Annotated in this window: 46 protein-coding genes and 2 pseudogenes (2 of these 48 cut by a window edge); 8 read left to right on the top strand and 40 right to left on the bottom strand. The window is 52.9% G+C overall.

Features of this window, described 5'->3' with window-relative positions:
• The 9 genes from prpB to ACFVTB_RS00945 all read right to left on the bottom strand — a co-directional run.
• On the bottom strand, nucleotides 1–220 hold the 5' portion of the coding sequence (gene prpB, locus ACFVTB_RS00985) for a methylisocitrate lyase (protein ID WP_387743814.1). Its footprint begins 671 nt before the window's first position; only the first 220 of its 891 coding nucleotides appear in the window; its start codon is at nucleotides 218–220; its stop codon lies beyond the left edge, outside the window.
• Nucleotides 189–356, bottom strand: coding sequence for a hypothetical protein (locus ACFVTB_RS00980; protein WP_387743811.1), 168 nt, complete (start codon nucleotides 354–356; stop codon nucleotides 189–191). Before ACFVTB_RS00980 ends, prpB begins: the two co-directional genes overlap by 32 nt.
• Before the next feature lie 160 nt (nucleotides 357–516).
• On the bottom strand, nucleotides 517–1,641 hold the full coding sequence (locus tag ACFVTB_RS00975) for an acyl-CoA dehydrogenase family protein (protein ID WP_387744889.1): 1,125 nt from the start codon (nucleotides 1,639–1,641) through the stop codon (nucleotides 517–519).
• A 9-nt stretch (nucleotides 1,642–1,650) separates the two neighbouring features.
• The gene (locus tag ACFVTB_RS00970) at nucleotides 1,651–2,532 is read right to left on the bottom strand and encodes a 3-hydroxybutyryl-CoA dehydrogenase (RefSeq protein WP_387743809.1); all 882 of its coding nucleotides are present in this window, start codon (nucleotides 2,530–2,532) and stop codon (nucleotides 1,651–1,653) included.
• Nucleotides 2,533–3,751: 1,219 nt separating this feature from the next.
• Nucleotides 3,752–4,927, bottom strand: a complete 1,176-nt coding sequence (locus ACFVTB_RS00965) for an acetyl-CoA C-acetyltransferase (RefSeq protein WP_387743806.1) — start codon at nucleotides 4,925–4,927, stop codon at nucleotides 3,752–3,754.
• Between the two features lie 11 nt (nucleotides 4,928–4,938).
• Nucleotides 4,939–6,069, bottom strand: a complete 1,131-nt coding sequence (locus tag ACFVTB_RS00960) for an acyl-CoA dehydrogenase family protein (RefSeq protein WP_387743803.1) — start codon at nucleotides 6,067–6,069, stop codon at nucleotides 4,939–4,941.
• A gap of 161 nt (nucleotides 6,070–6,230) precedes the next feature.
• The gene (locus ACFVTB_RS00955; RefSeq protein WP_387743800.1) at nucleotides 6,231–6,635 is read right to left on the bottom strand and encodes a TerB family tellurite resistance protein; all 405 of its coding nucleotides are present in this window, start codon (nucleotides 6,633–6,635) and stop codon (nucleotides 6,231–6,233) included.
• Between the two features lie 100 nt (nucleotides 6,636–6,735).
• On the bottom strand, nucleotides 6,736–7,683 hold the full coding sequence (locus tag ACFVTB_RS00950; protein ID WP_387743797.1) for a hypothetical protein: 948 nt from the start codon (nucleotides 7,681–7,683) through the stop codon (nucleotides 6,736–6,738).
• Between the two features lie 28 nt (nucleotides 7,684–7,711).
• Entirely contained in the window at nucleotides 7,712–8,221 is a 510-nt protein-coding gene (locus ACFVTB_RS00945) for a hypothetical protein (RefSeq protein WP_387743794.1), read from the bottom strand.
• 224 nt (nucleotides 8,222–8,445) lie between these two features.
• Between ACFVTB_RS00945 and ACFVTB_RS00940 the strand changes: the two genes are divergently transcribed.
• Nucleotides 8,446–11,721, top strand: a complete 3,276-nt coding sequence (locus ACFVTB_RS00940) for a DEAD/DEAH box helicase (protein WP_387743791.1) — start codon at nucleotides 8,446–8,448, stop codon at nucleotides 11,719–11,721.
• A 44-nt stretch (nucleotides 11,722–11,765) separates the two neighbouring features.
• Here the strand turns inward: ACFVTB_RS00940 and ACFVTB_RS00935 are convergent, their stop codons facing one another.
• On the bottom strand, nucleotides 11,766–12,440 hold the full coding sequence (locus ACFVTB_RS00935; protein ID WP_387743788.1) for an SDR family NAD(P)-dependent oxidoreductase: 675 nt from the start codon (nucleotides 12,438–12,440) through the stop codon (nucleotides 11,766–11,768).
• Between the two features lie 223 nt (nucleotides 12,441–12,663).
• Between ACFVTB_RS00935 and ACFVTB_RS00930 the strand changes: the two genes are divergently transcribed.
• Nucleotides 12,664–13,833 (top strand): oxalate decarboxylase family bicupin, encoded by a 1,170-nt coding sequence (locus ACFVTB_RS00930; RefSeq protein WP_387744886.1) that lies wholly within the window; start codon nucleotides 12,664–12,666, stop codon nucleotides 13,831–13,833.
• A 166-nt stretch (nucleotides 13,834–13,999) separates the two neighbouring features.
• On the opposite strand, the gene ACFVTB_RS00925 is transcribed toward ACFVTB_RS00930, so the two are convergent.
• From ACFVTB_RS00925 to ACFVTB_RS00905, 5 genes are all read right to left on the bottom strand, one after another.
• Nucleotides 14,000–14,665, bottom strand: coding sequence for a DUF1266 domain-containing protein (locus ACFVTB_RS00925; RefSeq protein ID WP_387743785.1), 666 nt, complete (start codon nucleotides 14,663–14,665; stop codon nucleotides 14,000–14,002).
• Between the two features lie 22 nt (nucleotides 14,666–14,687).
• On the bottom strand, nucleotides 14,688–16,679 hold the full coding sequence (locus tag ACFVTB_RS00920) for a tetratricopeptide repeat protein (protein ID WP_387744883.1): 1,992 nt from the start codon (nucleotides 16,677–16,679) through the stop codon (nucleotides 14,688–14,690).
• Between the two features lie 2 nt (nucleotides 16,680–16,681).
• The gene (locus tag ACFVTB_RS00915) at nucleotides 16,682–18,379 is read right to left on the bottom strand and encodes a molecular chaperone HscC (RefSeq protein ID WP_387743782.1); all 1,698 of its coding nucleotides are present in this window, start codon (nucleotides 18,377–18,379) and stop codon (nucleotides 16,682–16,684) included.
• Between the two features lie 294 nt (nucleotides 18,380–18,673).
• Complete coding sequence (locus tag ACFVTB_RS00910) at nucleotides 18,674–19,447, bottom strand: Cof-type HAD-IIB family hydrolase (RefSeq protein ID WP_387743778.1); 774 nt, start codon at nucleotides 19,445–19,447, stop codon at nucleotides 18,674–18,676.
• A 48-nt stretch (nucleotides 19,448–19,495) separates the two neighbouring features.
• Nucleotides 19,496–20,260 carry an RNA polymerase sigma factor gene (locus ACFVTB_RS00905; protein WP_387743775.1) on the bottom strand — a complete coding sequence of 255 codons (765 nt, stop codon included), beginning with the start codon at nucleotides 20,258–20,260 and terminating at the stop codon, nucleotides 19,496–19,498.
• A 154-nt stretch (nucleotides 20,261–20,414) separates the two neighbouring features.
• Here ACFVTB_RS00905 and ACFVTB_RS00900 point away from each other — a divergent pair.
• Nucleotides 20,415–20,997, top strand: a pseudogene (locus tag ACFVTB_RS00900) (ATP-dependent Clp protease proteolytic subunit).
• 115 nt (nucleotides 20,998–21,112) lie between these two features.
• Here the strand turns inward: ACFVTB_RS00900 and ACFVTB_RS00895 are convergent.
• On the bottom strand, nucleotides 21,113–21,415 hold the full coding sequence (locus ACFVTB_RS00895; protein ID WP_387743772.1) for a DivIVA domain-containing protein: 303 nt from the start codon (nucleotides 21,413–21,415) through the stop codon (nucleotides 21,113–21,115).
• 73 nt (nucleotides 21,416–21,488) lie between these two features.
• On the bottom strand, nucleotides 21,489–22,463 hold the full coding sequence (locus ACFVTB_RS00890; RefSeq protein WP_387743769.1) for an EamA family transporter: 975 nt from the start codon (nucleotides 22,461–22,463) through the stop codon (nucleotides 21,489–21,491).
• Between the two features lie 610 nt (nucleotides 22,464–23,073).
• On the opposite strand from ACFVTB_RS00890, the pseudogene ACFVTB_RS00885 reads away from it, so the two are divergent.
• A pseudogene (locus ACFVTB_RS00885) lies at nucleotides 23,074–23,976 on the top strand (bifunctional 3-deoxy-7-phosphoheptulonate synthase/chorismate mutase); the annotation flags it as partial.
• Here the strand turns inward: ACFVTB_RS00885 and ACFVTB_RS00880 are convergent.
• Complete coding sequence (locus ACFVTB_RS00880; RefSeq protein WP_387743766.1) at nucleotides 23,948–25,117, bottom strand: glucosaminidase domain-containing protein; 1,170 nt, start codon at nucleotides 25,115–25,117, stop codon at nucleotides 23,948–23,950. The pseudogene ACFVTB_RS00885 and the gene ACFVTB_RS00880 sit on opposite strands and share 29 nt — an antisense overlap.
• Nucleotides 25,118–25,435: 318 nt before the next feature.
• A complete protein-coding gene (locus ACFVTB_RS00875) occupies nucleotides 25,436–26,368 on the bottom strand; it encodes a M15 family metallopeptidase (protein ID WP_387743763.1) in 933 nt (310 codons plus the stop codon).
• Between the two features lie 154 nt (nucleotides 26,369–26,522).
• On the opposite strand from ACFVTB_RS00875, the gene ACFVTB_RS00870 reads away from it, so the two are divergent.
• Nucleotides 26,523–27,596 carry a ParB/RepB/Spo0J family partition protein gene (locus ACFVTB_RS00870; protein WP_387743760.1) on the top strand — a complete coding sequence of 358 codons (1,074 nt, stop codon included), beginning with the start codon at nucleotides 26,523–26,525 and terminating at the stop codon, nucleotides 27,594–27,596.
• A gap of 49 nt (nucleotides 27,597–27,645) precedes the next feature.
• Here ACFVTB_RS00870 and ACFVTB_RS00865 read toward each other — a convergent pair whose 3' ends face one another.
• Nucleotides 27,646–28,887, bottom strand: a complete 1,242-nt coding sequence (locus ACFVTB_RS00865; protein ID WP_387743758.1) for an MFS transporter — start codon at nucleotides 28,885–28,887, stop codon at nucleotides 27,646–27,648.
• 194 nt (nucleotides 28,888–29,081) lie between these two features.
• Entirely contained in the window at nucleotides 29,082–29,978 is an 897-nt protein-coding gene (locus tag ACFVTB_RS00860; protein ID WP_387743755.1) for a glycerophosphodiester phosphodiesterase, read from the bottom strand.
• A gap of 164 nt (nucleotides 29,979–30,142) precedes the next feature.
• Between ACFVTB_RS00860 and ACFVTB_RS00855 the strand changes: the two genes are divergently transcribed.
• Nucleotides 30,143–30,496 (top strand): hypothetical protein, encoded by a 354-nt coding sequence (locus ACFVTB_RS00855; protein ID WP_387743752.1) that lies wholly within the window; start codon nucleotides 30,143–30,145, stop codon nucleotides 30,494–30,496.
• Here the strand turns inward: ACFVTB_RS00855 and ACFVTB_RS00850 are convergent.
• The 6 genes from ACFVTB_RS00850 to ACFVTB_RS00825 all read right to left on the bottom strand — a co-directional run bounded on the left by ACFVTB_RS00850 (nucleotide 30,423) and on the right by ACFVTB_RS00825 (nucleotide 36,904).
• Nucleotides 30,423–31,094, bottom strand: coding sequence for a DUF4166 domain-containing protein (locus ACFVTB_RS00850; RefSeq protein WP_387743750.1), 672 nt, complete (start codon nucleotides 31,092–31,094; stop codon nucleotides 30,423–30,425). The genes ACFVTB_RS00855 and ACFVTB_RS00850 overlap by 74 nt on opposite strands.
• Entirely contained in the window at nucleotides 31,078–32,244 is a 1,167-nt protein-coding gene (locus ACFVTB_RS00845) for a DoxX-like family protein (RefSeq protein WP_387743747.1), read from the bottom strand. The genes ACFVTB_RS00850 and ACFVTB_RS00845 overlap by 17 nt, the downstream gene beginning before the upstream one ends.
• Nucleotides 32,241–32,699 carry a thiol-disulfide oxidoreductase DCC family protein gene (locus ACFVTB_RS00840; RefSeq protein WP_387743744.1) on the bottom strand — a complete coding sequence of 153 codons (459 nt, stop codon included), beginning with the start codon at nucleotides 32,697–32,699 and terminating at the stop codon, nucleotides 32,241–32,243. Before ACFVTB_RS00840 ends, ACFVTB_RS00845 begins: the two co-directional genes overlap by 4 nt.
• Nucleotides 32,700–33,516: 817 nt before the next feature.
• Nucleotides 33,517–34,146 (bottom strand): response regulator, encoded by a 630-nt coding sequence (locus tag ACFVTB_RS00835; RefSeq protein ID WP_387743741.1) that lies wholly within the window; start codon nucleotides 34,144–34,146, stop codon nucleotides 33,517–33,519.
• Nucleotides 34,112–35,473, bottom strand: a complete 1,362-nt coding sequence (locus tag ACFVTB_RS00830) for a sensor histidine kinase (protein WP_387743739.1) — start codon at nucleotides 35,471–35,473, stop codon at nucleotides 34,112–34,114. The genes ACFVTB_RS00835 and ACFVTB_RS00830 overlap by 35 nt, the downstream gene beginning before the upstream one ends.
• Before the next feature lie 372 nt (nucleotides 35,474–35,845).
• The gene (locus ACFVTB_RS00825) at nucleotides 35,846–36,904 is read right to left on the bottom strand and encodes a M42 family metallopeptidase (RefSeq protein WP_387743736.1); all 1,059 of its coding nucleotides are present in this window, start codon (nucleotides 36,902–36,904) and stop codon (nucleotides 35,846–35,848) included.
• 212 nt (nucleotides 36,905–37,116) lie between these two features.
• On the opposite strand from ACFVTB_RS00825, the gene ACFVTB_RS00820 reads away from it, so the two are divergent.
• Nucleotides 37,117–38,379 carry a voltage-gated chloride channel family protein gene (locus tag ACFVTB_RS00820; protein ID WP_387743733.1) on the top strand — a complete coding sequence of 421 codons (1,263 nt, stop codon included), beginning with the start codon at nucleotides 37,117–37,119 and terminating at the stop codon, nucleotides 38,377–38,379.
• On the opposite strand, the gene ACFVTB_RS00815 is transcribed toward ACFVTB_RS00820, so the two are convergent.
• The 6 genes from ACFVTB_RS00815 to ACFVTB_RS00790 all read right to left on the bottom strand — a co-directional run bounded on the left by ACFVTB_RS00815 (nucleotide 38,347) and on the right by ACFVTB_RS00790 (nucleotide 44,376).
• Nucleotides 38,347–39,210, bottom strand: a complete 864-nt coding sequence (locus ACFVTB_RS00815; RefSeq protein WP_387743730.1) for an undecaprenyl-diphosphate phosphatase — start codon at nucleotides 39,208–39,210, stop codon at nucleotides 38,347–38,349. The two genes, ACFVTB_RS00820 and ACFVTB_RS00815, sit on opposite strands and share 33 nt — an antisense overlap.
• Before the next feature lie 39 nt (nucleotides 39,211–39,249).
• A complete protein-coding gene (locus ACFVTB_RS00810; protein ID WP_387743727.1) occupies nucleotides 39,250–39,867 on the bottom strand; it encodes a DedA family protein in 618 nt (205 codons plus the stop codon).
• A gap of 24 nt (nucleotides 39,868–39,891) precedes the next feature.
• Entirely contained in the window at nucleotides 39,892–41,844 is a 1,953-nt protein-coding gene (locus ACFVTB_RS00805; protein WP_387743724.1) for an FtsX-like permease family protein, read from the bottom strand.
• A complete protein-coding gene (locus ACFVTB_RS00800; protein ID WP_387743721.1) occupies nucleotides 41,819–42,589 on the bottom strand; it encodes an ABC transporter ATP-binding protein in 771 nt (256 codons plus the stop codon). Before ACFVTB_RS00800 ends, ACFVTB_RS00805 begins: the two co-directional genes overlap by 26 nt.
• A 99-nt stretch (nucleotides 42,590–42,688) precedes the next feature.
• Nucleotides 42,689–43,678 (bottom strand): sensor histidine kinase, encoded by a 990-nt coding sequence (locus tag ACFVTB_RS00795; RefSeq protein ID WP_387743719.1) that lies wholly within the window; start codon nucleotides 43,676–43,678, stop codon nucleotides 42,689–42,691.
• Complete coding sequence (locus tag ACFVTB_RS00790) at nucleotides 43,675–44,376, bottom strand: response regulator transcription factor (protein ID WP_387743716.1); 702 nt, start codon at nucleotides 44,374–44,376, stop codon at nucleotides 43,675–43,677. Before ACFVTB_RS00790 ends, ACFVTB_RS00795 begins: the two co-directional genes overlap by 4 nt.
• A 182-nt stretch (nucleotides 44,377–44,558) precedes the next feature.
• Between ACFVTB_RS00790 and ACFVTB_RS00785 the strand changes: the two genes are divergently transcribed.
• On the top strand, nucleotides 44,559–45,392 hold the full coding sequence (locus ACFVTB_RS00785) for a hypothetical protein (protein ID WP_387743713.1): 834 nt from the start codon (nucleotides 44,559–44,561) through the stop codon (nucleotides 45,390–45,392).
• 1,181 nt (nucleotides 45,393–46,573) lie between these two features.
• On the opposite strand, the gene ACFVTB_RS00780 is transcribed toward ACFVTB_RS00785, so the two are convergent.
• The 7 genes from ACFVTB_RS00780 to ACFVTB_RS00750 form a co-directional block, all read right to left on the bottom strand.
• Nucleotides 46,574–47,452: a radical SAM/SPASM domain-containing protein gene (locus ACFVTB_RS00780; RefSeq protein ID WP_387743710.1), complete on the bottom strand. Its 879-nt coding sequence runs from the start codon at nucleotides 47,450–47,452 to the stop codon at nucleotides 46,574–46,576.
• Between the two features lie 244 nt (nucleotides 47,453–47,696).
• The gene (locus ACFVTB_RS00775; RefSeq protein WP_387743707.1) at nucleotides 47,697–49,529 is read right to left on the bottom strand and encodes an ABC transporter ATP-binding protein; all 1,833 of its coding nucleotides are present in this window, start codon (nucleotides 49,527–49,529) and stop codon (nucleotides 47,697–47,699) included.
• Nucleotides 49,519–51,303 carry an ABC transporter ATP-binding protein gene (locus ACFVTB_RS00770; protein ID WP_387743705.1) on the bottom strand — a complete coding sequence of 595 codons (1,785 nt, stop codon included), beginning with the start codon at nucleotides 51,301–51,303 and terminating at the stop codon, nucleotides 49,519–49,521. The genes ACFVTB_RS00775 and ACFVTB_RS00770 overlap by 11 nt, the downstream gene beginning before the upstream one ends.
• Nucleotides 51,304–51,377: 74 nt before the next feature.
• Nucleotides 51,378–55,883, bottom strand: coding sequence for a DEAD/DEAH box helicase (locus tag ACFVTB_RS00765; protein WP_387743702.1), 4,506 nt, complete (start codon nucleotides 55,881–55,883; stop codon nucleotides 51,378–51,380).
• Nucleotides 55,884–56,023: 140 nt separating this feature from the next.
• Complete coding sequence (locus tag ACFVTB_RS00760; protein ID WP_387744880.1) at nucleotides 56,024–56,920, bottom strand: tyrosine-type recombinase/integrase; 897 nt, start codon at nucleotides 56,918–56,920, stop codon at nucleotides 56,024–56,026.
• A gap of 150 nt (nucleotides 56,921–57,070) precedes the next feature.
• Nucleotides 57,071–57,418, bottom strand: coding sequence for a hypothetical protein (locus tag ACFVTB_RS00755; protein WP_387743699.1), 348 nt, complete (start codon nucleotides 57,416–57,418; stop codon nucleotides 57,071–57,073).
• Between the two features lie 207 nt (nucleotides 57,419–57,625).
• Nucleotides 57,626–57,671: the 3' portion of an ATP-dependent DNA helicase gene (locus tag ACFVTB_RS00750; RefSeq protein ID WP_387743696.1), read on the bottom strand. It continues 1,904 nt past the right edge of the window; only the last 46 of its 1,950 coding nucleotides appear in the window; its start codon lies beyond the right edge, outside the window; it ends in the stop codon at nucleotides 57,626–57,628.

The raw sequence follows: 57,671 nt of genomic DNA, 5'->3' as shown, positions 1-57,671 counted from the left end.
TTCGCCTCGTGTCATCCGCTACGTCGCCAAGCGTCGTAATGCCAAGATCGGGCAGGCCGAAGGAAGCATTCGCTACGCCCGCCCCAGATAAATAAAGCGCCCGAAAGCCTACTCGCTCAGCGAGCAGCGCCGCATAAGCGTTAATCGCTCCAGCTACTTGAAGCGGGCGCTCCGCTTCTACCGCTTCTCTAAGCCGCTGTCCGGGAGAAAAATTCGACATGGCAATATCCGCCTTCCTTCAGGTATTCGATGGCAGCGAGCAGTGTCGCATAAGCGTTAATCGCTCCGGCTATTTGAAGCGGGCGCTCCGCCTCTACCGCTTCTCTAAGTTGCTGTCCGGGGGAAAAGTTCGACATGGCATCATCCGCCTTCCTTCAGGTATTCGATGGCAATTGAGACGGCCGTACGTTCGAGTGGTCCAATCCTTCGCCAGCGCTGCTACCGCCTCCATCATGCTGCGTTCTGACGTACGGCGCCTTCGCCGCCATTACGCGTGCTGAGAGAGGAGCGCGATGACTATTGCAGCAGCTTCCCGCTAATGACGATACGGTGGATTTCATTCGTTCCTTCATAGATTTGCGTCACCTTCGCATCCCGGAACAGGCGCTCAGCAGGTGAACCGGGCAGACAGCCCTCCGTGCCGTACAGCCGTACCGCCGCGCCGGCCAGTCTGACGGCCGTGTCAGAAGCGGCAAGCTTGGCCATAGACGATTCCTTCGTGCAAGGAATTCCTTCCCCGCGCATATAAGCGGCACGGTAAACGAGCAAACGGGCGGCTTCGAATGCGGCGGTCAGCTCGGCCTGCTCAGCTGCTTCAGGCGTCAATCTTCCGCGGCCCGAGGGCCGGCAGCGCTCTTCGATCAGTCTCAAGGCTGCTTCAGCGATCCCGAGCGCTTGCGCGGCGATCCCGATCCGGCCCCCGTCCAGCGTTTGCATCGCGATGGCAAAGCCTTCCCCTTCTTGCCCCAGCCGCTGCGCGACAGGAACAGTGAGCCCGTCAAAGACGAGCTCGCAGGTGAGAGAGCCGTGCAGCCCCATCTTCCGCTCGCTCGGTCCGATCGACAAGCCGGGAGCGTCACGTTCTACAATAAAGGCGGTGATACCTCTTGCTTTCTCTTTTACTGTAGGGTCCGTAACTGCAAATACGACGTACAAATCGGCAGCCCCAGCGTTTGTAATAAACAGCTTCGAACCGTTCAGCACATAATCTACACCGGCCCGCGTGGCCGTCGTACGAATCGAGGATGCGTCAGAGCCTGCTTGAGGCTCCGTAAGCGCGAAAGCACCAAGCTTCGTCCCTTGCGCAAGAGCGGTTACATAGCGCTGTAGCTGATCCTCGCTGCCGAACTGCAAAATCGGCAGCGTCGCCACAGACGTATGGACCGACAAAATGACGCCGACCGCAGCGCTCACCTTCGACAATTCGTGGATGGCGATAATGTATGAGATAAAATCAGAACCCATACCGCCGTATATACGTGGAATCGGAATTCCCATCCATCCGAGCTCGGACATTTGCCGAATTAGCTCGCTCGGAAAACGTTCCTCCCGCTCCATTAACTCGACGGCCGGAGCGACAGCGTCACTGGCGAATTGCTGAACGGATCGTCGCCACCTCTTTTGCTCCTCGGTAAATTGCAGATCGATTGGCTAGTCACTCCTCTCCGTTCTGTCAATGGAGTAATGGTAGAAGCCCTCGCCCGTTTTCTTGCCCAGCCGCCCTGCGGCGACATACTGTCTAAGGAGCGGACACGGCCGGTATTTCGAATCGCCGAAGCCGCTGTGCAGCGTTTCCATTATGAACAAGCAAGTATCGAGCCCGATATGATCGGCCAGAGCGAGCGGTCCCATTCGGTGATTCATCCCAAGCTGCATTACCCGGTCGACCGCTTCAGGGGAGGCAACACCTTCGTATACGGCGAAAATCGCTTCGTTAATCATCGGCATAAGCACCCGGTTCGACACGAAGCCAGGGAAGTCGCTAACCTCGACCGCCGTCTTACCGATGGATTCCGCCGCCCGTTTCGCACGGTCCAGCGTGTCGTTAGTTGTGCGCAAACCTCTGATCAGCTCGACAAGAGGCATAACCGGAACCGGATTCATAAAATGCATGCCAACGACTTGCCCCGGCCTGTCGACGGCGGAAGCGAGCTCCGTCACCGACAGAGATGACGTGTTGGTCGCCAATACCGCGTCTTGCTGACAAATGCGGCTAAGCTCGCCGAAAATCGCACGTTTAATTTCCATTCGCTCGGGAGCGGCTTCGATGACAAGCGTACAGTCGCGGACTTCCGTCAGGCGGTCGGTCGAATAAAGCCGGCTGGATGCAGCCACAAGCTGGCTGGGCGACAGCCGGTTTTTGGCGACAAGCCTTGCTAGGGCCGCTTCGATCGCTTGGCATCCTCGGCGGACGGCGGAGAGATCGATATCATACAATTTCACCTCATAGCCGAATTGAAGAAAGGTTTGCGCGATTCCGGCACCCATCTGGCCGGCTCCGACCACGGCGATTTTTTCCTTTCTTTGAACCATTGCCGCACCTCGATTCGTAACACTCAACTTGACCCTGCCTGCGAGCTAGCTCGCACCGTGCCCGCAACTTACGTAGTAGCGACAGCTCGCCACACAGCGTGGCTGACACAATAGATCGCACATATCACGCGACAGTGCGATTGATAATTAACCAAGTGCGATCACCATTCTAGCGCAGCGAACTGACACAGCAAATAGCTCTCATCACGCGTCGGTGCGGTTGAAAATGAACGCAAGCGAGATTACCGACCACAAGGTCTCGCAGCAAACTTCAAGCGTTTTTTCACAATTATCCTGATGCGATAGAAAGCATACATAATGTAAACACATGCTTACTGAATACACTGCCCTCCGTAGTCAAAGCTCTTCTCGCATACTTCACGCATAATAACTATGTTGCAGCACTTATCCCTCCGTACAACCAGGTATCCGCGTCCGATGACGCCATTTTGTAGTTATTGCTGAGCCTGATTGCCATGTTGTTGCATCGGCGTCCGATTGAATAACCTCCAATAGATTGTTCAATCAGATTGTTCAATGCAATGTCGATCTAATAACTGCAATTATGCAGTTATTTTCTGCAAAGTCGGGTCTTATCGAGGAAATAACTGCCTTTTAGCAGTTATTTGTTGCCCCAGCCGCCCGTTTCTCCCAATGGCTATTCCAATAACTGCGATTATGCAGTTATTTTCTGCAAAGTCGGGTCTTATCGAGGAAATAACTGCCTTTTTGCAGTTATTTGTTGCGCTGGCCGCTCGATTCTTCTCAGGTCGATCCAATAACTGCGATTATGCAGTTATTTTCTGCAAAATCGAGCCATAGCGGGGCATTAACTGCCTTTTTGCAGTTATTACTGACTCCAAGCACCTAGCCGTACTATCGATTGCCAACGAAAGCAGTGCAGAAGAGAACAGATACTATCAATTGCAGTGATTTGCGGTAATCGTTTAGTAGGATGGAACAGGTGCTATCAATTGCCGGAGCGCACAGAATGGGACGAATCAGGTACTATCGGCCGCACTAGCCCTAGGTACATATATAAATACATAATTTGTAGAAAATGAATTACCGTATCCCCTTTATCCGCCATCTAAACAGCTTGTGTGCTCGTATTCAACCGCTAAGTAAACTTCGTTCACCTGTCTCAGTCCAGTCGATAAACACTCTTCCCCTTCGTTCACTCGACAGCCGTACACACGCAGAGCGACAAAACTAGTCGTCAGCCTTCCACCCGCACCAGCAGCGCGTCCCCTTGCGCGCCGCCGCTGCACAGCGCGGCAATGCCTAATCCGCCGCCGCGTCGCCGCAGTTCTTCGACCAGCGTGACGACAAGTCTTGCGCCGCTTGCTCCAATCGGATGGCCGAGCGCGATCGCGCCTCCGTTGACGTTCACTTTGTTTTCGTCCCATGCAAGCAGCTGGCCGCAAGTAAGCATAACGGCTGCGAATGCTTCATTTACTTCGAACAGGTCGATTTGCTCCACTGTCAAACCGGTACGCCGGAGCAGCTCTCCAATGGCAAGAGCAGGAGCCTCGGCGAGCCGGTTTGCCGCGACACCGACGGTCGCATGGCTGACAATTTGAGCAAGCGGGCGGTAGCCTCCGCGTTTAGCGGCTTCCCCGGACATAATGATGACTGCTGCCGCTCCATCGTTAACGCCCGGCGCATTGCCCGCCGTAATCGTCCCGTTTAAGCCGGTAATCGGCTTTAAGCGGGACAGCTTTGCAGCGTCGGTATCCGGACGCGGCCCTTCATCCGCTTGAGCGACGACGCCGGAAGTCGCAGCAGCAACAGTAACGATCTCTTCCGCGAATCGCCCAGCCGCCGCAGCGGATACGGCCCTTTCGTGGCTGCGAAGCGCCCATTCATCCTGCTCGGCGCGGCCAATGCCGAACCGCTGCGCCGCCGTTTCTCCGTGCGTCGACATTTGAACGTGCTCGAACGGACAAAACAAACCGTCATGCACCATCAAATCGATCATCGTCCGATTGCCCATGCGCGCTCCCCATCTGGCGGAAGGAAGGGCGAAAGGCGCTTGGCTCATGCTTTCCATGCCTCCGGCTGCCAGCAGCTCGGCATCCCCGGCCCGAATCATTTGATCGGCCAGCGTAATGGCCCTTAGACCGGATGCGCATACTTTATTGATCGTTTCCGCCGGGACGCTCCAGTCCGCTCCGGCAAGCGCCGCCGCCTGCCTCGCCGGATTTTGCCCAGCTCCTCCCTGCAGTACCATGCCCATCACAACGCCGTCCACCCGGGAAACGCCAATCCCCGCTTTGTTCAACGCCCCTTTGATCGCAGCAGCGCCGAGTTCGATCGCCGCTACATCCTTCCAAAGACCGCCTAGCTTGCCGAATGCCGTCCTGGCCCCTCCCACGATAAATGTCGCCCCCATCGACATCACCTCTATTCCGTTATAATCGTGCGCAGCGGGTTGGTGTCCATACCTCCGGCGCCGAGCGGCGATGCCAAGCATTGGGCGTCGCGCAGCAGGCGCTCGATCCGATATTCGGCCATGTAGCCGTACCCGCCGAAAATTTGCACCGCCTCAGAGGCGGCATATACAGCAGCCTGCGAGGCGGCAACCCGAGCAATTGCCGCTTCTTTTGCGGACGGCAAGCTGCTGTCCATTCGCCATGCCGCTTGATAGACGAGCAATCTGGCGGCTTCGGTTCGGACAGCCATATCGGCGAGCTTGAAGCTGATTCCTTGCCTTCTTGCAATTGGCTTGCCGAACTGCCTCCGTTCCTTGGCATAGCCCTTTGCCGCTCGCAAAGCAGCTTCTGCGACTCCGACTGACTGGGCGGCCGCGCTGAGGTTCGCGATGCCGAACAGAGATTGCGAGACGCTTGTTCCTTGTCCCGCTCTTCCGAGCCGGCGTTCCTGTGCCGCCTCCATGCCATCCAATGTAAGACCCGTTGTCGTCAGCCCTCTGAGTCCAAGCTTAAGCTCGGTGGAGAGAGCCGTCTTGATTGGAATACGCTCGCAATCCCGCATATCCAACGCAAAACCGGTTAAACGGCGGCTATCTCCGTCAGGCTGTGCAAACACAATGCAAATGTCGGCGTCGGCCCCGTTCAACGCTATCGGAATGCTTCCTCCGAGACGGCGGTTTCCGTTCGACAGCCGACCAAACAACGGGCCAGAGCCAGCCGGCGCAGGGGGACAAAAACCGCCTAGCAGCTTCCCTTCCGCTAGTTGCGGCAGCGTTTCTTCTTTTAGACGCTCACTTCCGAAGCGTACAATCGCTCCAGCCGCATAAACCGCGTGAACCGCTAAACTCGCAGCCGTGCTCGCGCATGCGCCGGCCACTTCCTCCAGCGCCGCCGCCCAAGCCAGAGCCCCGGCCCCGGTTCCGCCGTATGCTTCGGGTACAAGGCTGCCTGTCAGTCCGAGTTCTCCCATCATAGCGAACAACCGCCTATCGAACCGGCTGTGCTTGTCGCGTTCAAACGAGCCGGGACCGACTTCGCGTTCGGCGAATTCTCGTATGACCGATCGAACCAACTCCGTTTCCGCAGACAGTTGAAACCGCATCGCCCTCCCTCCTTCGGACGCCGCTGAGGCCGCTTATCCGATTATATGAGGGGGACGGCCTGGACCATGCCGACGGACGTCCAAGCCCAAGCGCGTACAAATAAAAAAGCACCCGTCAAGCTGCCTTTCGGCTCCTGCGAGTGCTTTTTAATCTTATGAAATTAAGACAAGATCAGCTTAATGCCTTCAATTTTCATCCGATCGAGACGAATTACCCAATCCTTGACCGCGTTGTATACCTGATCCGAAATGCCGAACAGCTGCTGCAGCTTGACCGCAAGCTGCTTCTCTTCGTCGTTGTAGTCTCCGTCGGCGTAGATAAGCAACATAATTTCCGTAAAGAACAACTGCTTCAGCCGGACATCCTCCAAGCAGCCGATAATCTCTTCCATGCTTCTTTTGCCGTCGTAGTTATATTCCGTTGGTTCTATGTTTATTTCTGCCATCAGCTCGCGGATTAAGCTTCGCTCCTTCGGATTGACGAATCCATCGCCTTCCGCCACCAAATTCGCCAAATCCAGAAACGCTATTTTTTGTTCCTTCGATTGCAAAAAGTGCAAAAACATCCAGGCCACTCTCCCATGTCGTCATAACATTCTTTCCCATGCTATTCGACACGAAATCGACATTTCCTACCCCGTTAGTTAGGTTTATTGTAAAAAAGATTCAGCCATTCACGGATTGTTCAAGAAACCGTTCGATCTCCGGCGTAAACTCGTTATTCGTTTGATCCAGCAACGTCAAAAGCCTCCCGATTTTGGACAGCAGTTCGCTGTCCTTTGGTCCCTTAGCAACAGCTTTCTCATAAGCGTTTCGCACGTCCGGCGAAATCACCGTTTTATTCGTTTCCTGGCTGTAATCGTAAACCGGTGTATTGCTCGAGCCGAAAAAGATGCGGCTGAACAATGGATGCCGGCGAATCGCTTCGGCCCGGCTGGACTTCGGATACTGCTTCGCGAACGATTCGTAAGCAAGCGCCCGCTCTAGCAATTGGTCCCAAGGGAGCAGCAGCGCCCCGTCTGAGAAGGACGGCTGATCGTATTCGGCAGCTTTGAGATCGATATAAACAGCGATATCCTTGTTCACGTAGCTTCGGAATTGCTTGTAGCCTGAGTAATGCATAACCGGATAATAAACGCCCTCGCTCGACCAAAGCTGGTAACCCTTGCTTTTCACCTCTTGAAGCAGCGCTCTCGTTTTGGCGTTTTTGACCATTTTAATCATGCTGTCTAAGTTATATTCGATTTCAAGGACGGAAGCGCTCAACTCCTGCTGAATCGCGTCATCCATCAATTGCTTCTTCAGCTTTGGCAAATAAGCGAGCTGCGCGTTTTCCAGGTGAAGCGTCATGAGTGTGGCCTGCTTCTGGTCAACCTCACGAATATGGTTAATCGCATACGCTCTCGCTTTTGCAAGATCGGACGGATTGCGGAGCAGCTGCTGGAATCTTTGAAATACAGCTGCTGCGGCAGATGACGACGACGGTTCGGGCCGTGCAGCGGCTGCGTCCGGCGAGGCAGCGCTCGTGACTGTGGCGAACGGCGCAGTGAACGCAGCAAATCCGATTACAGCACCAATGAACGCTTTGGAGTATTTGAGGGCAAAAGAAATCATAGCGTCTCCTCTTTCGTAAAGGTCTGGCTTAAGGAATATATTGCTGTACGATTCTCGTAATTTTTCCGTTCTCAATCGTCAAATGATAAGGAAAATTGTGCAAATCAAAATCGTGATCGTCGTTCAGCAGATCAACGAACTTTTCCAAGGATATGGATTCGTCCCAGACGATATCGGCATCCGCCGCATTGCCGGTTCGATTATAAATTTGCATCAAGACGACCGCATCGTCTGCTACGGGTAAAGATTGAACGGACGGGTCATCGTTGACTATATAGTAGCCGTCTGGAGGACTGTCCAAGCCGGAATCTGCTTCTCTTTCGCGGAAGATGCGATTCGCTTCTTTCCCCTCATACCATCCGATCTCATCGGTCGAGAAGACGTAATGTCCGCCTTTCAGAGCGGCGTCTTCTATGTAAACCGTTTTCATAGACGGCGTCCTCGGGACGGGCGCGTAGTCGCGGCTGCCCGCGACGGCAAGGCTGACGGATGTGAGGCTGGCTAATGCGATTAATACGGGAATTGTATATTTTTTCATCGAGCAGACGCTCCTTCATTGAGGTGTAGATTTATATTCGTTTCTTATACTGAATATAACGCTGGAGGAGCGGAAAAGGTTACAATTTCGCGGCCGAATCAAAATGTTATTTTCTTGTAATTGCATGACCGGTTTTTTAGATCAATTTTAGATCAATCGCCGCCTTTCTGTTATGATAAAAAGAGCTTTTGAAACCTATTACTTCTGAAGGAATGAGAGATAGCATGGCGTATCCGCTCACCCGGCAACTCATCGCGCAGTTATGCGGACAAGACAACCTCCAGCAAGGGGAGTCGTTCCGGCGCGACGGTTCCGTTTCATTTTCTAACGCCGACCGCGAAGGCGGTTACTATAAGGCACTTGTAAAGGGCGGCGGCAGCCGTTATAGCGTCTCGTTACTGACCGGCGACAATGACGGAGTAACGGCCAATTGCACCTGCCCTTCCTATTATTCGCAAACTGTTTTTTGTAAACATATAGCGGCAGCGCTGCTAGAAGTTCTCGATGCGGAACGCGCCCGGCCGGCCGTTCGAGGTTCGCTGCTGTATCCGGATAAAAAACCGGAGCTTGGCTTGCCGGAAACGATTATCGATTTGTTCGGACGCAAGCCGCCGCTTAGAACGAGCGGCAGCCGTTTCGACGCCCGTACGGAACTGACGGTCGAATACGGTCTCTTTACCGTTCCGTTCGGTCTTCGCGGCTATTTGCTCGCCGTAGATTTAAAGGTTGGACCGGGACGGCCGTATATCGTGCAGCAATTGAAAGCTTTTCTGCAAGCGGTGGAATCCGGCACTCGGCTTGAATTGACGAAATCATTCGCTTATGATCCCGAAATGCATCGCTTCTCGCCCGGCGACGAGGCCGCCATTCGCGAATTAATCGCGATTGCTGGCAGCGAGCGCATCTATCGCCCTGAGGCTTCGGCCGGTACTAGCAAAGCCGCCTCCGAAACGGCAAGGAAACTGCTTGTGCCCCCTGCCCGCGCGGACATGCTGCTTCCGTTGCTGCTCCGGCTTTCGTCCGTTAGGCTAGAGCATAATGGAAGAACAACTGCGAACCCTTCCTTCAGCGACGAGGCGCTGCCGCTTCGCTTCGATTTCGATCAGCCGGACGATGCCGAAACTCCTGGCGCGTACCGCATGACGGTTATCGGCTTGGAACGGCTGACGGTGTTCGAAGCGTATAGGCTTATTTTATGGGACGGCAAGCTAATGCGCGCGGATCGCGAGCAATGTGAGCAGATCGACAGTCTGCAGAGGATGTTCGAGCCGCTGCTCAGACAGGAAGCTGAACTCACTTTCGAGCAAATGGAGACGTTCGTCGATAAGGTGCTTCCCGGACTGATGAAGTTGGGCGCCGTCCGTCTGTCTGAACCGGTGTCCGACCGGCTCGTTCGGACGCCGCTCCGCGCCAAGCTGTATTTGGACCGGGTTAGGGATCGACTGCTCGCTTCGCTTGAGTTTCAATACGGCGATTTAACGATTAACCCGCTAGAAACGGCCGGCGGCATGTCGCGCAAGAATAAGGATCGGATACTTGTGCGTGAAGGCGACAAAGAGCGGCAAATTATCAGCTTCATGGAACAAAGCGGCTTCATTCAAACCGAAAGCGGCTATATTACGGCGGAAGAGGAAACGGAATTCGGCTTTTTGCATGATTTGCTGCCCGAACTGGAAAAGCTGTTGACCGTCTATGCGACGACAGCTGTGAAAATTCGTCTGCACCGCGGATCACCGCCTCCGCAAATCAAGGTAGCTCCTTGGGAGGAGCGAATGGAATGGCTCGCTTTCACATTCTCGCTGGAAGGGATTCCTGAAGCGGAGATTAAAGGCGTTGTGCAAGCGCTGGAGGAGAAACGAAGATATTACCGTCTGCGAAGCGGCGCTCTGCTGCCGCTGACAGACGAAGAGTTTCGCAAAATGGTCCGTTTTATGAACGAGACCGGTCTTCATTCGGCTCATTTGCATAGCACAGGCTGGCGAGTGCCTCTTATGCAGGGCGCTGCTATGTTGGACGCGATGCCGGACCGCTCTGCGTTAAAAATCGATAAACCGGTCCGTTTGCTGCTCGATCATTTGCAAAATCCGGACCATTTGGACGATCCGGTGCCAGCCAGTCTCTCACCCGTGCTGCGAAGCTATCAGAAGGACGGCTACCGCTGGATGCGTATGCTGGCCCGCTACCGGTTTGGAGGCATACTGGCTGATGAAATGGGACTGGGCAAAACGGTGCAAAGCATAGCATTTCTTCTGTCCATGCTGCCTGATATGCGCGAGCAAGAGCTTCCGTCGCTTATCGTAGCGCCCGCCTCACTCGTCTACAACTGGCGCAACGAGCTGCTTAAGTTCGCCCCAGAGCTGCGGACGGCCATCGCCGACGGCAGTCCGGCAGAGCGAGGCCGCCTGCTGCGGCGCCAGCCGGACGGGCCAGACATTATCATTACCTCCTACCCGCTTTTGCGCCAGGATCGCGAGCTGTACGGCAAGCTGGAGTTCCATACGCTGATCATCGACGAAGCACAGTATATGAAGAACGATTATACACAAACGGCTCTATCGGTGCGAAAAGTGAAAGCCGGCTACAAGTTTGCGTTAAGCGGAACGCCGGTCGAAAACTCATTAGATGAGCTGTGGTCGATATGCAGCGTCGTAGTTCCCTCCCTCTTTCCCGATAAGCGGGCTTTCGGGGAACTGCCAAAGGAGAGCGTCGCAAGACGCATCCGTCCGTTTCTGCTGCGCAGACGGAAAGCAGACGTGCTCGGCGAGCTGCCGGAAAAAATCGAGACGATGCAGAGCTCGGCACTTTATCCAGAACAAAAGAAGCTGTATGCCTCTTACTTGGCCAAGCTGCGCTACGAGACGCTGAAGCATCTGGACAACCGTACATTCGGGCGCAATCGAATTTCCTTTTTGGCCGGCTTGACGCGTCTTCGCCAGCTCTGTCTCCACCCTGCGCTATTTGTCGAGGACTACGACGGCAGATCCGCAAAACTGGATCAGCTGCTGGAAATAACGGAGGAATGCTTGCAGGCCGGCCGGCGGCTGCTTATTTTTTCACAGTTTACCGAAATGCTTGAACTGATCCGAGCGGAGCTTGCGGCCCGGGGCATATCCTGCTTTTACCTTGACGGACAGACGCCTGCCCGTGAACGGGTCGAACTGTGCGAACGCTTCAACGACGGCGAGAAAGAGACGTTTCTGATCTCGCTGAAAGCGGGCGGAACCGGCCTCAATCTAACGGGTGCAGACACCGTCGTCCTGTACGATTTGTGGTGGAATCCCGCCGTTGAGCAGCAAGCGATCAGCCGCGCCCACCGGATGGGACAGCGCCGCTCGGTTCAGGTTATCCGCATGGTTGCCGAGGGCACAATCGAACAAAAAATGTACGAGCTTCAACAGCAAAAGCTCAGTCTATTCGAAGAGATGTTGGACTCTCACGACGATCAGCCGAGCTCGCTTACGGAGCAAGAAATTCAGGAGCTCTTGCAAATGAGCGAATAAAAACAATGCCGCCCTCCGTTATGGAAGGGCGGCATTTTCGTTATTTATACGGCTGGAACCGATGCGTCGTCGGCGAATACCTCTTCGACCCGATCCCGATTTTGGAACAGATCCCAGAACCGCTCGGCGATGATGTCCGGATCGTAGAAGGTGCCTTTAGAAACATAGCCTCCAATTGTGACCGTTCCTACATAAACGCCGTGCGGCTTGAGCTCGTCCGCGAGCGAATAGGCCAGCGAGCGAACGGCCGCTTTTCCGAGCGACAAGGAGGAGTAATTGAAGTTTGGATGTATCCCGAATCCGCCCCCCGTTACGAGAATCGTACCGCTGCCGCTTTCGATAAATTGCGGAATCACTTGCTGTACGCTGTACAACGCGCCTGCCACATTCACTTTCAATTCGTCGAGCAGCTGCTCTCCCTTCAATTCGCTTGGCTTCACCGTGGAGATGGCCGCGGCATTATAGACCAGTACGTCCGGAGTTCCAAGCGTGTTCGCAATGGATTGAAAAGCGTCTGCTATTTGCTGCTCACTCGCAGCGTCAGCCTGGAAAGCCGCTGCTTCGATTTGCAATTCCGCCAAATCTTCCGTCAGCTGCTTCAGCCGATCGCCGCTTCTCGAGACAAGCGCGACCCGAAACCCGTTTTCGCCGAATTTGCGCGCAACCGCTGCGCTAACTCCGCTTCCTGCACCCACAATTGCAATCAATGGCTTGCTCATCGTTCTCCATCTCCATTTCCATTTCCTGTTTTATCCTCACCCATACCTTACCATTCGTATCGGAAATTATCCAATAGAAAACATTGAAGGGTTATAGGCAGATTGAATCGTCGATGCTGCTGCTTCTCATAATGGACAACATGATCGCCATAGGCTGAATAGATGGTTTACGAAAGGAAGTGAAGCGGTGACCAACGACAATCGCTCGACCAGCAGTGGCGCGATGCCCGTACCGCAGCCAATTCGGCCAGACGGCGCCGGGGCGACCGATTTCGGACCAAGAGATGTGATGCGGGATTTAGAAAATCCCGATCTGCTCGTGCCGCCCGCAACCGACGCGGGCTTAATCCCGAATTTGCGCTATTCCTTCTCCGACACGCATATGCAGCTTAATCACGGCGGCTGGTCCAGAGAAATTACGAGCCGGGAGCTGCCTATCGCAACGACGCTTGCCGGGGTGAATATGCGGCTGACGCCGGGAGGCGTCCGGGAGCTGCATTGGCATCAGCAGGCGGAATGGTCGTACATGATTTTGGGTTCCGCCCGCATCACGGCGGTCGATCAGAACGGCAGAAATTTTATTGCCGACGTCGGTCCAGGTGATTTATGGTATTTTCCACCCGGCGTCCCCCATTCGATTCAAGGCTTGGAGGACGGCTGCGAGTTTCTGCTTGTTTTCGACGACGGCGCTTTCTCCGACTTGAATACGCTCTCGATCTCGGATTGGTTTGCCCATACACCGAGAGACGTGCTATCCGCCAACTTCGGCGTGCCGGAATCCGCCTTTCGCGACTTTCCGAGGGAACAGGTCTATATTTATCAATGCAGCGTTCCCGGGCCGATCGATAGCGATCGGGTCGAGTCGCCGTACGGGACCGTTCCGCAAAGCTTCAAGTACAGACTTTTGGCGCAACCGCCATTAATTACGCCGGGAGGAAGTGTGCGCATCGTCGACTCCACCAATTTCCCAGCATCGGTCGCTATCGCCGCCGCGCTTGTACAGCTTGAACCCGGCGCTATGCGCGAGCTGCATTGGCATCCGAACAACGATGAGTGGCAGTATTATTTGACTGGGCAAGCGCGTATGACCGTATTCGCAGGCAACGGTGCTGCCCGGACATTCGACTATCGCGCAGGAGACGTCGGGTACGTGCCGTTTGCCTACGGCCATTACATTCAAAATACAGGAACGGAAGCGGTTTGGTTTCTCGAAATGTTTAAAAGCGCACGCTTCGAGGACGTTTCGCTTAATCAATGGATGGCGTTAACCCCACGGGAGCTGGTCGCCAGCAACCTGAACGCCGGACCGGAGCTGCTGGACGCGCTTCGAAAGCAGAAATGGCCTGTCGTCAAATACCCGGACAGCTCCTTCAAGCCTAACCCCACGTTATAGCGGTAGACCACAGATGCTCGACTATGTTCATGAGAGTATCGCTGCGTCACACTGATCTGAACGCTGCGAAAGTCAAAAAAGCGTTGGCTCTGAGGCCAACGCTTCTATTTCGCTATCTTTGAGCGAGCTATGACATCGCTCAATAGCTTTGAATTTTTCCCATTGCCTACTCCTCCTGCCCTAGGTTCAGGTTCCAGCTTACCTTCTGAAAAGGGCTATGTCTGGAAGTGAGCAGCTGCGTGAGGACGACTTTATTCTCTTGCATATAAGAAAATGAAAGATCCCGGTTCACGTATTGAGTGCCGGCGGCAAATCCTATGACGTATTCACCCCAATCCTTGTAGTCCCTTTGAGCGCTCGCCGCAAACTGCAGCAGATAAGCATCATATTCCTCGCGGGTGAGATACCCTAATGCCAATCCTGCCAGGCAAAAACAAGCCCCCCAAGCATAATCAAATGCAGCGATGCCTCCTGCTGGAAGACTTCTTAAATAATGATTAACGATGTGCAGCTTAATGGTAAGCTCTTCCCCTTCAGTGTGCGATTTCATGTAGCTCGCACGCTCAGCTTCTGAGGACGAAGATAGCATCCGGGTCCAGTGGTTAAAGCCATACCTGTTTCCTTTAGTACTGAACCCTTCCAAGGCATGCTTCAGACTTGCTGCGTCCTCGATTGGCTTACTCGTACGTGTTTCAAGAATACTGCGATACCATGCCTTGCGAATCGGTCTATTCTCTAGTGCAGCCCGATATATACTTTCACCGCTGAAGCATAGTATGGATAACGCACGCGCATAACGATCCCGTTTTTTGCGCTGCTCATTATCAGCCATCCGTTGTCCCTCCACCTCTATATCAAAATCTGGCCGCTCTGTAGACAACGAGGAGTCCATAGATGAAATGCAAGTACAGCATCGGGAGCAGGATAACCATGAAAAAAAGCAGCATAGCATCCACATTCATTTCCTCGCTCTCCGATTCCTCTATATCCACGATGCGCGCATCGATATATATATCTTTGATTAGGGGCAGATCTCTGTATCTGGCAAGCCTTCTAATTTCAAACACCTCCTGAACAAGCTCTTGTAATTGCTCGGAGGTGGCGTCCCGCACCCGGCCAGTGAGCTCGGCTGTCATCTGTCCGTTCTTCTCTTTATTTAACTCGACGGCCTGCTCGGCATCCACCACGACAACAACACCCTCATCACCGCGAAACCCGACATAAAACCATCCGGTAGGAGTTTCCTCGCCTACCTTGATCCCCTTCTTATGCAGGGACTGATAGGAGTCAAACTCCATCCGCTCGACTCCCTGCCCGTCCTTTCTCCTGTACTCGTATAAACCAAGGGCCGAAGCCTTGGTGAGCGTGAATGGATCAAGGTGGTTTCCTGCCTTCAACTGATCTTGGGGATCAGTAGCTACGTTTTCGGTCATTTGCCCCCTGACTTGTTTCTTAACCCCTTCCCATACTGTATAGCCTGTATTTTGGAAAAAAGAATGATTCATCATCAGATGCATCCCGATGATCAGGATCAGACAAACGGCAAGCCTGATCTTCGGCGCAACCAGATAGACGATCCTCCATCTTTCTTTCTTACCCCCGCTGTAGTCCAACTGCTCTCTAAGCTTTCGCAGCTCCGGCTCCAGTCCAGGGTCCCGCTGCTTGCGTATGGCTTGGGTCCGCTTCTTCCGGCATTCTGCCAGAAGAACAACCGCTGTCATATCATACGGGTTGCTTTCAAGCACCTGCTCTAGGCAAAGGATAGCCTGCTCCGTATACCCCAGCTTCATGTAGCTCTGAGCGAGCAGGCAGCGAATAGCCGTGTTCTCCGGCATCCGGGACAAAATAAATTGGCACTCCCGGACCGCCTCGTCATAAAGGTCCTGCTTATACCAGATTCGCGCCCGGTACAGGTACCCGTCCATCTCATCCGGATACCCGGCAATGAGCTGGGTGCAGGCATCGAGCGCAAGATCAAAGTTTCCCGTACGCTCGTAATACTCCGCCTGAAGCCGAAGAAGATCCGGATCTTTAGAATAGATAGAGTACGCTTCATCCAGATACTCTTCCGCAGCCTCCAGCTCGTCCTCCAGGAGCGCCTGTAAAGCCAATTCGCGCAGTCGCAGAAAAGCATCGTAGTCCACCTTGTCCTCTGAGTCAAAGAAAGGAAATCTAAGCCCCGGCGACCTGACTTGAATAGTCAGGTGTTTGATAAACTCTTCCGTTAACGGTTCGGCGAAGGCCATATCCTCGCTAATCCGTTCCCGCCAGTTGAAATTGCTATCCAGTATCCTCCACACTTCAGACGGCAGCTGGTCATGATCCTGCAAGAAATGAATCAGCCGCCTGCTAAGCAATTCCCTGTGCTCCACATTCCAGATCAAATCAGAACTCAACAGCTCCGTCCAGCGTTTCACGTCGATGCGCGCGAAATAATCTTGGTACACCGCCTCCGCTTGCTTCATGAAACGGTCCACCGGGTGTTTGTCAGGCGCAAAGTCGCCTTGCTGTTCCCATACGACCAGCCTTGGAGTGTGTGACTCTTCCTCCTGCTCGTCGCCCTGTTCCGTTAATATAAGCCTCGGAATATGCAGTTCTTCCTCCTGCTCGTCCGTATCTTCATACCTATTGTTATCCTGGTCCGTGCCATCATCGAGCCAGCCATCACCGGATTCCTGGCGCTGAGACTGCTTGGCAAGTCTAAGCGCTTCGTCGTAAGCCTCCCTTAACTGCTGGTAGCCCTGCGGATCATCCTCGGGATGATGGTGCTTAAGCTGTCGAGCATAGGCTCGTTTTATTTGTTTCTCATCCTGCGTAGGCTCAATAGCGAGCCGTTCCCATATCATCACTAGTAATCAAGCCACCTCTCGAAGTGCAGCAGCTGTTTCTTGAATTCGGAAGCGGCTTTTTGGATCACCCGCTCGTTTTGCGTCGCCAGCGCTTGTTCGAACTGGCTCAGGTAAAATCCGATTTGGTCCCTCTTCTCTCCGAGCGCTTCCTCGTACAACCGTTCCCCCTTGGCAACCAGCAGCCGGTTTTCCGTCCTCTCACGAGGATGAATTTTGATATCTCTCAGCTCCAGCAGACGGGCCTCGATCTCTGCCGGGCTTAGCACGCCCGGATTTTTCTCGATAATCTGCTTCATTTTTTCCCCTGTGGTGACCGTGGTTACCTCGACTTCCAGAATGCCATTGATATCATAGGTGTACCTTACATCGATCGGCTGGTTGCCGGCCAAATCAGGCGGCACCTCAACCACGAATCCTCCAATGCGGATATTATTCTCAACCCGGCGGCTCTCTCCCTGGAAGACCTCAACAGATATTTTTGTTTGTTGGTCACTGACCGTGTAGAAACGCTCGACCTTGCTGACCGGAATCGGTGTATTTCGCTCAATAATCGGACTGTAATGGCCGTCTTCATAACGGTCCCCGATCTTTTTGACTGTTTCTATCCCGAGTGTATAGGGACATACATCGGTCAGCACCACTTCCCTCAGCGCCTCATTTCGTTCCTTGAGCGCGACTTGGATAGCCGCTCCCAATGCCACCGCCTCATCGGGATTAATCTGCGAGAAAGGCAGTCGTCCTAGCATCTTGCTCACGACCGACTTGATGATCGGCATTCGTGTAGCACCGCCGACTAGAATAATGGCATCCAATTCCGAAGGCGCCAGTGAGGCATCCCGCAAGGCCCGCTCAATCGGATGACGCAAACGGAGCATAAGCTGACTGCAAATTTTCTCGAATTGTTGCCGGTCCACACTTAATTCCGCCTGCTTGTCTCCTTCCGTAAAGCTCATGTGTCCGACAGTCTCTGTGCCCAGAGCCCTCTTGCACAGCTCCGCTTGCTTGAAGAGCGCCGAACGCGCCTTATAATCGAGTTCCTGGATATCGATGCCATGGGTTTCGGTAAAATAGGAGACCAGTTGATTGGTGAAATCCTCCCCGCCCAGATAGTTGTCTCCAGCGATGGATTTGACCTCCATCACCCCTTCGAAAAACTCCAGGATCGACACATCGAACGTACCGCCTCCCAGGTCGAAGACGAGAAACTTCGTATCCGACTGCTCCTGATGCAGCCCGTACGCAATTGCCGCCGCCGTCGGCTCACTGATCAGCCGCTCGACCTTCAGTCCTGCAATTTCCGCCGCCTGCTTTGTCGCCTTCCGCTGGGTATCATTGAAATAAGCCGGTACGCTGATGACCGCCTCGGTCACTTCTTCCCCGAAGAAAGCTTCCGCATCGGCCTTGAGCGACTTGATCACAAACGAGGACAACTCCTCCGGCGTAAAGGCATGTTGAGCCAGACGGAACACTTTCTCCGTTCCCATATAGCGCTTAAAGACAGCCACTGACCGGTCGGGATGCGTAATCAGCCGTTCTTTGGCAATCTGCCCGACCAGAATATCGCCATTCTCATCGATGCTAATGACCGATGGAGTGAGTCGTTCGCCCAGTACGTTCGGAATAATAGCCGGCCCATTGTCGGTCCAATACGCCACGAGACTATTCGAAGTCCCTAAATCAATCCCTATCATGGTCATAAAAATTCTCTCCGCTTTGTCATATATTTTGTTTTCGTGCCTGTCACGAATCTATTTATCGGCAAACCGTCTGTAAATCTTTATCATTTGTAACAACTACTTGAACTTATCTATCTATGAAAAACCGCAATTTTCACTCGATTGGCCTCTATCAGAGATTAATAGTGATCAAGAAACATCAACCAGTAATCTTGTGTGTAAAGAAAAAAATGACATCCAAACTGTTGTCAGTTTGAATGTCATTTTTAAATCCCCTACTCTGCACCTCTTAGGGGAACCCGTTATGGCGTAGACTTAAAGTAATCCGACCAAGCGCAACCCGTGCCAAATGCCGTCATCGGTTACGTCGCGAGTCACGTACTTTGCGGCCTGCTTGACGACATCCGGCGCATTGCCCATGGCAACGCTGTGATGCACATACTCGAGCATTTCGATATCGTTCAAACCGTCGCCGAACGCGTAAACGTCTTCCTGCCGAAAGCCGGCTTTCTCGATAACCGCTTGTATGCCCCTCGCTTTCGATCCGCCCGGCGGGATGATATCGCTTCCGTAACGATGCCACCGATTATACACGAACTCCGGGAAACGCTCTTTGTAATAGTGCTCATGCTCTTCCGTGCAGCATAACAGGCATTGAAAAATGTCACGGCCTTTATAATAATCGCCGTCCTTTGCAGGCAGACGAATCATCTCGTTCTCGCTTGCGGTCGACTCGTAAGCGTTATCCGAGTCGCTTGTGCGCATTCCGTCCGGCGCCATATAAACGATTGGATGACGGTTGGCTACAGCAGCTACCGCAAGCTCGTGAAGGCGATCCGGGTCAAGCGTAAGGCTATGAAGCACTTCGCCTTTGTAGACGACGTAAGAGCCGTTGAAGCTGATCGAAGAGGCTATACCAAGCGAATCCATAATATCGCGGCTCATAAAAGGACCTCTGCCGGTTGCAATGATCAGCTCATGCCCCGCCTCCTTCAGCTGTTCGACAGCTTGCCTCGTCGAGGGCGGGATTTGCTTCTCGTGGTCGAGCAGCGTGCCGTCAATATCGAAGAAAATAAGTTTTCTAGGCATTGGCGTTCTCCATTTCATCGTCCAAGGATAACGCCATTATACCATATATTAAGCGACCCATAGCATCATAAGGCTTGGCGTACCGCCTCCGCCGGCGTAAACCGTTCCCGCTTCTTGAGCCGTTTGCATTGCTGGACGGCCAATAAGTGCCGTCTGCGCAATAGCTGCCGCTGCCGTCGCGTCGTCCGCTCGTGTGTCCAGCATCCGTAACAAGCCTTCAATATCGGCCGCCTGATAAGCGGAAGCGAGCGCGCGCACCGTCGCCTTAGCCTCTTCTATTTGCCGAGGCTGCTCTTCGCGGAGCAGCTCCTGCCTGACCTCGGCAAGCGACTTTCGCGCCCGAAATAACGCTGCTTTCACCGCGCCCGGCGTTATGGCGAGCTTCTCCGACGTTTCCTCTGTCGTATAGCCGAATAGATCCCGCAGTAGAAAAGAGGCCAACTGCTGCCGGGATAGATGCCGCAGCAGCGACTGGAACATCGCTTCGATATTTGCAATGCCGTCAACGCGGAACGCGTCCGCCTCCAGGTCCATCCGATCCGGTAACCGTGTTAGCCGGCTTTCTCTTCTTCGCCAGTCAATCCAGCTGTTTTTCGCAATCCGATACATGAAGGCTTCCGCATTAGGATGCCCCTGCCCCTCGAAACTAAGCTTCGGACGCGATTTTATCCATGTATCCTGAGCCAAGTCGTCCGCTTCCCACTCCGAGCCGGTGAGACGCAAACAATAAGCGCGAACGGCCTTATGCAATCTCGCTTCCCTTTCCTCGAACTTTTCGGAAGCTGGCTGCGAACGTTTCAATGTCGGCGTCAACGCGCATCCCTCCTTTTTTATTCAACGAATAAGCATCGGCAAAAGATACGATTTTTACGAAAAAAAATATTTACCCACGCCGCGTATCCTGCAGCCTTTCGCATTCGTTTACTTGGCGTAACAACCAACAACGGATACGGGAGGTTTTTCACAGATGACCAATTTTATTCCCTATGTGGTGGAACAGACGAAACAAGGCGAACGCTCCTACGACATTTATTCCCGCCTGCTCAAGGACCGCATTGTCTTTCTAGGCACCGAAATTGACGATCAAAGCGCCAACAGCATTATTGCCCAGCTGCTGTTTCTGACGGCGGAAGATCCCGAGAAACCGATTACGCTTTATATTAACAGTCCGGGCGGATCGACGACAGCGGGCTTTGCCATCTACGATACGATGCAATACATCGCCCCTGCCGTGCATACAGTATGCCTCGGCTTCGCCGCATCCTATGCCGCTATTTTACTGCTTGCCGGCGAAAAAGGCCACCGATATGCGCTCCCCAACAGCGAAATTATGATTCAAGCCGCATGGAGGAACGAGAGGCCAAGCTTCGGACATTGCGATCAGCGCCAAACGCATTCTCGATACGCGCGAGCGCTTGAACCGGATCGCCGCCGAGCGCACCGGCCAGCCGGTCGAACGGATTGCGAAGGATTCCGACCGCGATTACTTCATGTCATCTGAAGAAGCGCTTGCATACGGCATTATCGACAAGGTGATTACGAAGCTGTAATCAACCGCTGCTGGTATTCACGAGACAATGATATAACTAAACTGCACGCAAAAAAAAACGGCGGCGCCAGGCTGATTGCCTTGACGCCGCCGTTTTCTTGTCTGCATGCTTCCGGTTAAACTCGCGGACGCAGCAATTCTCTTTTCTCGCCGAATACGCGCATTTCGAGATCTTCAATGCGGCGCTTAATCATAAATTGATCGTAAGACTCCTTGTTTTTCAGCAGCTCCATATGAATGGCCGCCAAATCCGCCTCGTACTTATGCACCAAATCCTGCATGCGGGCATAATCCTTTATAATGTCATCGAGGAAATCGTCGACCTCGTCGGGATCGTAGCCTCGCAATTTTTTGCCGAATTGCTTGCTGTGTACCGTATTTGCGTTTAGCGTAATGCCGTAATTCGATAATTCGCTCATGTGCTGCCCCTTTCAAAAACCTGTCGAAATGAAAACGAAAAAATTGTCGCTTATTCTTCTATCATACTTTGTTTTAAGCCGTTTTGCCAATGGGAACGCCCCGGTCCCGCTTTCTCAGCTTCAGCAGCTCCGGAATGGCGATGCCGAACAGCACCAGCAAAACGCCGAACCATTGCAGGCCCGATACGTTCTCATGCAGCACGAATGAAGACAGCAAGACGGCTACTGGGAGCTCTACCGCGCCGAGAATGCTTGCCATCCCTTCTCCGATATGAGGAATGCCGTATGCATAAAGCAGTGGCGGAATAAAAGCGCCGAAAAAGCCGAGCAGCAGGCCGAACCACACGAGACCCTCCCATAACAGTCCGTTTAGTAAAAAGTGCGGGGGGAACACGATGAACAAGAATAGGACTGCCCCGGTGCTCATCCACGCGCTGCGGTAAGCCGGATTCGCTTGCGGAACCGCTTTGCCGCTGAACATAATCATCAGCGAGTAGCTGATGGCCGATAATAAGCCCAAGCCCATGCCAACCGGATGGAACACAGTGCCGTTCGACTCGAGTACACCTGCCGCGAGCCCCGTACCGCCCAGCAAGACAGCCAGCGACAGCAGTACCGAAGCGCCAGGACGCTTGCGCGTAAATGCCGACTGCAGGACGACGCCAATCCAGGTGAATTGGAACAGCATAATAATGGCCAGCGAAGCGGGTATATAATTCAACGACTTATAATATAAAAGACCTGTTATCGCGATCGGCGTGCCAGCGAGCATAAGCAGCAGCTTTTGCTTCCAGCTCAGCTTCGCCTGTCTTTCGCGGTCATTTCCTTTGACTTGCGGATCCGTCGCGGTCGTAACAGTTCCGCGTTTCCGTTTACTCTCTCTCAGCCGGACGAAGCCCGCGAACAGCCACGCCAGCAAAAAACCGCACAGCAGCTGGCTGCCGGTCACCTCTCCAAGCTTATAACCCCGATCATAGGCATGCACAACGATTGTAGACAAAATGCCGTAGCTCATCGCACCCGCCAATACGGAAATCCAGTATTTCATGCTGTCTCCTCCTCAATCTGCTAACGCAAAAAAACCTAACCATGAATATAATGACTATCAGCAGCGGACAGTACTCTATATTCGCAGTTAGGAAGTTAAGGCTTCCTGTAGAACCCTCGCCCTTCGAGCTTTTCGATATGCGAGGCTATACGAAATCAACCATATGCAATTGAACAACAGGACATATATTACATGACGGGTAAGCTAGTGTCAATCCCATTTCAGCCCATTATTCGAATCGAAAAATTAAAGCGTCAATGCGTTAAAGCGAGAACTTGCAGCATTCGGAATGGTTCGTATACAATGCTCCTTAATCAATCGTTATTCGAATAGCATTGACAGGCAGCGAAGGAGAGAGTAAGCGGATTTTATGACTGACAGGAACGGCGCGCCACCGACTGAGAGCCGCCGAGTGCCATGATCCGCCGAAGTTCACTCCAGAGCCGGAACTTGATCGCCCATGCGGCGTTAGGGCTTCCCGTAACCTCTGCGTTAAAGAGTCAAAGTGAGATTGGCATCCGTCTTAGAGCTCGAGACTGGCCGGTCTAATTAGGGTGGTACCACGACTTCTCGTCCCTTTGCGGATGAGGAGTCTTTTTTATGTTGCGGGAATACGAAACAAACAATGCGAGTGCATTGTACAAAAAAAGGAGCGATTGCGATGGGTTACGATCATTTGCTGGTCAGCCGGGGAAAACAAAAAGAAAATACGGAAATTAAACTGGGAGACACCAATATTGGCGGCGGCACTCCCGTTATGGTAGCTGGTCCCTGCTCGGTCGAAAGCTACGAGCAAGTGCGCGAGGTAGCTGCGGCATTGAAGCAGGCCGGCGTCGGCGTGCTGCGCGGCGGCGCGTTCAAACCTCGCACCTCCCCTTATGATTTCCAAGGGCTGGGCCTTGACGGTCTGAAAATATTGAAAGAGGTCGCAGATGAATTCGGGCTGAAAACGATTAGCGAAATCGTCGATCCTGCCCACTTGGAATTGGCGGGCGACTATATCGATGTCATTCAAATCGGCGCGCGAAACATGCATAACTTCGAGCTGCTGAAGCAAGCTGGAAAGCTTTCGACGCCCGTGCTGCTCAAGCGCGGCTTGGCAGCTACGCTGGATGAGTTCCTGCATGCGGCGGAATACATTTTGTACGGCGGCAACAAGCAGGTTATGCTGATCGAACGCGGCATCCGTACTTACGAGCGTGCGACTCGCAATACGCTCGATATTTCGGCCGTTCCGCTGCTCAAGCTGGAGACGCACCTGCCGGTACTGGTCGACGTCACTCATTCAACGGGACGCAAAGAAATTATGGCGCCTTGCGCCAAAGCGGCGCTGGCGGCCGGTGCTGACGGCGTTATGGTCGAGGTGCATCCGGACCCTGCCGTGGCGCTGTCCGATGCGGCCCAGCAGCTTAACCTTGAAGAGTTCCGCCGCTTCCATGATGAAGTGCAGCGCTCCGGGCTGCTGCGGCCAGCCGCAGAACTGGCTACAGCTTCTTATAATCCGATTTCATAATTTTCAATACGAGTCCCGCCCAATCCGGGTTGGCCGGACAATATTTTTTGGCCACCTTCGGAACGGTTGTATAGCCTTTCTTGACATAATTTTTCTCGAGAAGCTGTCCGAACTTCCGGACGCTGTCCCCTTTTGTTTCGAAGCTGAACGCCCGGGCGTGCGCATTGCTGCCCGTCGCGTTCAGCCCGAACAAATTGTTTTTGTTTCGGGCCAGCTTGCTTTTGCCATTGCCGCTTTCCAGCTTCATGACGGCGATCGTAAAATAAGCGTTAATGCCATATTCCTCTTCAACATCGAGAATAGCTTCTTCCAGACCATGTCCAGCAAGCGCCGTATTTTTCAGAATAGCCGCAACATGTTCGCGAGTCAGGCCGGAATCGCTGCTTATATCGCCTGTAGGTTTAACCGGCTCCTCCGAAGCAGGCGGCTGGTCGGGCATCCGATCGATAAAATCTTGCAGCGTCAATGCATCCGGAATATCCGCTCGCTCTGCAGGCGGGTTTTGTTGATCGCCGGAATTGACTGATGCCGCAGCTGCATTTTGTGTGGGCTGCGCCGCATCAGACGACGGGCCAGGCGGTACTGTCGGAACCGCATACTTGCCGTGCACAAAACCTTTATCCTTCAACTTTAGCCAACCGTTGGCAAGCGCCTCCGCCACTTGCAGCACGTCATTCTGCTCCGCGACCTCCAAAATGCCGGAATCGGCGTTGGGCTCCGACCTCACATTCAAATAATGAGCGGTAACCCGATAAGCGATAACTTCCGGTTTGAGTTCTGGCGCCGGGCTGCTTTCCTCCAATCCCGAATCCGATTCAAGTCCTTCATCAGTCCCCGTTGGTTCCGTGTAAGAACCTTCGTCTGACGCACTTTCCGAGCCGGAGAAACCGGCTATATGTACGGATCTTTCGTTTAGCTCCTTGAGCGTCGCTTCTGACTGCCTTTCTATTAATCCCGTTAATAAAGCTTCCGAATCATCGGCGGGCAGCAACTCCTCCTGCTGCTCAACTAGCGTCGCCGGTGCTGCCAATGCAGATGTGTTCGTTCTATCGTTACGATTATCGAATTTCATCCCCAAAGTTATGAGCAATGCCGCGCAAAGAATAAACACAAAAGCCTTGCGGCTCCAATGGTTTCGCATGCGTCCATCTCTCCCTTCATCGACTTGCGATATGGATAGATTGTACACATGCGATTTTGAAAAGCGTGTCAAACATTGCGTGCCCTAAATCAGCTATAAATGTCGAGAAAAGCGCAATATGAGTTTTTTTAACCGAAAAGAGCCGCGTCCTCTACTTCTATAGTAGAGTCCACTAATAGGATCGTCCGAAAAAAAATCGGCACCCCGTCGGGAGTGCCGAGCCAAAGAGTCTATCTCCGGCAATCTTCTAACAAAATGCGTCAATGTCGGTTTATTAAAATCATTAGAAAATTTTAATTCATATCCGCGTGTTGACCGTTACTCGATATCGAAATCGAAGTACGTTTTCGGAAACGGTTCGTTTTCCAGCGTAAAATGCCACCATTCCTTGCTGTAAGGCTTAAAGCCGTATTTGACCATCGTATCCTTCAGCAGCTTGCGATTTGCCGCCTGCTCCTTCGTAATAAGCGAAGTGCCTTCGTTCGAGATCGGATCGAGCATGTCAAAGCCGCTGCCCATATCGACGTCTTCGCCCGTATCCGCATGAACGATAGACAGATCGACCGTGCTTCCGCGAGAATGACCGGACCGCGACGAGATATAGCCCTTTTTGAACAGCAGCTCTTTCTCGATATTGGGATAATAATCTTCTTTCCGTTCTTCGCCGCCGCTTGCTTTGGACCAGCTCACAAACTGCTTAACCGCCTTCGCCGGCCGATAACTATCGTAAATTTTGAAACGATAGCCCTTCTCCTCCAGCTCCACGCTTGCTTTCTTAAGGGCGAGAGCCGCTTTTTCCGATAAAATCGCGATTGGAGCCTTATACCCGTCAACAGCTTCACCCGTAAAGTTATTATCGGTAAAATAGCGAAGCTCCGTCTCAATCGACGGGATAATTTCGTCTACATATACAAAGCCTTTCGGCAGCTGCCGCTGTTTAGTAACCGCAGGCTTCTCATCCGTCTCGGCAGGGTCTGCCGGTTGATCGGACGGGACGCTAGGCATTTCTGTTGCTGTTGCGGGATCGTTCTCCTGCGGCTCATCCCGATCATCATCCGGCTGCTCAGCATGCTCCCCGCTGTCGGGGGCAGGCAGCTCCGAGGTCTGAGGAACGATGGGAGTGGCAAGTATGGCATCTTCCTGTGAATTGCCGCTTGACGCCTGATCCGTCTGCCCAGCCGAACAGCCTGCGGCCGTAATGGCAAATGCGATCAGCGCGGCGGCCCATTTTATTTTTATTAAGTCGTTCATCCGCTTCTCCTTTCCTGTCCCTTGTCTACTTTAGCATTTTTTCAGGGGACGGTCACGGTGAACAACGGTTTCCTTCTCATGCTATAATAGGTTAGCCAGTGTTTGGAAAGGCGGCTCGTGCGGCCGCCGATACGGAAGAAAAGGAGGATTTGTCTTGGATATTATCGAAATCGCGGCTCATTTAATTGAAGAAGATACGGATCAGCCGAGATATCAATTTGACGAAGCCGCGCTTCAAGAGCTTATGAACAGCATAGATGAGCTTGGACTGCTTTCGCCCATAAAAGTAAGAACGACGGACGGCGGGCGATATAAAATCATTTACGGCAACCGGCGCTATAAAGCATGCATGAAGCTGGGCCGCAAGACGATTCCGTGCATCGTCTCGAACGCGACGGACGAAATGGAAATTTACTTGGAGCAAATCGCGGAAAACTTGACGCGCGAAGGCTTTTCTCCGATCGAGGAGGCCGAAGCGTTTCACAAGCTGCTTCACGACCCGAAATTCAGCAGCTCTGTGAAATTTTTATCCAGCAAGCTCGGCAAGCCCGAATCCTATATTAAAAATAAGCTGGAGTTGCTTCAATTCAGCAACGCGGTCAAAAAATTGATCGTCAGCGGTACGGAAATTCGCAAGGACAAGCTGACGGAGGATCAGCTGCTGCCGCTGAAGGATTTGCCGATGGAGCATCGCGATCCGCTCGCGCTTATCGTGGCAAGAGACGAAATGCCAGTCAGCGATGTCAAAAAAATCGCCAAGCTATTCAAAGACAAGGAGCTGTCCGCATCCACGAAGGACAAGCTGCTGTACAAAAACGGCCCTGCCCTGCTGGAAACGTATTTTACGATCCAGCATAACCGCAAAGAGAAAGAAAAAGAAAAGGCAGCCGAACCGAAGCCGAAACCCGCGCCTCGGGCAGCAGCCGAAGAGGCCCGCCCCGCTGACGAAGGGAAGCAAGCCTCCAGCGTTGACCATGCGGCGAATTCCCCGTCCGCGCCTCCTCCCGCGGAAATCGCTTTGCAGCGGCTGGCAGCGCTGGTCGCTTCTGCAGCCCCGCTCGATCCGGCCATGATCGACTCGCTGCGATCGTCGTTTCAAAACGAAGCCGATCGTTCCGCTTTTTTGAACGAGTTGGACAACCTGCTGGCTCGGTTGCACAGTCAGGTTGACGATTGGACAGCAATGAAGCAAAAGCTTACGGCGGAAAGCGCCGCCTCGACTTCCTAGTACTAAATAAAACGGTGTGCCGGCTCTATACGAGCTGGCGTACCGTTTTTTAATTGTTAGCGGCGCGAGGCGCGTCCGGATCGATCCCCTTCGTCTCAAGGCCAAACCGCCATACGGTAAACGCTCCTACCACAATGGCGATAAAGAACACAATGAAAACAGTCGCGAGAGCGACTCCTCTGGCGACCATCATGCCGACCAGATAGGGGCCGATCACGCCTCCGACACGGCCGAATGCGGCAGCGAAGCCTACTCCCGTCGATCGAACGGCGGTCGGATACAGCTCCGGCGTATAGGCATACATGGCTCCCCAAGCTCCGAGGTTAAAAAACGATAGCGCGATACCGGCTGCCAACAGCATCCCTTCCGTACCGGCGTTGCCAAACCAGATGGCGCTGACCGCTGTCATAAGCAAATAGGAAACAAGCACAAATTTGCGGCCGAACTTCTCGATGAAATACGCAGCCGTAAAATAACCGGGCAATTGGGCCAGCGTAATGATAAAGACATACTGAAAGCTTTTAACGAGTCCGAAACCTTTCAGCACCATAACGGTCGGCAGCCACAGAAACATGCCGTAATACGAAAAGACGACAGTGAACCATAAAATCCATAGTGTGATCGTCGACCGCCGATACGGAGCCGACCATACGGAAGCGACCCGCTCTTTGAAACTTGGCTTTGTTCCTCTCTGCGCGACATAACGCGGCGAGTCCTCGATTGCTCGGCGCAAATAAATCGCATATAAAGCAGGCAATGCCCCAATGGCGAATGCCATTCTCCAGCCAAACGCTGGAATGACGAAATAGGCAATCAAGGCGGCGAGTATCCAGCCTCCCGCCCAAAAGCTTTCAAGCAGCACAATGGCCCTTCCTCTGTCCTTCGCCGGAACCGACTCGGACACCAGAGTCGAAGCGACCGGAAGCTCGCCTCCCAGTCCGAAGCCCGCGACGAACCGCAGGATACACAGAAGCGTAAAGCTGGTAGCAAGCGCAGACAGCCCGCTCGCAACCGAGAACAACAACAGCGTCCACAGCAGGACGGCGCGTCGTCCGTACTGGTCTGCCAGCGCTCCGGCTGCGGCAGCACCGAACGCCATGCCGACCGAATTGGTTGCCGTCAACAAACCGACTTGCTCCGCACCAAGCCCCCAATCTACGCTTAGCGCCGCTACGATAAAAGAGACTAAGCCCACGTCCATCGCATCGAACAGCCAGCTTAAGCCAGCGCTAAGCAGCAGCTTCCGATGCTTCGGATTTTGAAACAGCTCGATCACCGACGACTCGCTCATGCCTTTCCCTCCCGTTCGCTGCACTTATATTTATTTCCTTTCCTGCTCAAAATCGTAACCAGAATGGCTCTACACAATTTGAACCTTTTTCCTAACGTTCCCTGGAGCTTCCTATCTTATGTAGTCCCATAGAGACTATAAAGAAAGCCCTTTGGTACAGTTCGCTGTGTGCAACGACAGTACCAGAGGGCTTATCAGGATAGTGTATTTTTGTGAATCAGCTTGCTCAACCTGTCTGGATAGTCGGTATGAATACCGTCGACTCCCCAGTGCATAGCCTTTTCCATATTTTCGGAGTAATTAACGGTATAAGCGAAAACCGCAAGCCCCTTCGATTTCATTTTGCGAATATAGGCTGGATTGATTTGCTGATAATTAAGGCCGATACCGTCGGCATACTCGCCAATTTCTTTGATCGCTTTGCGGCTTATGAAGGCAGGGGTGTTGTACCACAGCAGTTGGTGGAGCTCGATATCTCCGTTCAACCGTCGAATTTGCCTAAGACTGCCGCTGCTGAACGACTGGACGGCGACACGTTCGTTTAATCCGTATTCCGCGATGAGCCCAACCAGCTTCTCCTCAAGCCCGAGAGCGGATTGTGTTGCTTTCGTCTCCAGCATATATCGGGTCGAGCCCCCGAACGTTTCGAATACCTCGCGCAGCGTCGGTATCGTTTCTTCTGCAAATTCGGTTTTTGCATAGTTGGGATGCTTATTGTTGAACCAGGAGCCTGCGTCGAGCTTTTTTAAGTCAGAAACCGTCATAAGGGCAACTTCGCCCTGACCGTCCGTCGTTCTGTCGACGGTATCGTCGTGCATCGCGATTAGTTCGCCGTCTTTCGTAAGCTGCACATCGATTTCGATATAGTCGGCTCCCGACGCGATGCCCATCCGATAGGCCGACAACGTATGCTCCGGCGCGTAACCGGAAGCCCCTCGATGGGCAACCGTCGCCACGTGCCCCGATGCTGCGGAGAATGCGTAGTGCGAGAGCGGATTGCCCGTCAGCGACAGTAGAACAAACGCCGCAACTGCAGCCGTAACAGCGCGAAAACCAAAACGCCGCAGCAAAGTAGCAATCATTGTGCGCATTGCGTCGTTCCTCCCGTGCTTGTCGGCCCGCCCCGTCCCTTCGTGCTGCCAAGCAATCCGGAACTTTATTCGGACCTCCTAGCGAAAATAAATCGAATGGGACAAAAACGGAGACCAATACATTAACAACAGTATCTTTTGCGCGCAAGGAGGCAATTATGTCGATGAAACGGAAGTATATTTTTATCGTCATTCCGATGTCCGAAATAAAAAAAACGGTTATGCTTGATTTCATTGCAAGCACCGCCGTTTTCCATATGGTCAAATTTTCGATGCATTCTTACGCGGCCGCCATGGCTGGCAGCATGCTGCTCCCCGCGATAGTTCGCCAATCGCTTAAGTATACGCACCGTATTCAACAATTGCCGCTCCTGTCGAGGAATACAATCCGCATCGTGAAAAGGAAAAGTGAGGGATCGGCGCATCATGCCATTCCCATCTCCTCTACTCCCTTCGCTCTTCCCGAAGCGGGCGAACGTCGAGAGGAACAGTCCTGGTTGCCCTCCATTCGACCGTAAAGCTTCCTTCATATCGGAAAATATTGCCCAGCAGCGGATTCGTAACAGCGACCGAAATCCGGTAACGCTCCGTAGTGTCGTCATACCATTCGCATACATCCGCCATCCCCGTCAAACGGCGCGGAAACCGAAATTGAATCAAGCCTTCGTAGAAGCGCTGGTCGCCGGAACGGATACGAATGCCGCCGTTTTCCGTAACGGAAAGGTCCAAGTCAACCGCCAAATGCTGCTTGTTGCCCATGTAGTCGACAATTCTGCTTCTCTCACGGCTGTAAATCATCGTAGCGTCGAACCGCCGCAGCTTGCCGGGAAAGCGGAAAGAACGAATCCAGCTGACTGTTTCACGTCCGTAACCGTCCAGAAAAGCATAATTTTCAATTGTAAATGGGATCTGCTTCCCCCCTTGAGGAAACATAATATGGCGATTGGTTCCGAGCAGCAGCGGCAGAACGGCCAGCTTGTTATACCAGATTGAGTCCATCTTACCGGAACCGATTGAGGCTACGCGGTCCCGGCTGGAGAAGCCGAACCGTTCCTGAATACGCGGATGCAGCTTGTGGAAGTTAGCGCCTAGCGCTTGCTCATAGATGGAGTGCATTGGAGACGCCTCCTTTTTTACTTTTTCGCGAGTTTTGCGGTGTGCGGTGACAGCGGGACGCTTGAGGAAGCAAATGCAGTGTAGCGCCTCCATAGAAACACAAGCCGAGCATGGCTGCTGTCACGACGACCGGACTAAAGGGCTGCAGCAATAAGGACGGCTCTGCCGTAATCGCAATGCCTGCCAGCGCGATCAACAGCGCGCTTTGCGTACGATATAAAACTGGCCGCCGATGCCAGACAACCGTCGCAATCGCTAAAGCGACTTCCATTATACCAAGCAGCATCAACGCCTTCTCCTCTTGGCCTGTGAGCCATCCCATCGAGGCGATCAACTCAAGCTCGCCCGTATGAGAGGCGACCAGTTTCGGTACAACCCCTTGGTAGAGCCATAGAAAAGCGAGGAGCAATACGGCTGTCCAATGATAGACGGTTCGCCGGATGCTGATGGCGGGCGATATTTCCCGTTCCAGCCACAGCTTGAGCGCATCGAAGCTCCATGCCGTGGCATAACCGAAAAATGGACGGAACAACAGCCGGTCTATTAGGGCCCCCAGTCGGCCGAAACGAGTCTGATAATCATAGCGGGTGGAGAAGGCTATACCGTTGTCTGTCTGCCGATAGCTCCAATAGCCGCCGCCCGTCCGGATCAGGGAAATCGACTGATCGGAACTGAACTCTAGTACAGACAATCGGCTGCCGTCCGCTCTTTCTTTGTTTGCCCGGCATCGTCCTTCCCCTTTTACTTCAATGCCGAAGCCGATGCGAGTGCGGTAAAGGAAACGCTGCGTCTTGCCTGCAGCCGCCGGTTCTTCATGGTTCGGAATTGGCGTAGGGCTTTCTGTGGGACGGGCTTTTGGGTCCAAAGAGTGCTGCGCCTGGCTAGCCGGAGACTGCGCATCGCCTTCTGTAGGACGGTTTTTTTCGCCTAACCCATGCTGCGCTTCGTTAATCGGTTGATCGCTTGCTTCACTAGCCGAACGCTGCACCTCTTTTTGTGAGGATTCGTACACTTCTTCCTCCGAGCAATATTGGATGCTCGTAAAACGCAAATCCCACTGCTCATGCAGTTCCGGCGATTGCGTATATCGCCAGAGCGTCTCCATATCGGTATCAATTAACGTTTCCACATAAATTGGCTTTCGTTTCATTTCCTCGCTCCTTCCTTGACAGTGGACTGTTTCACCTTGCCATTAGTCGGCAGCGTACAAGCAGTCTCTGCGGCAACACGCCCGAACCATTTATATCTTCTCTCTGCGATTCGGTCGTAGAAGAAATCTCGCACCCTTTTGGGCACTATTTTAGCTGTATAAAGCAGTGACCATCCTCTGCCAAGCTCCCGCATCACCTGCAGTGCAGCATCCGATTTCAGCCAATACTTGCCGCCTCGTATCATCACAAACGTATCGCAATCGTCCTTTTCAATACCGAGCGCTTCCAGTAAACGGCGTCCCTCCTCAGTACGCAGCGATTGGAAAGCAAATGTTTCGCTCCTGTCCCGCTTGCGAACAAAGCCTGCGATTCCGCCGCACATTGCGCATTCGCCGTCAAAAAGCAGTACAACAGGCCGAACCGGGCAACTTGAGCCTTTTTCGGTCATCGCCATGTGGCCTCACTCCTTATGCCACCATCATAGCCTCGCCCGGCTGCTGCGGGCAGTCCTAACTTTTATAGTACCGAACAGCAAAAAGACACTGCGAAACAAATCGCAGTGTCTTACATTGGAAAACATATCAGCCTATTTAGGATAATCTCTTAAATGCGCATTAATTAACGCAAAGATGGCGTACTCAGTCTAAATGCCGAGCTACTCGCTATTCAAGTTAGGCAGTGCAACTGCCCTTCGTTTAGCTGTGACTTCTACCGCTTTTTACAACTACAACTATCACTATCTATATACCCTTCGCACTCACACGCAATCGCAGGCTCCCAGAGAGCAAGCTCTCCTTAAGAAAGCATCTTTCCGCTAAATAACTGCCATTTTGCATTTATTTCCTAAAGAATCGAGTTCCAGCAGTACAATAACTGCTTTATTGCAGTTATTTCGAACTCTAATAGCTGATTCAAGCTATTCCCGAGCCAATAACGTCCATTTTGCATTTATTTCCTGAATTTATGACTTTTCCAATTAAAATAACTGCAAAAAGGCAGTTATTTTAATTGGACCTTACAGTTATTTGCCGTAACAAAGGGCCAATAACGGAGTGAACTAAGGCCAAGGCCAACCTCAATTTGCAAAGAGGGCTAGTCGGCTGCAATATTGTGAGTTTATTCACTATTTCTAAATAGAAGCTTATTCAGCCTCATCTCAAACAAGAAGGTCTCATAGCTCTCACAGCTTCTTACAGCACTTACAGCACTTACAGCACTTACAGCACTTATAGCTTTCACAAGCTCCTACAAGGCGCTTTCGCAAACAACATTCAAAGCAGCCCTTTCCGCTTCACTTTGCGGACCGCTTCTTTGCTGCTGCGGACGCCCAGCTTTTTCAGCATTCGGTTTACTTGGTTTTTCAGTGTACTTTCCGCTTTAAACAGCTTTTTCTCGATTTGCGAACCGGTCATCCCTTCCTCCAGTAAATCGTACACCTCACGCTCCGCCACCGTAAGCTCTTTCAATTGCTCTTCCCGTTTGAGCCGTCCGAATTCCTTCAGCAGCGCATCCATTGCTTTCGGATGAAGCACGGCGTGGCGAATGGCGTGAGGCAGCTCGCGAAAATCAGTCTTTTCTATATAATTGACGGCGCCAGCGGTAAAAGCGCGAGTCATCACTTCCGACTCGCCGACGGAGCTCAGCATGATCAGCTTGGCGTCGGGCCGAAGCTCCTGAAGCTCGATAGCCGCATTAATGCCGTCTAAACTGCCATCGCCCAAATGTATATCGAGCAAGGCGACATCGAACACAAGCGACTCGGCTGTCCGCAAGGCTTCCGGTCCACTCGCAGCCGAACCGACGACGCTCATATCCGGTTCGCGATTTAAAAAGTCGGTCATCGCCGCTATCCAGTCCTCGTCATCCTCAACCAACATGACTCTTATCGGATTTGCGTTCATCCTCCTCGATCCCCTCCTCTGCGCCAACTGGCGTGTTGCCCGCAGGGAATCGCAGAATGACCGTTGCGCCCTGCCCTTTTACGCTGTTCATTTCCGCTGTGCCGCCGCTCTTGCGCATGACATTGTACACGTACGACAATCCGAGACCGAAGTTGCCTCTGCGGTTTTTCGTGCTAAAGAACGGGTCGAATACGCTTGGCAAGTGGGAAGGCTCAACACCCTCCCCAGTGTCAGCAAATGTGGCCGAGCAAATTTTTTTCGTTTGCTGCAGCGTAACCGTCAAGCTGCCTCCGTTAGGCATCGCCTCAATCGCGTTCAGAATCAGATTGCCGAACGCCTCGCTTAAGTGAACGGGATCGCATTCGATTTCAATTGGCTCCGAAAGCTGAATCTCGGCCCTAACACCGGCTTGCTCAAATAGCGGCTGATGCTGTCCCATGCAGCGGTCAATCAGCAGATCGAGCCGAACAAGCCGCTTTTGCAGCTGAATATCTTTCATTTGCCCGTGCATGCGATTGACCATTGTCAGCATATGATCGGATGCGCCAGCAATGATGTCGAGCTGCCGCCTGGCTTGCTCGTCAAGACCATTCGCGGTGTGACGCAAATTTTCGGCGCTGACGGCGATTTTGGCGACTTCGTTTTTGATCGAGTGGTTAAGCAGTCTCGTTCCCATGCTAGCCGCTTTCATTGCGCCGTCCAGCGAATCCCGCTCAAACCGAAGCTTGACGCCAAGCACTCCATAAGCGAATACGCCCAATAGCGCGGCGGCAAGCGAGTAAATAATAAAAAGCGAAACGTAACGGAAAAATTCGAAGTCCGGCGCTACGACATTCGCTATGTTAATAAATACAAGCACGGCAAGCAGCGTCGGCACGCAAATAACTGTCACCATCATGCGGCTTCGCCGTTTGGCCAAATCCCGCTCTTTCAGCAATGAATGAATAAGCAAGTAACAGGCCGCTAAGTAATACGGCGCCGCCCAAGCAAGCAATAGTACGTAAGAAATGCGGTACGGCTCGTGAAAGACTGCGACTATCGCCGTTATCGCCGCCGGGAGCAGCATAAGCCTTTTGAGCGCCCTTTTCGTACGGATGCCCGTCAATTCTGAATAGACAACGGCGAATATAAGCACGCCATAAGGCGTCAGCAAATGATTGACCGTCTCAATCGCGACCGTCCACTGAGGATTGTCCAACTGTGACGGCAATCCGCCTAAAGACGCGATGGCTAGAAAAAAGGCCGCCCAGCGGTTAGCCTCGCTTCGCATATGACTAAGCAGTACAACGAACGCCGCCGTCATTAAAGCTATAAAGTAGAGAAACATACGTTACCGCCTTTTTCTCCTCATTCTGAATCTCTTCTAGCTCTATAGTAGCACAGCCTGAAAGCCGTCTTAAATATAAAATGCTAAAAAGATTGCGTAGTTAGGACTCAAAACCGAAATCAGTGCTGGACTTTAAGTGAGGGAAAGCGCTGTGGCAGAGGGTTCTTCCGATCGCCATTAAAGCCTGATTCCTTTACTTGATAAATATTTGCGGTAGGAACTTTGCTTTAAAAGCAACCACTATCGTTTCTCCAGAATCCCTTTGACACTTCGCTGCTCTCTCCTTTTAGTCAAGCACTGATTTTAAGTTTGTTCCGTATTTAGAAGAGGAAACATGAGAAACGTTTACCACTCAATTAACATCGTTAAACATTAATTTTCATCAATTATATAGTGTGCCAGCAGCACGGCTGTATTGACGATGGCATCGGCGTGCGTTCGCTCCATGCCGTGCGAAGCGTGTACGCCAGGGCCGATCAGTGCCGCCCGTACGTTGCTCCCTCCTCGCAGCGCCGCCGACGCATCCGAACCGTACTGCGGATAGATGTCCACCGCATGCGGAATGCCCGCTGTCTTGGCAAGCCTGATCAGCTTTGAAGTCATTTCGTAATCGTATGGACCTGACGAATCTTTTGCGCAAATTGATACGTCTTTTTCCGTTGTCGACAGGTCGTCGCCAATCGCGCCCATATCGACCGCAATCAACTCCTCGATGTCGGCCGGCATATAGGAGTTCCCGTGTCCAACTTCCTCATAGGTGGAAAAAATGATTTTGATCGTCCGCTGCGGACGGACCTGATCCCGCTTCATCCACTCAAGCAGCCCGAACAGAGCGGCGACGCTGGCCTTATCGTCCAAATGGCGGGATTTGACCCAGCCGTTCGGCAGTATCCTCGTGCGCGGATCCCACGAAACGATATCTCCCGGCGCGATGCCAAGCGCCTCCGTCTCCGATTTCGACGAAGTATGCTCGTCGATTCGGATTTCCATATTCGCTTCCTCCCGCTTCCACTCTCTCGCGTCCGGATAGACGTGAACGGACGCTTTCGTCGACAGCACCGTCCCTTCATATTGCTTGCCGTCACGCGTATGAATGAGGCAGTATTCTCCTTCTATCGTATGCATCGCATATCCGCCGATCGGCGAAATGCGCAGCATGCCGTTCGGCTTGATCGACCGGACCATCGCGCCGAGCGTATCAACGTGTGCGGTTATTCCGAGCGAGCCGGAGCTTTCCTCCAAGCCCGATATTGTAATCATTCCGTTTCCTTTCGGCGAACGCTCGACGCGGTAGCCCAAGCTGCCGGCTTCCGCTTCGATCAGCTTCAGCACATGCATGCAATATCCGCTCGGGCTAGGCGTGTTCAACAGCTGGTTTAGAATAGCCAGCACATAAGGTTTATTGATTATCGGTCGGGTATTTTGACTCATATCACGGACTCCCCTTCTTTTTTCGTCTTTACTTCATTCATCCAAGTCTTCTTTCAAACTTTCGCCTCAACGCATTTGCTCTGTCTTTTATTGTACCCTATCGTCGTATATGCGTCCCGGTCCTTGCGCCCGAATCTATACAGTCAGGCGAAGGATGAAGTACAATCGATTTATCGAAATGGCAAGCACTCGTATTGGGAGGTACATCTGTTATGCATTTATCGCCTATTCGCGCCTCCGTCGCTTATAGCATCAAATGGCTGCTGCTCGGACTGGCCGTTGGCGTCGCGGCGGGCTCGGCTTCCGCTTTGTTTCTTTCATTGCTGGAATGGGCAAGCGCCACACAGCAGTCCAACGGCTGGCTGCTTTGGCTGCTCCCGTTCGGAGGCGCCCTTGTCAGCTATCTCTATCAAGCATACGGCGGACCATCGAGCAAAGGCAACAATTTGCTGCTGGAGCGCATTTACGACGGGAATGGCCATGTTCCTTTGCGCATGGCGCCGCTCGTCTTATTCGGCACAATCGTCACGCATTTATTCGGCGGGTCCGCAGGTCGTGAAGGAACCGCCGTTCAGATGGGCGGATCTTTAGCCGATCAGTTCGGCAGCCGCTTCAAGCTGAATCAGGCGGACCGCCGAATTTTGTTAATGTGCGGCATCAGCAGCGGCTTCGGTTCGGTGTTCGGCACGCCGCTGGCTGGAGCGATCTTCGGATTGGAGGTTGCCGCGCTCGGTTTTCTTCATTACAGGGCAATCCTTCCTTGCCTCGTCGCCAGCTTCGCGGGCCACTATACGGTTCTTGCCTGGGGCGTTCATCACGGATCGTTTTCGCTCGGGGAACTGCCAGCCTTGTCTTGGCTGCTTCTCGCTAAACTAATAATAGCCTCCATCCTGTTCGGGCTGGCGGCAAACATGTTTACCGTCCTGCTCCACAGGCTGAAGGCTATTTTTACGAAATTCGTGCCAAACGCGCCGCTCAAAAGCTTTACTGGCGGCTTGGTCGTGATCGGTCTTGTCTACGCGCTCGGATCGAGATCGTATACGGGACTTAGTCTTCCGTTGCTGGAACAAAGCTTTGAGCAATCTGTTCCGCTCTACGATTCGCTAGCCAAGCTGCTGCTGACCGTCGTCACGCTCGGCTCCGGCTTTCAAGGAGGCGAAGTCACGCCGCTCTTCGTCATTGGCTCGACGTTAGGCAGTGCGCTGGCGGGCTTTCTTTCTGCTTCCGTCCCGCTGCTGGCCGGTATCGGGCTCATTGCCGTATTCGGAGCGGCCGCCAACTCTCCGCTTGCCGCGTTGATAATGGGCGTCGAGCTGTTTGGTTTCAGCGGCGCAGGCCTCTTCTACATGGCCGTCGGCTGCTCAATCGCCTATTTATGCTCCGGCCGCGGAAGCATCTATGCATCCCAGCGGCCTCGATTTACGCGTCTCACGCAGTCGCAATTAGAAAAAGACAAAGTAAACGACAGCCGCTAGCACAAGACGATAGATCGCAAACGGAATCAATTTAATGCGGTTAATCATTTTCAAGAAGAACCGGATCGATACGAGCGCAAAAACGAACGCCGCAATAAAGCCGACGATAAAGAACGGAAGCGCCTCAGCAGTAAAGTATTCCAGGTTTTTCACGAGCGACAGCAGGCTTGCCCCGAACATAATTGGAACGGCCATAATGAACGTAAAGTCCGCCGCGGCCCGGTGGCTTAAACCGAGCAGAACGCCCCCCGAAATGGTGGAACCGGAACGGGAAAAGCCCGGCCAAAGCGAGAAGCACTGAATGAAACCGATCGATAGCGCCTGCTTGTACGTAATTTGGTCAACGCTATCCACTTTCGGCTTTTTCCCTCCGAACAAGTCGGCGGCAATCAGGAAGAGCGCACCGATGACGAGGCCGATCAGAACGGTACCCGTCGAGAACAGGTAATCGTCAATGTAATCCTCGAACAACAACCCCAATACGGCTGCCGGCAGAAGACCGACAATGACTTGTGCGAGCTTCAGGCGGCCTTGCTTCACGCCCTGCTTCTCCAGCGCTTGATCCTCGGCATACTTCGAAGGATTAAGCCATTTGTTCAAACCAAGCAGCTCGATGAAACGATTGCGGAATACGATGACAACGGCCAAAATCGAACCTAGCTGAATGACGACCTTAAACGTATTCGCCACATACTTCGTCAGAAATTCCTCTGATTTCAGCCACATGTCGTCCACGATAATCATGTGTCCCGTCGATGATACGGGCGCAAATTCGGTCAATCCTTCGACCATGCCGAGAATAAACGCTTTTAACAGTTCAATAAAGTCCATTGCTGTCTGTTCTCCTTTTTCTCCTAATTCGATAGCATTCTAGTTTTTGCTGCGCTTGCGCACATGCCTAATAAATAATAGCACAAATAGAATCCCGACGGCGGCAATAATTGCGTAAGCGATATTCGAGTATACGTCCATGAATTCGACGATGCTCTCCCAAGACTCCCCGACCGCCGCGCCAACCGAGACAAGCGCTATGTTCCAGATGAGCGTCCCGATTGTCGTATATAGCAGGAATAGACCAAGCTTCATTCGGTTCATTCCGGCCGGAATAGAAATCAAGCTGCGAATGAGTGGAATCATCCGGCAGAAGAAAATTGTCCAATAGCCGTATTTGTCGAACCAAGCGTTCGCCTTGTAGATATCTTCTCTTTTCACGCGCAGTATATGTCCCCAACGGTCGACCAGTTTTTCCAGTCTTGGCACATCAAGCAGCGTACCGATGTAATATAAAACGAGCGCTCCCGCAATCGATCCCGCCGTAGCTACTGCAATGACGCCAGGAATCGTCAGCGCGGAGTAGGTCGTCATAAAACCGCCGAACGTCAATATAACCTCGGAAGGAATCGGCGGAAATATGTTCTCAATCGCAATCAGCAAAAAAATGCCGAGATAGCCGAACTTCTCCATTAAATCCGTAATCCAGTGCTCCATAAAAACCTCCAATATAAAGTAACGTCACCCTATGCGTTTCCGTAAATTGCGCAAATATCTGTTGCGAATAAAAAAGAAATAAATGACCTGCGCCAGTACAAAACCGGCCAGCACCAAGCCAAGCTCCATTGCTACCGATAAATAGACGAGCGTCTGCAGTGCAACGAAGGCGAATAAGCTGTGCAGTACGGCTACGCCGATCGGCACGAAGAACAAAATGGCGAGCTGCCTGGTGACCGCTTTGTCCAACTGTTTAGGCGACATGCCCAGCTTGGCGATAATGCCATACTGTCTGCGGTCATATTCCAAATCAGCGTACAGTCTAAAGTATAGAAAGCTTCCTGCCGCGATGAACAGCACCGATCCAAAGAGCAGCGATACGAGCAGCATCATGCTGTACAAGCTTCTTTGCACATTATAGAGAATGCCGCTTACTGTAATGGCGTAGCTTTCACCCTCGTTATATCGCAGAAGTCCGTCTTTGGCCATATCGGCGGCCATGCCAACCGTCTCTCGTGGGTCCGCCGTATAATAACCGAAATAGCGGTCGGTTTGTATCGGCTTTATGAGCTTGCCGAATCGTTCGTCGCTGACGACGACGCCTCCGAATTGCTCCTCCAGCTTTAAATCAAGGCTGGCCGATAAATAATCGGGAATCGGCACATGGTCGGTGTAGCCGACTTCCCGTATCGTCAGTTCCGGCTGATCAAGCAGCCGGTACGTCTCTTTTTTGCGAACGCCGATATAGCTCTTCTCTCTTTCGGAAGTGAGAATGACAAGCGCGTCGTCGCCATGAAGCAGCTGTTCGTCGAAAGCTCTCCCTGCAAGTCTGACCGCCTGCTCATAGTCGGAAAAAGCGATGACCGGCAGCGTTTTGATTTTTCGGGGATTCGAGCTTGCGCTTACTTTCATATACTTGATCGGCATATCATCCTTCGCGAAAGCAATTCCTTTTGCGCGGAACTCCCCTTCGATTTGCCGCAAATGGGCTTCCTCCAGCTCATTGCCTTGCTTGGAGACATACCCTAGCGCCGCTGGGTAGTCGTCTTGGAAGGAGCGCATCAACGTATTCACCGAGGCGAAGACGCCAACGGAGCAAAAAGACACAGTCGACAGAACGGTCACCATCGCCAGCATTCTTGCATTATCCTTGAATCGATTCGTTAAGCTCGCGGCGGCGATGAGATTGGTCCTGCGCCAATAGAAGCGGCGATTTCGTTTCCACCGCTCAATAAGGACGCCAACAATGTGTGCATACAGCAAGTACGTCCCCGCAATCGTCATCGCTGCGACCGGAAAGAAGCGGAAATAGACCGTCGTTATCTTTGTCGTTGCAGCCAAATAGTAGCTTGCTGCCAGCAGCAGAGCTCCGAGCGCCGCTTTCGGCACGGACGCTTTCAGTCCGCCCTTTGGACTTCTGCCCGCTTGAAACAGATCGATCAGTTTACTCCGCCCGATAAGCGCGCGGCTGGACAGTGAGATGACGAGAAACAGCAGCAGGAACGAGCAAATCGTGAGCAGCAGCGGCTGCCAAGTGACATAAAAAGGAATGTTTGATAGTCCAAGGATCGCCCCACTTGCCATGAGAAACAACTTGCCGAACAGCAACCCCATCGCGATGCCCAATCCAACGGCGGTCGCTCCGATCATCATATTTTCCCAGAACAAAATATGGCTCAGCTGTCGCTTGCTCATCCCGTGCATCAAATAGACGGCAAACTCCTTCGACCTGCCGCTCAAGAACGAATTGACGGAATACAGCACGAACAAGAACGAAAAGAAATACATCACCGCTTCAGCGCCGATCATCGCCGTAACTGCCGAGTCCACAATCAGCCCGTCCTGAATGGCCGGATTATAGACGAAGAGCGAGCAAATGAAGAAGACCATAACCGAAAAAGCGCTGCTCGCAAAATAGGCGGCATATGTCCGTTTGTTCCGGATGACGTTCCTATAAGCGAACCGATGAAAAATCAACGGAGTCTCCTCCCAGCAGCGACAACATGTCGATGATGTTCTGGAAAAAGCTTTGGCGGCTTTCTCCCCTGTAAATCTCGTTGTACAGCCTGCCGTCTTTCATGAACAGCACTCTGCTGCAATAGCTGGCCGCAACCGGATCATGCGTCGCCATGAGCGTCGTCATTTTCTCCTCTTCGTTTAGCTTGCCGAACAGTTCCATCACTTCGCGCGCCGCTTTCGAATCGAGATTGCCCGTCGGCTCGTCTGCCAGCAGCAAGTACGGTCGATGGATGATGGCACGAGCAACAGCTGCTCGCTGCATCTGACCGCCCGACAGCTCAATCGGGAACTGCTCGCGGCTGCCGGCAATGCCCAGCTTGTCCATCACGCCCTGCACCATCGTTTCGGCCTGGGCCGCTGCGACGCCGTCCAGCACAAGCGGCAGCGCAATGTTTTCTTCAACCGTCAGCGTATCGAGCAGATGGAATTGCTGAAATACAAAGCCCAATTCCCGCCGGCGGTACATCGCCGTTTCTTCTTCGTTGCGTTCATGCGGATTGGCGCCGTTCAGCCGTATTTCGCCGGCCGTAGGCTCGTCGATGGTCGCGATTAAGTTAAGCAGCGTCGTTTTGCCGCTGCCGGACGGGCCCATAATGCCGACAAACTCCCCGTCCTCCACCGTTAGGCTGACATGATTCAACGCGGTGCGGGCCGCCTTGCCTCCGTATATTTTCGATACATGCTTAACTTCCAAGACCGCCAACCCGGCACCTCGCTTTCCAATCTTACGTTCATTATAGTAAGGGCGGCGAACCGCTTCCATTTCTTCGCATTACAGTTACCTTACAGAGCTGTAAGGTAATCAGCCGGAAGTAACCTTTCCAAACAGTAGTGTAACTGTTGTGCCCTCTCCCGGAGCCGATTCGAGGCGTACTTCATGCCCCAACTTTTCACAAATTTGCCGTACAAGATAAAGCCCCATGCCGGTCGAATCCGAATATTTGCGGCCGTTCTCGCCTGTAAAATAAGCTTCGAATACTTTAGGCAGGTCGCTCTTCGGGATGCCGATGCCTTCGTCTTTTATTTCGAGAGCCGCTCCCCGTTCAAGCGGGTAACCGCGAAAATACACTTTTCGCCCTTCTCCTTCTGTGTAGCGGATTGCATTCGTAATGAGCTGTGTAATAACAAAACTCAACCATTTCTCGTCTGTCGATACGGTCAGTTGCTCATCGATGTCGATGTGCGGAAACACGCCGCTGCGAATAAACAGCCTTTTCTGGTTCGAAGCGGTGGAACGAACGAGCTGCCTTAGGCCAATTGTCTCGACATGGAAATCATGCTCGAACGTATCCAGCCTTGAGGTATACAGCACCGTTTCGAGCCCTTTCCGCAGACGGTCCAGCTCGTCGCCTATAGCAGCAAATTTGCCGTCATCCTCGTCGTGAATAAGCAAATGGATAACGGAAATCGGCGTTTTCATTTGATGAACCCATTGATTGATAAATTGAATATGCTCTTCGTTTTTCCGCTTATGCTGCAGCAGCTCCGATTGATAGAGCCGAAAATGGCTCTGGTGGAGCTTCTGCAGCGCGACAGGCAGCGGCGCCTGTTGCAGTGGTTCCGTCAGCTCGGTCAACGACTCGGCTCGTACGGTCAGCCTTCTGTAAAAGGAGCGATTAGAAATATAGCGGTATGCGAGATAAGCGGCCAGAAGCACCCCGCTGAGCAGCGCCGCATAAACGGCTGTGTCGGAAGCATGTACACCGTCCAGCCAATATACAGCCCAGGTAACAAGAACTTGAAGAAGATAAATGAATAACAGCGCGCTATGCTCGCGGATAAACAGCTTCATCCTTGCTGCCCTCCATTTAGCGACAGCCGGTAGCCTTGCCCTCTAATGGTTTGAAGCGTATCGTCCGCTCCTAATGCGGCCAGCTTTTTGCGAACGCGAGTAATATATACGTTAAGCGTATTGTCGTCGACAAAGGCTTGATCATCCCAGATCGCCTCGAGCAGCCGGTCTCGGCTGACGACTCGCTCCGCCTTACGCAGCAGTTCCTCAACGATTTTGGATTCCGTGAAGCTCAGCTCCGTATCGGCTCCCCGAAAGCTTAGCAGCAGCCGTTCCGGCTGCAGCGTCATTCCCCCCGCGGCTACAGTTCGTTCCTCTGGCTGAGCAGCATAGCTGCCATAAGCGCGGCGCAGCTGGCTATTAATTTTGGCGGTGACGATCTCGTAATCAAACGGCTTCGTAATGAAATCGTCGGCTCCGTTTTCCAGTGCCATCACCTGATCCATCTTGCCGTCCCTTGCCGACAGAAATAGAATCGGACAGGTCGAGATTGAGCGTATTTGGCGGCACCAATAAAAGCCGTCAAACTTCGGTAAATTGACGTCCATCAGCACCAAATGCGGATCGTACGCCTCAAACGATTGCTTGATGTGATCAAACTGCTCTACCGCTCTCGTATCGTAGCCAAATTTTTGCAAATGCTCGGAAAGCAGCTGAACCAGCTGCTTATCGTCCTCGATGATGAATAGCTTGAACATGGTCGGCCCCTTCCCCATTTCTATATAACTTTATTATTCACGAACGGACCGGCGAGCGCAACCGGACCTGCGTCGCACCACTAGGCCAATGCCGTCATAAAATAGATATCAAATCGAAAACGGGCATAACGCTGAGATGCTTGGTTACGGCGCATGCCCCTGCCAAGAAAGGGTGCAAACGCGTGACGGATCAATCGTTATTAGCCGAACTTTCTTCCATTCAACCGAATGAATCGACAGAGCCGGAGCGGTCATTTCAGCCGCCAGGGGCTGGCGGTCCAATGGGACCGGGCGGTGCAGGTCTTCCCGGTGGACCAGCTGGCCCGGGAGGACCGGGCTTTCCGGCCGGGCCGACGGGACCAGGGGGACTTGGTTTTCCAGGTGGACCGGGCTTTTCTGGTGGACCAATGGGTCCCGGGGGACCCGGTTTTCCAGGAGGAGGTCCGGGCTTTCCTGGTGGATCGACGGGTTCCGCGGGATCTGGTTTTCCGGGAGGTGGACCCGGCTTCCCTGGCGGGCCGATGGGTCCCGGGGGACTCGGTTTTCCGGGAGGTCCGGGCTTTCCTTGTGGACCAACGGGTCCAGGGGGACCCGGTTTTCCAGGCGGGCCGATAGGACCAGGCGGCGTTCCGCCGCAGCTGGCTCCTGGTAATCTGACTGCCATCCTTGCTCAACACCCGCGTCCGGTCGGCCAGCCTTCAGGCGAAATGGTGCTGCTGTACAATATTTTACGAAACAATCCGGCCATGCTGCAGCTCGTCATTCAGCAGCGGCCACAGTCGCTGCAGCAGGCCATTCAATTTGCGCAATTTGGCGGAACGGGAGCGCCAAGGTATTCCGACTCCCGCATTTTGCCGGGCTTTTGCTTCAACCGCTGGACGATAGCCTTCACATTCAATAACGTCTACCTCTTTTATCCGGTCACCAATCAATTTGGCTTCGTAATCGCTTATTGCTATCCGTTCCTTTCGCCGTGCATCGTTCCGAATTTCTCTATCCTTTTCGCTCTCTGCTAACTGCCTTTCTTTAGTGAAACTACGCTCATTCGAAACTACGCACACTGGGAGATACATGCGGTCGTTGATCATATGCACTAAGCTGATAGATCGTTTAACGTTGACCGTTCGAAGTCGCTTGAAATAAGTGACCGTTCTTCTAGGCTGACCGCCAACTGACCTGCCGTTTCCGGACAACGAACAAAAGGCTGCCGAGATCCTCGACAGCCTTTTTGCTGCTTGCATTTATTTTAAACACTTTACCAGCACACAACTCACATTCATATAGCCGCTCTTAGGAGTAGCAGTCCGGTATCCTGTTCTCGCTTATCGAGCCATTCTTTTCTGTACTCTCGCCCAGTTCGGTTATAACTGCTCACTTGCTAGTTAATTTTTACACCAATATAGTGACACTGTTCGTTCACTAGTCACTTATCTCTAGTCCGGTTCTCCGTTCATCCAACTAGTAACCTACACGCTTTTACCAAACAGCAGCATTCTCCCGGCACATGCAGCAACTTTAAACACTTCGTTGTCCAATAACTGCCAAAACGCAGTTATTTCCACGCTTTTCTCCACAAAAAGCAAAATAACTGCCAATAGGCAGTTATTTATGCGGTTTACCATAGTTTGCACGTTCTACGCGGCCAATAACTGCTTTTTTGCAGTTATTCTATCCACACAACCCCATCGCTGGCCAAATAACTGCGTTTCTGCAGTTATTTCTATCCCGACTGGCTATTTAGTATAAAATTCCTCAAAATAAGGCAAATTGGTCTGTGCTAATGCTAGGCTAGTGCCTTATGCTACCACTGTGACAAAGCTAGGTTAATACCGATATTGTTTAGCTAGTGCGCGACTGGTGTTTGTTGTACTTGGCTACTGCTGGGCTAGTGTTTAGCGAGTTCTTAGTCAGTATTCAGATAGTTTCTTAGCTAGTATTTAGCTAGGCTAGTTCTTGGCTAGTGTTTGGTCAGTGCTTAGCTAGGCTACTGATGGGCTAGTGCTCTGTTAGTGCTTGGCTAGGCCAGTGCTTGGTTAGTCCTTGGCTACTGCTAGGCTAGTGTTTAGCGAGTTGTTGGAAGTTTCTTAGCTAGTGCTTATCTAGCGTATAGCCAGTGTCTGACTACTGCTGTGCCGAAATTATTCTGCTGCTTTGCTCGTTCTATGCCAATCGCTGCTATCATTTGACTAATGCTAGACTAGGTGCCGAACCGCTTGCGATAGCCGCATTTGCGGCATAGCTCCTCGACTGCGATTCGGTTGGAAAACCCGTCGTATAACCTTGTAGCCCGCTCGCCTTCGATAATATCGGAAAAATGCTGGTCATTGATGTTGCCGAGATTGATAACGCCTTCTCCATCAAGACAGCACGGCACGACCGTTCCGTCTACAAGAATGCCCGCCTGATTGCGAAGCCCGTGACAGAAGCCTTTGCCGTCGTCCTCTTCCGCTCGCAAATCGGGCCAATCGAACTCGTAATCCTGGTTCAAATAGACGCGATCGGCGATTTTGACGCCGCTGCCGGGTGCTACCTTTTCCTCGATCAAATACGGCAGCTCGAATTCCTTCTCGATCGCCGACAGAAGCTCCCGGTTTCGCTGCTTTTGTGAGTTGGTCGCATTGTCCTGATCCAGGTTCCACAGCCGAAGCGAGATAATCATTTCCGTTTGCTCAAGCGCTTCCCGGACAAAACCGAGTACGCTGCCGATATAGCCCTCTTTGTCGACCGAACCCTCGTGTCCGTCAAAGCTGTGGAGCGAGAAATTCATTTGGCGAATGGCCGGCTTCGTTAGCAGCTTATGCTTGTTTTTTTGCAACAGCGTGCCATTGGTCGTGATGTTGACCTTGAAGCCTTTCTCATAACTAATATCGAGCAGCTGATCGATTTTAGGATGCAGCAGCGGCTCGCCTTTCAGATGAAAATAAATATAATCAGTATGCGGCTTGATCTGATCCAGCCGATTTTTGAAATCTTCAATAGGGATAAAGCCTTTGGCTCGCTCCGTGGGCGGACAGAAGCTGCAAGCCAGGTTGCAAATGCTAGTAATTTCGATATAAAATTTTTTGAACCTCTTCATTAAAATGCTGCTCCATTCTGCTGCGATTCTGCTAATCTAGCATCTATTATACCATCTCGCAACGATGAAGCCTATGAGGTTTGGCTTGGAAAACGTTTAGCGGTCGACGTCGTCTCCACCGGCGAACCGCTCTATTTCCCCTTTAATCTCTCGTATTGGAGCTTCCGCACCCCCTCATTCGATCTTCCATCTTTCGCCCGTCCAGTTCAGTTTCAATTGAACCGTCCTATTTGAGAAGACATGATTATACGGATAAATTGCTGTACATGCCGTAGTAGATGCCCCTCTTCTCCATCAACTGCTCATGCGTCCCTTGTTCGGCAATGCCGCCGTTTCCGATGACGAGGATTTGATCGGCGTTCCGAATCGTCGAGAGACGATGCGCGATCACAAAGCTGGTTCGCCCCTTCATCAGACGCTGCATCGCATCTTGGATGCGCAGCTCGGTTCGCGTATCGATGCTGCTCGTTGCTTCGTCCAAAATGAGGATGGACGGATTGGCGAGAATCGCCCTTGTAATCGCCAATAGCTGCCGCTGCCCTTGGCTCAAATTGCCCCCGTTCTCGGTAAGCGGTGTATCGTATTGCTGCGGAAGCCGCCTAATGAAGGCATCCGCTCCCGCCAAAACGGCTGCTTTTCTTATATCCTCGTCGCCTGCGCCAGGATTGCCATAGCGCAAATTATCGCCGATCGTACCGGAGAACAGATACGTATCCTGCAGGACGATGCCGAAAGCCTGGCGCAGGCTGTCTCTTGTATACTGCTTAATATCAACCCCGTCAATTGTAATCTGCCCGCCGGACACATCGTAGAAGCGGGCGAGCAGATTGACGATCGTCGTCTTCCCGGCTCCAGTAGGACCAACGAGCGCAACGCTGCTGCCAGCTTCGGCCTTGAAGCTGATGCCTTTTAAAATCGGAACGTCATCGCGGTAACCGAAACGAACGTTGTCAAACACAACTTCGCCGGAAGGATTAGACAGTCTGACGCTGCCGGGACGATCCGGCTCTTCTTCCTGCTCGTCCAGCACCTCGAATACACGCTCGGCTCCGGCAATGCCGGATTGCAGCACGTTGAAGACGTTCGCCAAATCATTGAGCGGCCTTACAAATTGCCGCGAATAGCTAATAAAGCTGGCGATGACGCCGACTGTAATCATTTCGTGAACGGCCAGAACGCCTCCTGTAATCGCGACTGCCGCAAAACCGATGTTGCTGATGACGTTCAACAGCGGCATCATGAATCCGGACCAAATCTGTGCTTTGATGCTGACAGAGCGCAGTTCTTCGTTTACGCCAGTGAACTGGCGTATCGCAGCCTCTTCATAGTTGAACGCTTTAACGGCCGCAAAACCGGAAATGGTTTCTTCGATCTGCCCGTTCAGCTTGCCAAGCTCCGCCTGCTGCCGTTTAAACAACGACCGCGTCTTGCGCGTAATTACGCTCGCCAGTATGTATACGAGCGGCACCGTAATCAAGCTCGCCAGCGTCAGCAGCGGACTTAAAACAAGCATCATGACGAGCGATCCAAGCAGCAGCAGCGCGCCGCTCATCAACTGTGCCGCCGTCTGAGAGACAGAAACGCTCACGTTGTCAATGTCATTGGACAACCTACTCATCAATTCGCCATGCTTGCGCGTATCGAAATAAACGAGCGGCAGCTTCTGCAGCTTGCCGAACAGCGAATTGCGAAGTTTGCTTACAACTCTTTGCGAAATGCCCGCCATCATCCAGCCTTGCAGGAAGGAAAACAGCGCATCGGCCAAGTAAGCTGCGCCAAGCGCAATCAATACCGTCTGCAGCAGGCTGAAATCAACCCCGCCCGGGCCTCCTGCCATGCTGTCAATCGCTACACCTATTAAATAAGGCCCAGTAAGCGTAACTGCTGTACCCGCGCAGACAAACAGGAACACGGCGATCCATTTTTTCCGTTCTTCGCCCAAGTAGCCCCATAAACGCCGCAGTGTTCCCCAAAAATGCTTCGGCTTCTGCACCGGCCCCCGCCGTGCTGCGTTTCTTCCAGGCCTGGAGACCGGATGCTCTGGAACCGGCGAGGCCGCCTTCGTTTTATTGGACATGATGATTCGCCTCCTCGCCGATCTGCGACCGATAGATTTCCCGGTAGACTTCGCACTCGGCCAGCAATTGAGCATGCGTGCCGATTCCGGCCACTTCCCCGTCGTCCAACACGACAATTTTATCTGCGTCTTTGACTGACGAGATCCGCTGAGCGATCAGCAGACAAGTGACGCTCCCGCCCAATTCGCGAATAGAGCGCTTGACCGCCGCTTCTGTGTCGCTGTCCAAAGCGCTTGTGCAATCGTCCAACAATAAGATTTCCGGTTTGCGCACCAAAGCCCTAGCAATCGAGACACGCTGCTTTTGCCCGCCGGAAAAATTAACGCCCCCTTGCCCAATAATCGATTCGTATCTTTCGGGGAGCTCGGCGATAAAAGCGTGCGCAGCCGCTTGCTCGGCGGCGGCTGTTACTTCGTCCAAGCTCGCATCCTGCTTGCCGATTCGGATGTTCTCCAGCACGGTGCCTGCAAATAGAATAGCTTGCTGCGGCACCAGTGCGATCCGCTCGCGCAGAAGCGCGGGATCTATTTGCCGGATATCTTGGCCGTTGACGCGCACTGTGCCGGAGGTCGGGTCGTAGAATCGGGAAACAAGCTTTGCCAGCGTGCTTTTGCCAGAGCCGGTCGAACCAATGATAGCAACCGTTTCGCCGGGCTCGCAGCGAAAGCTGACGCTTCGCAGCGCCGTCTCTCCCGCCGCTCCTTCGTAGGAGAAACTGACTCTATCGAATTCGACAGCACCCGCTGCTGCAAGCACTTCTCCTTGCACAGTCGCTGCGCCTGAGAAGCACGGCGCACTGCTCTCACCGGCCATTTTTGAGTAACCCATCGGATTTTGCTCAGCCAGCACCTCGGCGATCCTTCCGCTCGACGCTTTCGCTCTAACAAACATATTCGTTATAAGCGTTACCGTCGTTAGAGAGAACAAAATTTGCAGCATGTAGTTAACGAAGGCGACGATGTGGCCGACCTGCATATGCCCGCCTTCCACGCGGAGGCCTCCCAGCGCTATGACAGCAACAATACCAGCGTTCATTGCCAACGCGACGCCGGGGCTGAAAATCGCCATCATGCGCTGAGAGCGAATCGACGTTTTTTCATACTGTTTATTAATGTCGTTAAATTTATCAGTTTCATAACCAAAACGATTGAAGGCTTTAACGACCCGGACGCCGGACAGATACTCCCGCATGACGCTGTTCAGCCGGTCTAGCGCCATTTGTACCCGTAAAAATAGCGGAAAGCCGATACGCATATTGAAAATAATAAGCATTCCGACGATGGGTATCACAACAAGCAGCACCGTCGCCAAATACGGGTTAAGCCGGAAGGCCATAACCAAGCCTCCAACGCCAAGCAAAGGCGCCTTAACAAAAATGCGCATCATTCCGTTCAAAAAGTTCTGAATTTGCGTGACATCGTTCGTCAGCCGAGTAACGAGCGATGCTTTATCGAACTTATCGATGTTGGCGAAAGCGAGCCGTTGAATTTTCTCGAACAACTCCTGCCGCAGATCGGCTCCGAACCGCTGCGAGACGATGCTGGACGTGAAATTGCGGATCGAGGCGGCAGCGGCCCCGCAAGCGGTAACGATCAGCATAACGCCGCCCAGCCGAAGCACCGTGTCCATATCCTTCGCCGCGACGCCTTCATCGATAATTCTCGCCATAATCGTCGGCTGCAGAAGGTCGCCGACCGCCTCAAGCGTAACCAACAAGACAGAGATAACGAACAACACGCCGTATTTGCGTACATACTTTATCATGAACTGCACAGCTCATTCCCCCATCAAAGCTCGATTAAGTATGAAAAGTATAGTATAGAGGTTGACTTGAGGATAAGCGGCCATTAACCGATCCGGCTAAGCCAAAAGACGGCCGTTTTGCCGTTTCGCTCGGCTCCCGCGTCTTCCAGCGGTCCGATCGCGGATGTCTCCGTCACCGCTTGGCCGTTCCAGCGCTCAATGACCAGCTTTGTCAGCTTTTGCCGCTGAATCAGCTCCCCGGCTATCGCTTTCATGTGGGCGGCCGTTTTCTTGTCCGTTCCGCTCGCATCTTCGTCAAATGCATACATCCGTTTGCCGTTGTTTTCAATCCAATAGAGCAGCCTTCCACCGGACAGCACCAAATAGTTGCCTGACTTTCGGGAAAAGGAAACAGACTCGGCTGCCGGCCAATCCATGAACAAGCCGAACGGGTTGGCAGGGTCAACGGCAGACAATACCGTAATCGCTTCCTTCTCGTCCAGCTTTGGCTCGGCTCCGCGAATGGCTTGCGCCGTTTCAGGTGTCGTGAATTGCATGGCCGCCTCGCCTTCGATGAAGCTGCCTCTCGTGACCGAGCCCCACTCTTCCAGCCTGCGCAGAATCGGCAGCAGCAGCTCCCAGCTGTACGGCGACAAACTGTTGGCCATATCCCTCGTTACAAGCCCGTACGCATCCAGCATATGCTTGATCCAGTGAACAGGCGGCGGTCCCGGGGTTTCCGGCGTAAAGCCGTCTTCCGCATCATCCGCAACGCCATCCGCCAGCGAGCCGGTCCAATACCATCGTCCTTGACCCGAGCCCTGCCTCGCCCAATCCTTACCTTTCTTGGCCGAGGCAATGCGCAGCGGCGCGAATTGATCGTTCGATGCATGTCCCTCGAATGCCAAATCAATTAAATCGGATAGCGTCTCAGTCGGCAGCTTGCCGGCTTCGCGGCTCAATCGGGTCAAGAAGCTGGCTCCGCTGCGCTTCAGGATTTGCAGCAGCTCCGGATGAGCCGTTTCCCGCTCAGCGGCGGCTGCAAGGATTGGCTCGTATAACGGTTTATTTCCCGCAAGAAAAAAGGCGATCTTCCCCTCCTTCTCACCCGGCTGCCGGCTGCCGATCCACAGCACCTCGCCGGTTGCGCATAACCCGTCCAGCTCTTCCTTGCGGTAAGCTTCAACTCTTGCCGGGAAAATGATCGACTCCCAGTGGGAGACCGGCAAAAATAATCCCTGCAGCTTCTCGATTGCCTGCTTTAGCCCGTCGGCTCCGCGCAGCCGAGTGCCGTAAAGCGCATGCTGACGCTGTGCCATAAGCTGCAGCCAGCGCAGCGGCTTTACGGGCTGCGCGAGCTTGCGCGCTTCCCCCACGGACAGTCTGACAAGACGAGCCGCCGCCTGGCGACCCGACCAAAGCCTCGCTCCCTCGTCCGCGAACGGCGCTTGCAAGAGAATGCCGCGCTCAACCAATTCGTCGACCGCTTGCTTCGCTTTTTCTCCTTCTAAAGCCGGGTATCGCTCGCTGAGCTCCTCATCCGTAAATGCGATTCGCTGCTCGGCATAACGACCGACGATAAACGCCAAGGAGGCGGGAGATAGCGGAAAAGCTTCATAAAGCTCCGTTTCGTCGCGGCATATCCAGCGCTCCTCTCCACGTCCTCCACATTCTCCACGCTCAGACGGCGGCATAACGAATCGGACGGCGGCACCTTCGCCCTCAAGCTGCTGGAGCCAGTTTTTCGCCATCTCGCCAACGAGCCTAACAGCCTCTTCTTCCGAGAGATCGCCATTCCGTTTCATCAAACGAAGCATGCCTTCTTTTTCTCCCACTGGCCTGTCCGGTTCCAGCAGCCGCTCACGCTCGCGTTCCAGCAAAGCTGGCGGAAATGCACTAGCGAGCGATTCGTCTCCAAACAGCTTTCCGGCAAAGCTTTTGCTCACCTGAAGCAGCTGCATTTGTACTGCGGCATCCAAGCCGTCGCCCTCATAAATGCGCATATTGACGTAGTCAGCCAAAAATTGCGCAGCCATCGGAGAAGGATGATTCGTTTCCCTCACGACGATTTGAATGTCGCCCTCCCCGATCGCTTCGAGTACAGACTTCAATCGATCGACATCCAAATAACGGCGCAAGCTTTCGCGCATCGCTTCGTCGAGAAACGGAAATTGCCCGGCGAATGGCAGCGCCTCACGCAGCAGTTCCCTGCTCCGCAGCCTCATTTGCCACAATGGCGTGCGGGTGAAGCTGCGCGAAAGCAACAGCGACGTTTCCGCTATATGACGGAAAGCTACGCCGAGCAGCGGCGAGCCGGTTATCGCTTCCGTGAGCAGTGGCTCCAAGTTATCAGGCGTCACATGCCAGATGCTTTGCAGCCAAGAAGGGTCCCATTCCGGCAGCACGAATTCGATGCCGTTGTCCTTTGCATTTCCATAAAGGCGATACGGAAGCAGCTTTTCGAACTGCCGCTCGATAGCGAGCAGCCATGTCCGGTTGACGCGTCTGCCGAACGGATTATGTAAAATGATATGCGTTTGATTCATAACATCGCGGTAATGCTCAATGACGATTCGCCGATCCGTTGCGAGCTCGCATGCCGCCAGCTGCGAGCGGACGAATTCGATCAACTCGCGGGCGGCGCCCGCATCGAGCCGATACTCCTCCATCAGCCAAGACAAGACTTGCAAATCGGCGGCTGTTCGGCTCGTTTCCCACTCGGCAACTTTCGTCCCATCGTCCACCAAATCAGGTCCGAATGAACTTTCGGTATGCGTCCCCAGGCGTGTCTCAAGCTCGCTTAAGAACCGTCCGACGCGAAGCCCAAGCCCGTACGAGCGTCCGGGTCCCTCATTGCGCCAAAACGGAATTTCGCTAAACGAATTGGCCGCTTCCGTCACGTAAATACGATCATGCTCCATCCGCTGAATCATCCATGAGCTAGTGCCAAGCTGAAAGACGTCCCCGACGCGGCTTTCCTGAATGAACTCTTCGTCCAGCTCGCCCAGATGAACGCGGCTATCCGCATGATGAACGGGATAAGCGGATGTCGAAGGTATCGTTCCCGCCCCCGTCAATGCGGCGATTGAAGCGGAAGTCCGGCCAGTGAGCTGATCCGTATCCCGATTCCAGTCGAGCAGCGGACGGGCGAAAGGAAACAACCCCGCAAGCACCGATACAGCTGCCTCCAGCCGTTCAAACGGAAAGCTTCGGTAGCATTCGCTGCCCGCAATCAGCCGATAAAGCTCGGACAGCTTTACCGGCTGCGCAGCCACGATTGAGACGATATGCTGAGACAGCACGTCAAGGCTGTTGTACTGCAGCTCGATCGGCTCGATATCGCGCTCGGCGATCAGTTTGCCCAACGTTGCGATTTCGGGGAGCTGGCCGCGCTGCCTGACGACGATAACGCCGCGGCTCGTCTCCCCGACGCCGTGACCAGCGCGGCCAAAGCGCTGAATGCCAGAGGCGGTGTCAAGCGGCGAATCGAGCTGGATGACGAGGTCAACATGACCGACATCGATGCCAAGCTCAAGCGACGAGGTAGCGACAATACAGCGAAGCTCGCCGTTCTTGAGCAGCTGTTCGACGTGCAGCCGCCTCTCCTTGGCCATGCTGCCGTGATGCGCCATCGCCATCTCATAGCCGGCATGTTCGTTCAGTCGCAAGCAAAGTCTTTCGCACAGCCGCCTGCTATTGACGAACAGCAGCACCGAGCGGCAATCCGTCATCAGCTCAAACAACCGGTTCAGAATCGGAAACCAGACTGATTCTCTTGTCGGCGTCGGCATATTCCGGTCAGGCGCCGTAATGAACACGTCAGCCTTTTTCTCCATCGCGCTTTCAATAATAGCAACCGGACGCTCCTTGTATCCGAGCGGGTGACGATTAGCGATGACCTGTTCCCTGCTATCATCCGATGCCGACGCCCATCCGCCTAGAAAACGGGCAACCCGTTCAAGCGGCTTTTGCGTCGCAGAGACGCCGACCCGCTGCACGGGCCTGCCGCACAGCGCCTCCAGCCGCTCCATTGATATCGATAAGTGCGCCCCTCGCTTATCTGCGGCAAGGCTGTGAATTTCATCGACAATTGCGAATTCAACCGTCTCCAGCAGCCGTCGTCCTTTCTCCGATGTCAGCAGAATGAACAGCGATTCCGGCGTCGTGACGAGCACCTCCGGCGGCTTGCGGAGCATCGCAGTCCGTTGCGAGCTAGGCGTGTCGCCAGTGCGAACCGCGCAGCGAATGCCCGGCCACTGCTCGTCCGATTGCGAAGCGACCGCATCGATCTGTTCAATGAATTTAATTAAATGGTCGTGAATATCGTTATTTAAAGCTTTTAATGGCGTTAAATACAAGATGCGAACGCCGTTTTTACCGCTTTTCCCGCCCTCTCCAAGCTTCTCTTTGACCGTTCGGTCAATGCACGGCAGCAATGCCGCCAATGTTTTGCCTGATCCCGTCGGAGCCGCAATCAACGTATGGCTGCCTTCCGCAATGCTCTTCCATGCCTGGCGCTGCACATCGGTCGGTTGGCCGAATGCGCGTTCGAACCATAATTTTATAGCCGGATGAAAGCCGTTAATTTCAATATTATTCAAGGCGACCATCTCCGTATCCGTATTTTGACGATTGAAGCGATTTCATTAATATGGTTAAACAAACTCAAATATCCATCTTTATCATTTTACACTTTTTAGAACTAAAATTTATAGAATAAGCTTCAAAAGGCAATTTGGTTTACATAATATTAGTTATGTAACTGTAATAAATCGGAAGGCATTTTTTCCGCCATTTGACCCATTGCCTTCTGCAGCTGTTTATTGTCAATGTGCGTATAAATCTGAGTCGTTTCGATGCTCGTATGGCCCAGCAGCTCTTGAAGCGTTCGAATATCAGTGCCGCTGCGAATTTGCATCGTCGCGAAAGAGTGCCGCAGCTTATGGCTGGACAGCTGTTTGGCAGATAGCGCCGGGATATCTTGTTTTAGCTCTGCAAACGTTTGCTCCGCGACTGTCTGAATCATACGCACGGACAATCTGCGCCCAAATTGGGACACGAAGAACGGCTGATCCTTCCCTGTTCTCGCCTCTATCCGCACCTCGAGCGTCCTCCTCAACACATCGTGAAGCGGCTTAGGCAGCGGAACGGCCCGCCATTTGCGCCCTTTTCCTAAAATATGAATCGTCCCGTCGGGATGCAGATCATGCACGTTCATACGGTGAATTTCGCCAACCCGCAGCCCGGCATAAGCCATCAGCAGCAAAATCGCCATATTGCGGATTTGATGCTTTCCTTGTATATGATGAAGCATCCGCTCCAGCTCCGATTCCTCCAAATATACCGGTATCCGGTTTTTCTCCTGACGCGACTTGGCCATAAAGGCCGCGGGATTCGTTTTCGCGGCTTCCATTTCAATCAGCGCATTAAAAAAAGCTCGAATAGACGACAGCTTGCGGTTGCGCGCTTCGTCGCCTGCTCCCCGCTCTCTCGCCTCGGATAAATATCGCATCACGTCCATTTTGCCGAGCGCCGCCAATTCCTTCGGATGCACCGAGCGCAAAAAATGAATCGTATCGTTTGTATAAGCGTTCTGGGTCGCTTTTGTCATTCCTCTATTTTTCATCCATATCGAAAACAGTTCCATCTCGGAACCGTAGCTGTCCAAAAGCTCGTGATGTCGAATAGGTCAACTTCCTCTCCATAAAATGGGAATATCTTCTCGTAATTAATGGATATCGTTCTATCATCCTATCAAAAAAACGCCTTAGAAATCAAATTGCGCGAAATATGGATTTCATGCAATTTTTTTGGCAGGGCGAGACTCTAAAATCACAGCTAGCGAATAGAGAACAATTGCCGACAACGCGGCATAAATGGATTGCTCAAAACGACGGTGAAACAGTTCTTGCGTCCACTCGCCCTTGCCGATAAGAAAATACGCGAACGAGTTGGAAACGCCGATCCCGTCGTTCGCTTCTGGGATTAGGCTCTGCGTATAATTTTGCCCAAGTACGACTGCCGCCGTCAGCGAGAGAAACACAAGGATGACGGCTCCTTTGGAATACGGGTTTGTTACGCCTATCTTTTTGAATATACCGATCAGTACAACAACAATTAGAAAGCCAATCCACCAATAAGCCATCTTCTTTATCCCCCGTTCTTTGAAATTTCTTCCACACACCCATAACGCCTAATGCGATTAAAAGGTTTCATGCTTCAGGCGATGGAACTTGAAAACGCAGTTCCTTGAAACGTTAGGCCAATCCGCTCCCTTCCACATAAAAAAAGCCGAAGGAAGCAACGGAATGACTCCATTGCTCCTTCGGCCAGCTTCGATTCTATTAACTAATTAGAACGATGTTACTTCGACGCCTTCTGGCAGCGACTGCAGCACT

Origin of the sequence: Paenibacillus sp. NPDC058071, assembly GCF_042885235.1 — a bacterium.
In the GTDB taxonomy this organism is placed as follows: Bacteria; Bacillota; Bacilli; order Paenibacillales; family Paenibacillaceae; genus Pristimantibacillus.
The sequence above is the reverse complement of the archived record's forward strand: the minus strand, read 5'-3'. Positions and strand labels throughout refer to the sequence as shown.

Excerpts from the sequence above, each read along its gene's own strand:
- ACFVTB_RS00980 (WP_387743811.1), bottom strand. The coding sequence starts at position 356 with ATGTCGAACTTTTCCCCCGGACAGCAACTTAGAGAAGCGGTAGAGGCG.
- ACFVTB_RS00970 (WP_387743809.1), bottom strand. The coding sequence starts at position 2,532 with ATGGTTCAAAGAAAGGAAAAAATCGCCGTGGTCGGAGCCGGCCAGATG.
- ACFVTB_RS00965 (WP_387743806.1), bottom strand. The coding sequence starts at position 4,927 with ATGGGGGCGACATTTATCGTGGGAGGGGCCAGGACGGCATTCGGCAAG.
- ACFVTB_RS00960 (WP_387743803.1), bottom strand. The coding sequence starts at position 6,069 with ATGCGGTTTCAACTGTCTGCGGAAACGGAGTTGGTTCGATCGGTCATA.
- ACFVTB_RS00955 (WP_387743800.1), bottom strand. The coding sequence starts at position 6,635 with ATGTTTTTGCACTTTTTGCAATCGAAGGAACAAAAAATAGCGTTTCTG.
- ACFVTB_RS00950 (WP_387743797.1), bottom strand. The coding sequence starts at position 7,683 with ATGATTTCTTTTGCCCTCAAATACTCCAAAGCGTTCATTGGTGCTGTA.
- ACFVTB_RS00945 (WP_387743794.1), bottom strand. The coding sequence starts at position 8,221 with ATGAAAAAATATACAATTCCCGTATTAATCGCATTAGCCAGCCTCACA.
- ACFVTB_RS00940 (WP_387743791.1), top strand. The coding sequence starts at position 8,446 with ATGGCGTATCCGCTCACCCGGCAACTCATCGCGCAGTTATGCGGACAA.
- ACFVTB_RS00935 (WP_387743788.1), bottom strand. The coding sequence starts at position 12,440 with ATGAGCAAGCCATTGATTGCAATTGTGGGTGCAGGAAGCGGAGTTAGC.
- ACFVTB_RS00930 (WP_387744886.1), top strand. The coding sequence starts at position 12,664 with ATGCCCGTACCGCAGCCAATTCGGCCAGACGGCGCCGGGGCGACCGAT.
- ACFVTB_RS00925 (WP_387743785.1), bottom strand. The coding sequence starts at position 14,665 with ATGGCTGATAATGAGCAGCGCAAAAAACGGGATCGTTATGCGCGTGCG.
- ACFVTB_RS00920 (WP_387744883.1), bottom strand. The coding sequence starts at position 16,679 with ATGATATGGGAACGGCTCGCTATTGAGCCTACGCAGGATGAGAAACAA.
- ACFVTB_RS00915 (WP_387743782.1), bottom strand. The coding sequence starts at position 18,379 with ATGACCATGATAGGGATTGATTTAGGGACTTCGAATAGTCTCGTGGCG.
- ACFVTB_RS00910 (WP_387743778.1), bottom strand. The coding sequence starts at position 19,447 with ATGCCTAGAAAACTTATTTTCTTCGATATTGACGGCACGCTGCTCGAC.
- ACFVTB_RS00895 (WP_387743772.1), bottom strand. The coding sequence starts at position 21,415 with ATGAGCGAATTATCGAATTACGGCATTACGCTAAACGCAAATACGGTA.
- ACFVTB_RS00890 (WP_387743769.1), bottom strand. The coding sequence starts at position 22,463 with ATGAAATACTGGATTTCCGTATTGGCGGGTGCGATGAGCTACGGCATT.
- ACFVTB_RS00880 (WP_387743766.1), bottom strand. The coding sequence starts at position 25,117 with ATGCGAAACCATTGGAGCCGCAAGGCTTTTGTGTTTATTCTTTGCGCG.
- ACFVTB_RS00875 (WP_387743763.1), bottom strand. The coding sequence starts at position 26,368 with ATGAACGACTTAATAAAAATAAAATGGGCCGCCGCGCTGATCGCATTT.
- ACFVTB_RS00865 (WP_387743758.1), bottom strand. The coding sequence starts at position 28,887 with ATGAGCGAGTCGTCGGTGATCGAGCTGTTTCAAAATCCGAAGCATCGG.
- ACFVTB_RS00860 (WP_387743755.1), bottom strand. The coding sequence starts at position 29,978 with ATGCGCACAATGATTGCTACTTTGCTGCGGCGTTTTGGTTTTCGCGCT.
- ACFVTB_RS00855 (WP_387743752.1), top strand. The coding sequence starts at position 30,143 with ATGAAACGGAAGTATATTTTTATCGTCATTCCGATGTCCGAAATAAAA.
- ACFVTB_RS00850 (WP_387743750.1), bottom strand. The coding sequence starts at position 31,094 with ATGCACTCCATCTATGAGCAAGCGCTAGGCGCTAACTTCCACAAGCTG.
- ACFVTB_RS00845 (WP_387743747.1), bottom strand. The coding sequence starts at position 32,244 with ATGAAACGAAAGCCAATTTATGTGGAAACGTTAATTGATACCGATATG.
- ACFVTB_RS00840 (WP_387743744.1), bottom strand. The coding sequence starts at position 32,699 with ATGGCGATGACCGAAAAAGGCTCAAGTTGCCCGGTTCGGCCTGTTGTA.
- ACFVTB_RS00835 (WP_387743741.1), bottom strand. The coding sequence starts at position 34,146 with ATGAACGCAAATCCGATAAGAGTCATGTTGGTTGAGGATGACGAGGAC.
- ACFVTB_RS00830 (WP_387743739.1), bottom strand. The coding sequence starts at position 35,473 with ATGTTTCTCTACTTTATAGCTTTAATGACGGCGGCGTTCGTTGTACTG.
- ACFVTB_RS00825 (WP_387743736.1), bottom strand. The coding sequence starts at position 36,904 with ATGAGTCAAAATACCCGACCGATAATCAATAAACCTTATGTGCTGGCT.
- ACFVTB_RS00820 (WP_387743733.1), top strand. The coding sequence starts at position 37,117 with ATGCATTTATCGCCTATTCGCGCCTCCGTCGCTTATAGCATCAAATGG.
- ACFVTB_RS00815 (WP_387743730.1), bottom strand. The coding sequence starts at position 39,210 with ATGGACTTTATTGAACTGTTAAAAGCGTTTATTCTCGGCATGGTCGAA.
- ACFVTB_RS00810 (WP_387743727.1), bottom strand. The coding sequence starts at position 39,867 with ATGGAGCACTGGATTACGGATTTAATGGAGAAGTTCGGCTATCTCGGC.
- ACFVTB_RS00795 (WP_387743719.1), bottom strand. The coding sequence starts at position 43,678 with ATGAAGCTGTTTATCCGCGAGCATAGCGCGCTGTTATTCATTTATCTT.
- ACFVTB_RS00790 (WP_387743716.1), bottom strand. The coding sequence starts at position 44,376 with ATGTTCAAGCTATTCATCATCGAGGACGATAAGCAGCTGGTTCAGCTG.
- ACFVTB_RS00780 (WP_387743710.1), bottom strand. The coding sequence starts at position 47,452 with ATGAAGAGGTTCAAAAAATTTTATATCGAAATTACTAGCATTTGCAAC.
- ACFVTB_RS00775 (WP_387743707.1), bottom strand. The coding sequence starts at position 49,529 with ATGTCCAATAAAACGAAGGCGGCCTCGCCGGTTCCAGAGCATCCGGTC.
- ACFVTB_RS00765 (WP_387743702.1), bottom strand. The coding sequence starts at position 55,883 with ATGGTCGCCTTGAATAATATTGAAATTAACGGCTTTCATCCGGCTATA.
- ACFVTB_RS00760 (WP_387744880.1), bottom strand. The coding sequence starts at position 56,920 with ATGGAACTGTTTTCGATATGGATGAAAAATAGAGGAATGACAAAAGCG.
- ACFVTB_RS00755 (WP_387743699.1), bottom strand. The coding sequence starts at position 57,418 with ATGGCTTATTGGTGGATTGGCTTTCTAATTGTTGTTGTACTGATCGGT.